This is a genomic window from Microcoleus sp. CAWBG27, assembly GCF_020883145.1.
In the GTDB taxonomy this organism is placed as follows: Bacteria; Cyanobacteriota; Cyanobacteriia; order Cyanobacteriales; family Microcoleaceae; genus Microcoleus.
In genome coordinates, this window is record NZ_JAHREU010000009.1 from 81,516 (window position 1) to 125,639 (window position 44,124).

Here is a 44,124-nt window from a genome sequence, read left to right on the forward strand (position 1 = left end):
TTCTTATTTGGTTCGTAGTGAGGACTTCAGTCCTTAAAAAACTTTCTTATTTGGTTCGTAGTGAGGACTTCAGTCCTTAAAAAACTTTCTTATTTGGTTCGTAGTGAGGACTTCAGTCCTTAAAAAAACTTTCTTATTTGGTTCGTAGTGAGGACTTCAGTCCTCAATTTTTGAAGAAATGAGGACTAAAGTCCTTACTACGAACCTTAGGACTAAAGTCCTTATTACGAACCGGAGGACTAAAGTCCTTACTACGAACCTTAGGACTAAAGTCCTTACTACGAACCTTAGGACTAAAGTCCTTACTACGAACCGGAGGACTAAAGTCCTTACTACGAACCAGAGGACTAAAGTCCTTACTACGAACCGGAGGACTAAAGTCCTTACTACGAACGGGGGATGAGGGATAAATTAGGGATTAAAAATATGCAAGCAGACAAGATGCGACAGCGCGAACAAAGAACCGGATGGATATTAGTAGCACCAGCATTAATAATTCTGCTGCTAGTATTTGCTTACCCAATCTTGCGCGCGTTTTGGCTGAGTTTATTCACCCAAAATCTTGGAACTGAATTAAAACTGGTTTTTTCCGGCTTTGCTAACTACAGTCGAATGTTAGGCGACGGGCGTTTCTGGCAAACTTTAAGCAACACCACAGTCTTTACTGTCGCCTCTGTTGTACTGGAATTAATTCTCGGCATGGGCATTGCTTTAGTCTTAAATCAATCTTTCACGGGGCGCGGCATTGTGCGGACAATTTCCCTGCTACCTTGGGCGCTGCCGACTGCATTGATGGGTGTAGCTTGGGCGTGGATTTTTAACGACCAATACGGCGTAATTAACGACATTTTACTGCGCTTGGGATTGATTCAAAAGAGCATTAGCTGGTTGGGAGATCCGACTTTGGCAATGATGGCAGTGATTGCAGCCGATATTTGGAAAACTACGCCCTTTGTCAGCTTGCTTTTGTTAGCAGGACTGCAATCGATTTCCGGTGATTTGTATGAAGCCCACGCCATTGACGGCGCGAGTAGTTGGCAGAGTTTCCGTCAAATTACTCTGCCGCTGCTGATGCCCCAAATTGTAATTGCTTTGCTGTTTCGATTTGCCCAAGCATTCGGCATTTTTGACTTGATTCAGGTGATGACGGGAGGGGGGCCGGCTGGAGCGACGGAGACGGTTTCTATCTACATTTACAGCACGGTGATGAGGTATTTAGACTTTGGGTACGGGGCCGCTTTGGTGGTGTGTACTTTTTTGCTGTTAGTGGCCGCAGTTGCGATCGCCAGTTACCTGTTATCGAGAGCCCGCGTCAATGCAGCCGGAGGAAATTAAATTATGTCGATCGCCCGCGAACAACCTACCACAAAAAAAACCTTTGAGATCCGGCAATTAATCTTGCCCCTATCAGCGATATTAATTGTCGCATATTTCCTCGCACCCATCGTGTGGCAGGTGCTGACTTCCTTCAAAGTAAACGCCGATATCTCAGCAATTCCCAACGTCTACATTCCCACACGGATTACCTTCGATCATTACCTGTCCTTATTCCAGCGCCGCCCCTTTGCACTTTACATTTTAAATAGCGCTTTTGTTTCCATTACTTCAACACTGCTGTGTTTAGCAGTAGGTGCTCCCGCAGCTTACGCATTGGCGAGGTTGCGGCTGTGGGGCGAGAGAATTATTCTGGCAACTGTGACAATTGTGACGCTATTTCCAGCAGTGTTGCTATTTTTAGGACTCCTGGAAATTGTCAAAGCTTTGGATTTAGGAAATAATTATTTAGCCTTAATTATTCCATACACAGCCATCAATCTACCGCTGACGATTTTGGTAATGCGGAGTTTCTTTCAACAACTGCCAAAAGATTTAGAAGATGCGGCTAAAGTTGACGGATACAACACCTTTCAAATGCTGTGGCAAATCGTGCTACCGATGACATTTCCCGCCTTAGTCACAACCGGAATTCTGACATTTATTTCAGCTTGGAACGAGTTTATTTTCGCACTGACATTTATGACCCGCGAATCTCTCAAAACAATTCCCGTCGCCACCGCTCAACTCAGCGGTGCATCAGTCTTTGAGATTCCCTACGGCCCGATCGCAGCAGCAACAGTTTTAGGAACCTTACCCTTAGTTTTGCTAGTTTTAGTGTTCCAGCGGCGCATAGTTCAGGGTTTAACAGCCGGGGCAGTAAAAGGATAAACTTCAACCTTAAATAATCCTAGCATCTTAAACTCTTCCTCTTCCCTTCTTTTCTCTTCCTTCGCGCCCTAGCGCTTACGCGCGGCTTCGCCTAACGCGCCTTCGCGGTTCGTAACTCTTTCTTATAAAAATCATGGCAAAACTACAACTAAAAAACCTCAATAAAACCTACAGCCCCAAAGTTGTACCCGTAAAAGACATTAGCTTAGATGTCAGCGAGGGCGAATTTCTGACCTTGCTGGGGCCCTCCGGGTGTGGCAAATCTACCACGCTGCGGTTGATTGCAGGGTTGGAACAGCCCACTAGAGGCGAGATTAGAATTGGCGATCGCAATGTGACAAATCTCAGACCGGGCGATCGGGATATTGCAATGGTGTTTCAAAGTTACGCGCTGTATCCGCACATGACAGTGTACGACAATATGGCATCCAGCCTCAAACTCCGCAAAATCTCCGACAGCGAAATCAACCGCTTAGTGACAGAAGTTGCAGCATCCCTCGGATTGACCGAATTAGTCGATCGCAAACCGGGTAAACTATCAGGCGGACAGCGACAGCGAGTAGCCCTCGGACGCGCCTTAGTGCGCCAACCAGCAGTATTTTTGCTCGACGAACCTTTAAGCAATCTCGACGCCTTATTGCGAGAAAAAGTGAGGGCAGAACTCAAACAATTGTTTTCATCCCAAAAAGCCCCTGTAGTATACGTTACCCACGACCAAACCGAAGCAATGACGCTTTCTACAAAAGTCGCAGTTCTCAACAGCGGCAGCATCCAACAATTAGACCCGCCACACTTGATTTATAACCGTCCGGCAAATCAGTTTGTAGCGGGTTTTGTAGGCAGCCCGCAAATGAATTTGCTAGTGCTTAAATGCCAGGGAAATTTTGCGATGTTGGGCGATTCTGGAGTTCCGCTACCAAATCTGCCGACAGTCCCACCAGAGATTGTCTTGGGAATTCGCCCGGAACACCTCAGCTTTGCAGATGTAGAGGCCAGGAAGAAGCCCGATCCAGAGGCAATTAAAGGTGAGGTTTATTTAGCAGAAAACTTGGGAATGCAAAATTTAGTTAGCGTCCGAGTTAAGGGTTTGGAGTCAGTAACGGTGCGCGCTTTGCTCCCAAATGACCGTCAGTGGAGTTCCGAAATTGTCGAGCTGGTTTTTCCACCTCAATTGCTGCACTGGTTTGATGTCAAAACTGGCGATCGCTTGAAATGAAAATTTGGCCTTTATAACACGATCGATTGAAAATTGTCTAACCTTGTGCTGAAAAATACTATTGCTGCTTTTAACTAAGTTATGACTTTAGTAAGAGGTAGAAGTATTTTGCTGCTGCTAAGGTGATATTTGTGTTTGAAAAAGCTAATTGACTCACACATGGGTTGGGTGTTTAACAGATTTTATCGCTCCCCTAGAACTCTATGGATGTGGCTAATTGCGATTCAAAGCTAAGTTCGGCTTTAGCTAGCGTTAGCTGCTCATTTTGGAGCGAGTCAATTAGATGAAAAAATGCGGAAAATTATCACCAATTAACTTACGGAGTATGACGGAAATGAATTTAATTTCTACAGCTATCGGTCGCATCAGTTCATTGCTTAAGGGCTTTCAAATCAAGAGTTTTTTGAGTGTTGTCCTAGTCGGTTTTCTACTGCTGACATCCAATGTTGATGGGGGACGCAGCAACAAAGCTTATGGCAGTCAGTACGGTTCAAACGCGGAGCTAAACAATCCCGAAAGACCCCAAACAACTCGCGAATGGAGACAAGAAGCTCGCGAAACATCTGACGCTCCGGGCGAACGAATTCAGAAGATCGGACAAGAAGCGGGAGCAGCCGTCAAAGAATTCGGGGAGATGTACAAAGACACTGCTAACAGAAGTATGGCTGAATTGAAGAATAATAGAGCAGACACCACTAATTAGGCGATCGCAAATAAACTACGCAGGCGATCGCAAATCAACTACGGCTGACGCTCTTATCCTCTTAGAAACCGGGTCTTTTACCGTTGTTCAGGGTGCTAACAAAAGATTTTGATTAAAAACCCGGTTCCTGACCACCTGTGGGTCTAAGACTGAATAAACTAAGGCTGACGCTCAAAAACCCAGTTTCTCACGAGAAATTGGGTTTTTGAGTTGGCAACATTTTATGTTAAATTAAATCACGAACGGTAGCATAGGTATTGTCGGTATTGTGCGATCGCTCGGGCGGTGCCTCAGTACCAACAGTCTCAAAGTCGGTAGTTAAAGAGCGATCGCTCTCGCGCACCCTACTACTTGTTTATTTGTGACGATAATCACATGAAGAACAAACATCTTAACAGTCTTTGCTTGGCAGGCCTGCTGTTGCTCGTGCCGATTTGTCCGGGGACAATTGCCCGCGCTCAAATTTCCGAAACTTCCGATACTAATGTCAGTCCAAAAACCTTCCTCAAAGATGAACTGTATTTTGGCTTAACTAAACCCGGAGGCGAGACAATTTCTGAGTCAGAATGGCAGGAGTTTGTCAAGGAAGTTATTACCCCTCGTTTTCGGGAAGGGCTAACTGTATTAGACGGTTCCGGGCAGTTTCTCAACCGGGACGGGATATTGATTCGAGAAAACTCTAAAATAGTTATTTTGATTTATGAAACTAGCCAGGAAAAAAATCGATCTATTGAGGAAATTATCGAAAATTACAAGCGCAGGTTTCAGCAGGAGTCAGTGTTGCGGACAACCAGCGCAGTTAAGGTTTCTTTCTGATTCGCTCATCCAATCAGCGTATTTATGATATTATCACAGATGGGTCTAAAACCCCGTCCTTATAGGACGGCTTGGTAAGTAAAACTATAAACCTTAAACCCTCTTTCCTAAAGAAATGTAAAAAGTACAAACACGCAAGCCTTTCACTATATACTAATAACAGCTCAAGAAAAGGAGGAGTTAAAATTGTTGAGTAACTATGTATACAAGTTGCGTCCAAATCAAACACAAGACTTAAAAATGTCTAATTGGGTGGATATGTTGCGAAGCCATTTCAACTGGTGTCTTAATGACAGGATAACTCAGTATAGCCAACATTTCATTCAAGGCAACTATTGCGACATTAGGAGCAAAAGTGAATCCTGTCCGTTGACCAGTTGTGTCAGTAAAAACGGTGCCACTGGGGAACCTTGGAAAATAGGCAAAACAGATAAAAAGGGGAAAGTTAAAAACCCTCGGCGCAACCCAGGCGAGATTCAAATCACAGCGTTGCCCCAATTGAAAGCAGCTAGACCCTGGTTTGCCGGGATAGATTCGACAGTTCTACAACAGAACGTCAAACGGTTAGACACTGCCTATAATAATTTTTTTGACGGACGCGGCTTTCCTAAATTCAAGAATCGCAACAATTTCACTTCCTTCACATTTGTGATGGGGGTAAAAATACAAGGTAGTAAAATTTACTTGCCAAAGTTAGGTTGGATGCGTTTCCACAACTCGCGCCCAATTCCTGGTGGCTTTACCATTAAAGCTTGTGCGGTAAGAAAGCGACAGAATGGGTGGTATGTATCCGTCCGCATTGAGGACAAGTCTGTCCCCGATTACACGACAAAACCTCTCAAAGATGTCGTCAAGGTAATTGGTTGCGATATGGGAATTACAAAATTAGTCCATCTATCAGATGGAACTCAAATTAAAAATCCCAAGTTTTCAGCCACTAAAAAAGCTAAACGCACACTGAGAATTAGACAGAGACAAGTCAGTCGAAAAGCAAAAGGGAGTAATAACCGCAAAAAAGCAGCTAAAAAACTAGGGCTTTTCCACCAAAGAATTAGCAATAAGCGCCAAGCTTACCAATGGAAGGTTGCCAATAAAATAGTGTCACGTAACGTTGACGCGATTGCTCTAGAGGAATTGAATATTTCCGGCATGATGCGCCGATGTCGAGTGAAGGTGGACGAAAAAACAGGTAGATTTCTGAAAAATGGGCAATCAAGGAAGAGAGGTTTAAACCGTTCTATTTCTGATGCAGGCTGGGGCGAGTTAATACTGAAGATTGAGTATCTGGCTGCAAAGCAAGGAAAAATCTTAATCAAGGTTAATCCCAAATACTCTAGTCAAGAATGTCGGAATTGCGGTCACATCGACAAGTCTAATAGAGATGGCGAAAAGTTCATTTGCACTGAATGTGGCTACCACGAACACGCTGATATAGGTGCAGCAAAAACTATTCGCGATCGAGCTTTACATTTGGTACGCGGGGACTCCGCGAAACCTGGCGTTCGCGCCTAAACGCCCAGAAGATATCCTCGCGCTCGATTGAGCAAACGTGAGGAGTCTGGGAACCCTGGAAACAGGGAAATTGAGGTAGAAATTCCTCAAGAATCCTCGCACCTTCAGGTCGAGGAGTGTCAAGATATTATTCGTAGTAATCAAGGTCACACCCTCAGAGATAAGTAGGGTGCGGGTGCATTCAACAGTTGACAGTTGACAGTTGAGGAGCGACCTCTACCTAGAAGGAAGAGGATTGGAATAATGAATAGTCTGATTTTAATTTGTCCCTCAAAGACTTGGGGCTTTCAACCAATTCTTTCTGCTAAAAATTAGAATTTGTGAGTATCGATCGCACATTTCAAAAAGTCGCCAGAAAACCAGCCCGGGAGAAAACAAAAATATGACGAACGATGGCAGCCCAAAATCCTCAGTGCCGAATAATGACGATATACAAAAAGATTTGGACGGTATTGGGAAAGCTTTGATTGTGAGCGTTGCTTGGTCTTACGCAGAGGCATTGGAGCGAACAAAACGAGAGCAAAAAGAACAGAAAGCTAAGCGGGAATCTCAATCAGAATCTCAACCAGAATCTCAACCAGAATCTTAAACATCCGCCGCTGCCCAAACAGCGCGATTGCTTTCATCTAAAAAAAAGCGAGTGTTCGCGCACCGGCCAACCATAACAAAGATCGCGATCGCGATCGAACACATTGGAATCGACTGTTTCGGCAGATTCCCGAAATTGTAGCGGTTTGTATGCCATATTACGTAAATATATTTTATTTTCCCAAAATGGATTTAAATTAAACAAAGTACGGTTTTATGGCTACAGTGTACAAAAGAAACAACCAATTTTGAGATCGGTCTCATGTCTAATTTAAAAATGATTGGCAAAGCGATCGCAGGTGGCATTTGCTTCGGCATCCTCGCCAGCAGCTTCAACGGCGCGCAAGGCCCAGCATCCGCAGCATCACCAACAATTGCCGAAGCAGCAGCCCCCGCCGCTAGCAATATCGACAAGCAACTTCTAGGTCAATGGCAAGGTACAATCCCCTCCGGTCAGTCTTTCACCTTCGTCTTTGCCCCAGAAGGCAAATTGTTCATGATGGGTAAATGCCCCGACGGAGCTCCCTGCGCCAAAGAAACAAGGTATAAAGTTAATCTCGCTGCAACACCGATGCACCTGGATGTCAGCCTCAACAAGAGCGAAACCGTTGAGACTATTTTTGAGTTAACCCCCGAAGGTCAAATGCGCCTTCAGGTGGAAGGCACAAATCCTGGACTGCCAAGACCGAATTCCTTAAACGACCAAGCAACCGTGTTTAAAAAGGTCTCCGAGACCACTGCACTGCCTGCTGGCACTCAAGTCATCGGTTATTGAAGAAAATTCTTCTCAGGCATTCGGCAGTTAAGTAGTTCTGGGTTTTGAGTTTTGGGTGTTATAGGCAGTTTTCAATTCTATGAAATATAGTAGGGACACGGCAGTGCAGTGTCCCTAACCGAGCATCTGTAATTCGGTAAGGATGAAAATCGCCATCAGTTAAAGAATTTTAAATTTCAAACTGAAAATGTGGGACTTTCCTTATGCCTTGAGGCTGAGATATGTCAAAATCCACTTAATCTCCTTTTAACTTTTGCCATAGACTTCCATGAGTGAAACCGTCCTAGAAGTTCGCAACCTGCGGGTTGAATTTCAATCTGCGGATGCAGGCAATGCGTCCGCAACAGTCAAAGCTGTTGACGGCATTTCCTTTGAGGTGAAGCGAGGGCAAACTCTGGGAATTGTCGGAGAGTCGGGTTCGGGAAAATCGGTAACATCCCTCGCTGTTATGGGTTTGCTGTCAAGTTCGTTAACGAAAATCCAGGGCGAAATTTGGTTTTCTCCGGCAGCAGACGGCGCTAGCAAGCAGCCTGTGAATCTGCTGGAAATGCCCGATCGGGAAAAACAAACCTACCGGGGCAGCCAGATTGCGACGATTTTTCAAGAGCCGATGAGTTCGCTAAATCCCGTTTTTACGATCGGATTTCAACTCACAGAAGCCATTTGTCTCCACCAAAAGATATCCCAGACAGCAGCGCGGCGCAAAGCTGCTTCGCTATTGCAAGAGGTGAAGCTGCTACCGGCGGATGAGGAACTGCGGCAGCGCTGTTTGGCTTTGCGGCAAGAAGCAGGTGCCCAGGACGATCGCGATTTCATGCAGCTCGTCAACGGCCAAAAACAAGCTATGCTCGATCGCTATCCCCACGAACTCTCCGGCGGCCAAATCCAGCGCGTGATGATTGCGATGGCCATTTCTTGCAATCCCACTTTATTAATTGCTGACGAACCGACAACGGCCTTAGACGTAACCGTGCAAGCCACAATCTTAGCTTTGCTGCGCGAGTTGCGGGACTCTAGAGGCATGGCAATGATTTTTATTACCCACGATTTAGGCGTCATTGCTGAAATTGCCGATACGGTGGCGGTGATGTACCGAGGTAAAATTGTTGAATGCGGTGCGATCGAGCAAATTTTCAGCAATCCCCAACATCCTTACACAAAAGGTCTCTTAGCTTGCCGCCCAACTCTCGAACGCCAAATGCGCCGCTTACCGACAGTTTCCGATTTTATGGAAGTCACCACAAATGCTAGCGGCGAATTGGTAATTGTCGAGAAAAATGTCGATTTAGACGGCGACAGCAGCGGCGGACTTTCCACCTTCCCCACCGGAAAACCCCCTCGTCTGCCACATATTGGCGAGCCTTTGCTAGCTGTTAATAACTTGCGAGTCGGTTTTCCGGTGCAAGGAATGTTTGGCGAAACTAAACGCTTGTTTATGGCAGTCAACGATATTTCTTTTGAGGTTTATCCGGGCGAGACTTTGGGTTTAGTCGGCGAATCTGGCTGCGGTAAATCAACTTTAGCGAGAGCATTGCTGCAATTAATTCCGATATCCAGCGGTAAAGTGTTTTTTGAAGGCCAAGAAATTACCCCTCCTGCCAAAAGTAGTTCCCGAGGGCAGTGGATGGCTAATTATCGGCTCAAAAAAGAGTACGATCGCCAATTGCGAAGGCTGAGGCGCGATTTGCAAATTATCTTTCAAGACCCTTATAGTTCTCTCGATCCGCGCTTGAGTGTTGGGGAGGCTGTGATGGAACCGATGGTGATTCACAGCTTTGGCAAAAACCAGAAAGAACAGCGCGATCGCGCGGCTTATTTGTTGGATAGAGTGGGTTTAAATCCCGATTTTATGCGGCGCTACCCCCACGAATTTTCCGGGGGACAGCGGCAGCGAATTTGTATTGCCAGAGCTTTGGCTTTGAATCCTAAGTTTATTATTTGCGATGAATCGGTTTCTGCATTGGATGTATCGGTGCAGGCGCAAGTTTTAAATTTGCTCAAGGAGTTGCAAACAGAGTTTGGACTGACTTATATTTTTATTTCTCACGATTTGAGCGTAGTCAAGTTTATGAGCGATCGCGCGATCGTCATGAACAAAGGTAAAATCGAGGAAATTGGCACAGCCGAGCGTATTTACCGCCAACCGCAGCAAGCTTACACGCGGCAACTGATAGCTGCTATTCCTGCGGGGAATTTAGATCGAATTCGGCAACAGCAGTTAGGTCGCCAATCTGCTTTGTCTGCTGCGAATGCGCCCCTCTCGCCTGGGGATGAATCGCAACAAATTTGATATTATTTAGCTAGCTAAATTAACCCCGAGCCTTTGGCAGCATCGGACTAAATTCCTCATCCAACCAATTTGATTGTGGTGGTTTGATGGGATACAATTCTAACCAAATCCCAGAATTCAGGCTACATATAAATTGTGCCAAGGATCTGTATGGCAACGGAATTGCCCTCTCCAGCGCGGGGTTGTGGGAATTTTAATAATTAATATCAGATTGATGATTGTAGCAAGAGTTTTGTGAAATTGTATTAAATAGTTGAATTTTTCCTAATCACAATTCAACACTTCCGATCGATTCGGGCCCTTCGACTTGCTTCGGCTCCCCTCGGCTCCGCTACTTCGGCTACGCGGTTATCGAGCTCTCGTCGAGATACACCACAAGTCGGAGCAAGACGCCGTTGTCGAGATCTTGTGGAGATACAGCACAAGTCGCGAGCAGCCAAGATTCCAAATTCCCAATTACCCAGGAACAGAGGAATTTAACTAACAACTGCTACCAACATTTTTTATTGTATTTTCATAAATCAACAGTCGATCTTCATTTTAACTTCAGAATTAATAAGTAGTATCAAATTTGGTTGAATTTGACGGAGAGTCCGGGTTTTTTAACCAGCAGTCAGGGAGTTCGCCGCAGTATTTTAGTACATCAAATCCGGTCATAACTTACGCAAAAAGTGGTTTGACACGATACTCTTACGCGGTAATCTGCTTCAGGCTCACTCTAGATAATTAAATTTTGCGTCCTGGACTAGCTAGATTAGGCCAAATGTCCAATGACTAACAGCAATATCTGGTTCATTATTAAAGAGAAACCCTTTATGCCCTTCCAAAAAATGATAAAAGCCGCACCGCAGCTAAAAAAATATTACTCGCTAATTCCGTAAATACACTTAATTTTATGGTTGTGTTGCAGGGATTAAGGAAAAATTTCAAATACTTGATTTCCCAATAGTTAGGAAAACTTACAGTATTTTAACATCTTTAGAGTTGTTTTTAAGTCTTAACTCATCAAAAATTAAACTTATTCAAAAAAATGAAAGATCTAGTTCATATAGAAGAATCACAAAACACTAAATTGTTTAAATTCCTGCAACTATTATTGATAAAATTAACGGCAGCAGTCACCAGCAGACAGAAGGCAGAATGCAGTATGCAGTATGAAAAAACAATCAGCCTCGCGACGATCGCCTCAGGGAGTGTATTCTCAGTTGCGAGCGTGGTGCTGCTTGTATTAAACGGGTTGCTGGTAGCCGGGAGCGGTGATAATTTGTGCAATAGCCAACTCGCCCTGGGATGTTTGGCCGTAGCCAATATTGTCATGTTGGTGGTGTCCGCGCGATCGCACGTCTCTGCTGTCGCAGCCTACAACTATCGCCAATCCAGCAAGTTCAACCAGGGCGATCGATTTTTTAGCCTGTCGCCAGATATGCTCTGCGTCGTTGGTTTTGACGGTTATATCAAGCACATCAACCCAGCAGCCGAAAAAATCCTCGGCTATTCTTCAGCCGAAATGGTGGGCAAACTCTTTATTGAATTCGTGCATCCAGACGATCGCGAAACTACTCTCAAAGAAGCTTCAAGGATTGCTGCGGGGAATAATAGCATTGGGTTTGAAAACCGCTGGCGGTGTCGCGAAGGGTATTACAAGTGGATAGCCTGGACTGCTAGCACTTTCAGTGAAGAAGAATTGATGTATGGTTTTGGTCGCGACGTTACCGATCGCAAGCTCGTGCAAGAGTCACTCCAGCACAGCAATTCAATCTTGCGTTCCGTGATTGAAAGCACGCCGGATGTCATTTTTGTCAAGGATATTCAAGGCCGCTACGCGATCGTAAATTCTGCCGTAGCTCAATTTCTTGAAAAATCGATCGAGGCAATTATAGGCAAAGACGATACAGAATTATTTCCTGCTGAAACAGCTCAAAAAATTATAGAGTTAGACAACAGGATCGTGACAACGGGACAATATTTAAATTATGAAGAAACTATCCCAAAGGAAGGAGAAAAAAGGACGCTACTAACCACAAAATGCCCTTGGAAAGACGCAGAAGGAAATATTATCGGTTTGATTGGCGTATCTCGCGACATCACCGATCGCAAAGCAATAGAAGCAGCACTACAAGAGAGCAACATCCTCTTTGAAAATGTCATAGAAAGTACAGGCGATCGCATTTTTGTCAAAGATATTCAGGGCCGCTACCTATTGGTAAATTCTCAGACTGCTGGCATTATCGGCAAGCCAAAATCAGAAATTATTGGCAAAATTGATGCAGAATTATTTCCGCTGGAGATTGCAAATGTCCTGGCGGAAAATGACCGCCGGATCTGGCAATCTGGGATTGAGGAAACCATCGAAGAAGTAGTAAAAGATAGTGAGGGCAACATCTTGACATTTCTTGCTACCAAAAGCCCTTTGCGCGATCGCTCTGGAAACATCACGGGCGTGGTGGGAGTTGCTCGCGATATTAGCGATCGCAAACAGACAGAAGCCGCCCTGCGGCGAAGCGAAGAGCGGTTGCAGCTAGCTCTTTGGGGCTCCGACAGCGGAATGTGGGATTGGAATATAGTTACTGATGAAATGTATTGCAACCACGAGTACAGTGCTTTGTTGGGCTACGAACCAGAGGAACTACAAGCAAATGCAATCGGTTTGTCACAGCTAGTTTATCCCGACGATTTACTGGTACTGAACCAGAAATTAAATGCCTATTTGGAAAATTCAGAAAATGGCTATGCTGTTGAGCATAGAATGTTAGCTAAATCCGGCGAATTTAAATGGATTTTGGCGCGGGGGAAAGTCGTAGAAAGAGATGAAAATAATGCTCCGGTGAGAATGATTGGCACTATTTCTGATATTGGCGATCGCAAACAAGCCGAAAAAGCTCTCCAAGAAAGCGAGCAAAAATATCGGTGTTTAACTGAAGCCACCTCCCAAATTATTTGGGATACTACCGCCGCAGGCGAAGTTGTCGCCGAACAAACAGGATGGAGTGCATTTACGGGAGCGACTTACGACGAAATTAAAGGATGGGGGTGGCTCAATAACATCCATCCCGACGACAGAGAATATACTGCCAGGATGTGGTCTGAGGCACTTGCCGATCGCACCTTATTCGCAATAGAACACCGCTTGCTGCGGCACGACGGCGAGTACAGGTATATGAGCGTGCGCGGTATACCCGTATTGAATGCAGATGGCAGCGTTCGCGAGTGGGTAGGAGTACACGCTGACATAACCCCAGCCCGGCGCGCCGAGGCAGAAATGTGGCAGCAAAAAGAATTTCTGAGCAGCATCTACGACAGTGTGAACTACAGTATTTTCGTACTAGATGTCGGCGCAGACGGAGAATTTCGCTACGCCGGCTGGAATCGAGCAGCAGAGTTACTCGGTAACATCAGCAAGGAGGAAGGATGCGGCAAAACTCCAGAAGAACTTTTCCCAGCATCTACGGCAGCGTTTTTCCGGCAGAAATTAAGAGAATGCCTGCTAAAAAATAGCTCTCTTTCTTACGAAGAATCTGTTAGTCTTGAGACTCAAGAAGTCTGCTTTATCACAACTCTGACTCCGCTGCGAGATGAATTTGGGAAAATTTGTCGCATTGTGGGAAGTGCTACCGATATTACAGAACGCAAACAAGCCGAAGCACAATTGCGCGAACAAGAAGAATTTTTAAACAGCATCTATAACGGATCGAATCAAGTTATTTTCGTGGTAGATGTCGCCGCCGGAGAGTTCCGCTATGCAGGCTGGAATGCAGCTACAGAAGCATCCACAGGTATGTTGAGCGCTGATGTCAAAGGCAAAACTCCCGAAGAAGTGTTTCCCCCAGCAGTAGCAGCAGATTTTCGGCAAAGATACCTCGATTGTTTAGCCGCAGACAGCTCGATTTCTTACGAAAATAGCGCCGAATTGGCAGGTGTAGAAAATTGGTTTATCGTAACTCTGACGCCCCTGCACGATGCCTCTGGCAGCATCTACCGAATTATTGGTAATTCCACCGACATTACGGATCGAAAACTTGCAGAAGCAGCGCTGCAAGCTAGTCAGCATTTTGTTGAGCGCATTGCCGGTACCAGTCCGAATATTCTCTATGTTTACGACGAAATAGAGCAGCGAAATGTGTACGCCAACCGCGAAATCACCGACCTCCTCGGCTATACAGTTGCAGAAGTTCAAGAAATGGGCAGCAATCTGTTGCCGACAATTATCCACCCTGAAGATTTAGCTAAATTTCCCAGATATATCCAGCAAATAGAAAATGCTCCCGACGGCGAGGTGGTTGAGTACGAATATCGGGTGCTCGACAGACAAAATAGTTGGCGCTGGTTAGTCAGTCGCGATATTGTATTTAGCAGAACAGAGTCGGGCAAAATCCAGCAGCGTCTCGGTGTTGCTGCCGACGTTACAGATCGCAAATTCGCAGAACAAGCTTTAGCAGAACAATTGAAACTTTCTTCATTCACAGCAGATGTGGGAATAGCTCTGACTGAAAACCGCACTTTACCTGAAACTTTGCAAAACTGCACCGATGCAGTTGTGCGCCATTTGGATGCTGCGTTTGCTCGGATTTGGACGCTGAATGAAGAGGGAAATGTCTTGGATCTGCAAGCAAGCGCGGGCCTCTATACTCACATTGACGGCGCTCACAGCCGCATTGCTGTCGGTGAATTCAAGATTGGCTTAATCGCCCGGGATCGACAACCTCACCTCACTAATTCTGTGCAAGAAGATGCCCGAGTCAGCGACAAAGAATGGGCGAAACGAGAAGGAATGGTGGCTTTTGCTGGATATCCGTTGATTGTTGACAATCAGTTGGTGGGAGTAATCGCCATGTTTTCTCGCCAGGAGTTAACGGAATCTACGCTGATTTCTTTTGCCTCAGTTGCCGATTCGATCGCCCTGGGAATCAAGCGCAAACAAATAGAAATTGCTCTCGCGGCTCAAAAGCAAACTTTGAGGGGAATTATTGACAATGCTCCCATCTGGGTGTGGATGGCAAATGCTAGCGGGCGGATGTTATTAGCCAACAAAACTTTCTGCGAAGATGTAGCTATTCCCGAAGAGCTGTTCTTAGCAGCCTCTCACTATTCCGAAGTTTTTGGATTAGAAGCATCTGCTAACTGCATGGTATCAGATGCACAAGCCTGGAGCCAAGATACTCCCTGTTATTCTGAAGAATTGCTCCAGTTGGTTGACGGTGAATACCACCAGTTGGAGATAATTAAAACTCAGGTCAAAGATGATTGCGGTAATGCGATCGGCTTGATCGGTTTGGGTTTGGACGTAACGAAACAAAAAGAAGCTCAAAGACAGTTGCAAGAGTCGGAAGCGAGATTCCGCAAATTAGCAGAGCAGGAAGCGCTGCTCAACCAACTAGCTAGCAACATCCGCGAATCTCTGGATTTAGACACTATTTTGGCCACCACTGTGCAGCAAATACGTGAATTGCTGCTGCTCGAACGGTGCATATTTATCTGGTATACAACCAACGAAACATCAGCATTTTGGAATGTAGAATACGAGGCAAAAAATGATGAACTACCTTCCTTGCTGGGTGTATTTCCGGCTAACATAACTGGTTCTCAAGCCGAGCGAATTGCAAATATTGAAATAATTCGGGTGGATGATTTTAAAAATGTTACCGATCCAGTAGAGCGGAATTTTTTCATGTCTATAGGATTACAGTCTCTGCTGGAGATTCCCATTCAGACATCTTCAGGTAAAATAGGGGTAATTTGCTGTAGCGCTTCTAGCAGCATCCGGTGTTGGAGCGATGAGGAAGTGGAAGTGTTAGTGGCTGTGGGCAATCAATTGGCGATCGCCATTAATCAAGCCGAACTTTACGAAACATCTCGCCTCGTCGCCGCCGAAGCCAAAGCAGCAGCCATGAAGCAAAAATTGCTCAACCAGTTAGGCAGTCAAATCCGCGCTTCTCTCGATTTAGATACTATATTGGCAACGACTGTACACCAAATTCGCGACTTGCTGCAACTCGATCGCTGCTTGTTTATTTGGTATCTATCCGATGCCGAGATACCAGCTTGGGATGTCGTCCACGAAGCTAAAAATGATGACTTGGTCTCGCTTGTGGGTTATTATCCTGCTAACCTAACGGGGACTCTGCTACAAAAAATAGCCAAATCGGAAATCTGCCAGATAGATGATGTTTCAATTTGGAGCGATCCCATAGAAAGAGAGTTCTTTTTGCAGCTGGGTTACAAATCTATGTTGGATTTGCCAGTCAATAGTGCAGGGGGTTTAATTGGTGTTGTGGGCTGCGTGGCTTGCCGCGAGACGCGCAGGTGGACACAAGACGAAGTGGATTTGCTATCGGCAATTTGCGATCAATTGTCGATCGCCATCAGCCAATCCGAACTCTACACGCAAAGCGTCGATTCAGCCCGAATGGCGCGAGAACAAACTGCCCAACTAGAAGCAACTCTGTGCGAACTTAAGCTTGCTCAAACCCAGCTCGTGCAAGCAGAAAAAATGTCGAGTCTAGGTCAGATGGTAGCAGGAATTGCCCACGAAATCAATAACCCAGTCAGCTTTATTTTCGGCAATCTTACCTACACAGAAGAATACACCACAAACCTGATGAAAATGCTGCAAATGTATCGAGATGAATACCCAGAACCACCTCAAGCTATTCAGGACGAAATAGACGTTTTAGAACTAGATTTCTTGCTAGACGACTTGCCGAAAATGCTGTCTTCGATGCAGGTGGGAGCCACTCGCATCCGGGATATTGTGCGGAGTTTGCGAAATTTCTCTCGCCTCGATGAAGCTGAGATGAAAAAAGTTAACATTCATGAAGGCATCGACAGCACGTTAATGATTTTAGAACACCGTCTGAAAGTTCAGCCCGATCGCCCAGCAATTCAAGTCGTTAAAGAATACGGACAATTGCCGCTGGTAGAGTGTTACGCCGGACAATTGAATCAGGTGTTTATGAATATTATAGCCAATGCAATTGACGCTTTACAAGAACCGCTTCCAAATCCGGCAATTATCCGCATTCGTACAGACGTAGAAGGTAATTTCGCTGCGATTAGAATTGCTGATAACGGTGCAGGTATCACCGATAAAGTCAAGCAGCGGATATTTGACCCGTTCTATACTACAAAACCGATCGGTTCGGGTACGGGAATGGGCTTGGCGATTTCTCATTCTATTATTGTCGAAAAGCATAAAGGCGAAATCAAGTGTTTCTCTGTTGTGGGGAAAGGCACTGAATTTACGATCAAGATTCCGATTCAAAGAACAGAAAATTAAATAGGTTCTATAGGGTTAACTCTTAGGTACGTAGTTGCGCTTCAGCGCTCTTTCGGGTGCATCTGGCGCAAGGCGAATATATCCCTATGGGCTATAGCATGACCTCGGTGAATATGAGATGATAACTAATAACTTATATGCGGTCATGCTTCGCCCTCTTCCAAAACCAGATGCACCCGCTCTTTCATATGTATAAAAGCGCTGAAGCGCAACAACGTACCTTTATACAGTTGCGTAAATTCAGTTAATATGATATGAACAATCTAAAATCTGAAATCTGAAATCTGAAATCTGAAATGACATTACCTCCAGGCAATTTGGGTTTACCGCTAATTGGGGATACCCTCAACTTTTTACAAGATGCTCAATTCGCCAAAAAACGCCACCAACAGTACGGGCCAATTTTCAAAACCAGCATCTTCGGACAGCCTACCGTATTTGTGTCCGGCTCAGAGGCGAATTTGTTTGTTTTAAGCAATGAAAACCAGTATTTTGTTGTGAGTTGGCCTCCCAGCACGAAAGCGCTGTTAGGGCCGCTTTCCTTGTCGCTGCAAACGGGTTCCGACCACCAAAATCGGCGCAAGCTGCTGTACCAAGCGTTTCAACCGCGAGCTTTGGCTGGCTACATCGGCGGGATGGAAGATATCACGGGGCGCTATTTGCAAAGGTGGACACAAATGAGCGAGTTTGCGTGGTATCCCGAACTGAGGAATTATACTTTTGATGTTGCTTGCAAATTGCTAGTGGGGATTGATAATAGTTCGGAGAGTGAACTCGGTAATTATTTTAAAATTTGGTCTGACGGTTTATTTTCTGTTCCTTTAGATCTGCCTTGGACTCAGTTTGGAAAAGCCAAAAAGTGCCGCAAGTTGCTGTTAGCAGAACTGGAAAATATTATTCGCGCTCGACAGCAAGTAACTCCTAGCAAGAATGATGCTTTAGGTTTGCTGATTTGCGCTCGCGATGATGATGGCAATTCTCTGAGTTTGGAGGAGTTGAAAGATCAAGTGCTGCTGCTGTTGTTTACAGGACACTCGTCTCTAAGTTCTGCGATCGCCTCTTTTTGCCTTCTGCTGGCTCAAAACCCCGATGTGATGGCAAAAATTCGCGCCGAACAACAGCAGTTTTCGACCACTGAACCGCTAACTTTGGAACACCTCAAACAAATGACTTATTTAGAGCAGGTGCTGCGAGAAGTGCTGCGGTTGGTTCCGCCGTTGGCAGGCGGTTTTCGTCAGGTAATTAAGCCTTGCGAGTTGGGGGGCTACGAAATTCCTAAGGGTTGGATCGTGCTTTATGAAATTAATCAGACGCATCAAGATACCTCAGTTTATCCCGAACCCGATCGCTTTGACCCGGATCGATTCAGTTTGGAGCGATCGACAAATGCGAAACCTTTCAGTTACGTCCCCTTCGGCGGCGGTTTGCGGGAATGTTTGGGGAAAGAATTCGCGCGGCTGGAAATGAAACTGTTTGCGGCGAGGATGGTTCGAGAGTGCGAATGGGAGCTATTACCGGATCAAGATTTAAATTTAATCCTAGTACCGACTCCGCACCCGCGCGACGGTTTGCGAGTGAAGTTCCGGCGAAAAATTGCAGGTTCGTAGTGAGGACTTTAGTCCTTCTTCAGGTTCGTAGTGAGGACTTTAGTCCTTCTTCAGGTTCGTAGTGAGGACTTTAGTCCTTCTTCAGGTTCGTAGTGAGGACTTTAGTCCTTCTTCAGGTTCGTAGTGAGGACTTTAGTCCGCATCAACCAGAGGACTAAAGTCCTCACTACAAACTTTATGATGATTGTGCGATCGCCTACAATATTACAACTCCATCGGCCCCAAATACTTAGTCAAATAAGGCGAAAACACCTCATAAATCAGCGTCAGCGGCTTCCCGTGATGCCAAAACAAATAGTGTCGCCCCCAAAAAGGCCCCGACTGTTGAAAAGCCGACTCCAAGGCCACCGACTCACCGCAATAAATACCTTGCACATCGCGATACAACTCAGTTCGCAGGCGCGCTAAACTTGCCCAAATTGGCAAAGATTTATTTTCCAAATATTCATCTACGTGACTCGCTTCCCACCAAGAAGTCGCGTAGGCGAGGCGCTTTCCCGAAGCTGTACGCAGCCACACTTGACGGCGCAGGCGGGGCCCTGGAACCGCCACAATTTGTGCAGGCGCACCGTCTGCGCCTTCACCCACCAACGACATATCGATCACATCTACTTCTGTGGGTTCCCCTGTCAGCAGTTGCAGGTGACGGGTGGGGGAACCGTCGCCCAAAAGCAGTATTTGCCATGCCGGTGCTAGCTTGCTGTGGGGTAAACCCTTCTGTACTGCGTCTTGGGCTCCTTCCCACAGGGGGTTGAGAGCGTGCCAGGTTTGGCTGTTTTTGGGTGTAAATGTTGCAGTCAAGGGTCTTTACAAAACTTAATTTTTTGTTTATTATAGCGCTTCTGCAATTATGGAATCTAAAATCTAAAATTTACAATTAAGTGGGGATAGCCCAAAAATCGCCTTTCTCGTCCAGATGACCTATGGCTGCGATCGAGTTTGATAAGCTACTCGCCAGTTGTTTTACCAATTCCTAATTACCAATTACCAATTACCAATTACCAATTACCAATTACCAATTACTAATCTGTACCTCACTCACTTGAGAATTTATATATATAGCCTTTCTCAAAAAGATGAGGTATCATTGACAGCTTATATAACTCCTGGACTAAGAGGGCTAAAGCCCAACAACATACCCGATCTTTCTGATAACCGCTATATGTTACGAATAAGCGAAATCAAACTCCCCTTAGATCATCCTGAAGATGCGATCGCCAGCGCCATAGTCAAAAAGCTGCAAATTCCCCCCGAAGAATTGCTCAGCTACACCATCTTTAAGCGCAGCTACGATGCTCGCAAAAAAGCCGAAATAGTGCTTGTCTATATTGTGGATGTCGAGACAACACAGGAAAAGCAACTTCTCCAACGCTTCAAAAAAGACCCTCATGTCATGGTAACGCCAGACACGAGTTATCGCTATGTAGCCGAAGCCCCCAGCAATTTGACGATTCGGCCTATTGTGATCGGTACGGGGCCGTGCGGGATGTTTGCAGGGCTGATGCTGGCACAAATGGGGTTTCGCCCGATCCTTTTGGAACGCGGCAAAGCTGTGCGCGATCGCACCGCTGATACGTTTGGATTTTGGAAGAAAAAAACTGAATTCAACCCAGAATCTAACGCCCAGTTTGGCGAAGGCGGTGCGGGTACTTTTTCCGATGGCAAGCTCTACAGCCAAGTTAAAGATCCTCAGCATTACGGGCGCAAGGTGCTGACAGAACTTGTAAATGCGGGAGCTTCACCGGAAATTTTATATATTAATAAGCCGCATATTGGGACATTGAAACTGGTGGGAATTGTCCAAAAGATGCGGGCAAAAATTGAATCCTTAGGCGGAGAGATTCGGTTTCAAACTCGTGTGGAAGATATTCATATCGAAAATGGCAAAGTGCAGGGACTTACCACGGCGAGTGGAGAATATATTGCTAGTAATTATATAGTTCTGGCGGTAGGACACAGCGCCCGCGATACTTTTGAGATGTTATTCTCGCGCGGTGTTTACATTGAGGCTAAACCTTTTTCGATTGGTTTTCGGGTGGAACATCCCCAAAGTGCGATCGATCGCTGTCGTTTTGGCGATCGGGCGGGCCACAAGCTTTTGGGTGCCGCCGATTACAAACTGGTTCACCATTGTGCAAATGGTCGTTCTGTGTACAGTTTCTGTATGTGTCCCGGTGGTTTAGTAGTGGCGGCGGCGTCGGAACCGGGGCGACTTGTGACGAATGGGATGAGTCAATATTCTCGCAACGAACGCAATGCTAACAGCGGGATTGTGGTGGGTATCACGCCGGAAGATTATCCCGGTCATCCCTTGGCGGGAATTGAGTTTCAACGTCGCCTAGAAGAACGGGCATTTGAGTTAGGAGGTGGCACTTACAACGCTCCTGGGCAGCTTGTGGGAGATTTTTTGGCGAATCGCCCTTCGATCGCCCTAGGCACTGTGCAGCCTTCTTATACGCCCGGTGTTGTGATGACTGATTTGAGCGAAAGTTTGCCGGATTTTGCGATCGCAGCCATCCGCGAAGCACTTCCGGCTTTTGACAAACAAATTAAAGGATTTGCGATGGATGATGCGGTTTTGACTGGAGTGGAAACGCGCACTTCTTCACCAATTCGGATCAAGCGCAAAGACGATTATCAGAGTTTGAATACTGAAGGGCTTTATCCTGCGGGGGAAGGTGCGGGATATGCGGGTGGAATTCTGTCGGCGGGGATTGATGGAATTAAGGTTGCGGAGGCGGTTGCTTTGAGTATTTTGCAATCTTCTAATCACAAAGTTTGACCTGATTTCAAGGTATAGCGCTTCTCAGAAAGATTAGGTATGTTGTTGGGCTTCAGCCCTCTTAGTGGAACTAATTATATAAGTTGTAGGGTGCGTCGCCCTGAAAAATTTCTGAATAAAGCCCACAATCTCATAGCGACGCACCTGATTTCTTTCATCGCCCTAGTAATATTAAATCCGGCTTTTCCGGAATGATTTAACCGCAGAGAACACAGAGGACACAGAGAGAGAATACAGAGATGAATCATACTGTTTGTAGGGTGCGTCGCCTGGGATAAATCTCTGAATAAAAGCCCACAATCTACAGGGCGACGCACCTGATTTCTTTCATCGCCCGAGTAATATCAAATCCGGCTTTTCCGGAATGATTGAACCGCAGAGAACACAGAGGACACAGAGAGAGAATACAGAGATAGATCGTACTTTTTGTAGGGTGCGTCGCCCTGAAATTTTTCTGAATAAAGCCCACAATCTCATAGCGATGCACCTGATTTCTTTCATCGCCCGAGTAATATCAAATCCGGCTTTTCCGGAATGATTGAACCGCAGAGAACACAGAGGACACAGAGTCCGAGAATACAGAGATCGATCGTACTATCAACTGTCAACTGTCAACTATCAACTGTCAACTGTCAACTGTCAACTGTCAACTGTCAACTGTCAACTATCAACTGTCAACTGTCAACTGTCAACTGTCAACTGTCAACTGTCAACTGTCAACTGTCAAACAGCAGCTAAGCGGAAACGAATTTCCGTATCCGTATATTCTGGCGTCCAGCCGTCCGTAGTAGTAAAATAGCGCACAGCTTTAATTCTCCGGGGCGCTGTCAAATAAAACCAGTGTTCTGTATTCGCCGGTACGTTGATAAATTCTTCTGGCTGTACCGTAAGTTCAACTTGGCTGCCATCGGGCCGCACGAAGCCGAAAATGCCCTCGCCTGCTACGATGTAGCGCACTTCATCGTCGGCGTGGATGTGGCAGTTGTTGAATTTTGACAGCAGGGTGTCGAGGTTGGGAATGTCTGGATGCAGTACGATTAAGTCGCGGGATTGATAGCCTGCGGTTTCCTGGAGTTGTTGGAAGTAGCCGTCGAGGGCTTGCAAGACTTGCTCTTTTTCGGTGTCGCTAAGGGCATCTTTGGCTAATAAATTTTGAATTTCTGGATTTTCGCCCACGGGCCAGCGGTTGAGTTGAATGTTTAAGGGAGCGAGCTCGCGGGTAATGTCGCTCAGTTGAGTGTAGGTTGTACCGTTTTCGTGTCGCAGGATAGCCATTTTTGAACGTTCCAATTGTTGAGTGAGGCGATACAGAGGCACTTAGGAAGATTTTTGTCGATCGCGCCTGCTGCTGAAAAACCATTTTAACGCTAATTTGAACCGGCAAGATCCCTGTTCCACAAGAGATAATATTTATAAGTCAGGCGCCCGGTAGCAACCGCAGCGATCGGCATACTGATCTTACTCATGTAACTTTTACAACAACTATGCCTACTTATACAGGAATTTCTAGCGAAGCTTTTCAGCATCCCCTCGATCGCCAGGCCGAGGCCGCATTACGCAGCGTACCTGGATTTGACTTAATTGCCAGCAAATTTGTAGAGTTTGTCTACGAACGACCGCAGTTCGTTTACCTAATGGGAAATAGCATACAAGTCGGCCCGCGCCAATATGCCAGCATTTATCATATATTTCGGGAGTGCGTGCAGGATTTAGATATTTTTCCAGAACCGGGTTTGTTTGTGTCTCAGAATCCCGCTGTTAACAGCTATGCTCTCGGGAAAAATCAACCCTATATAGTCTTAAATACAGGTCTTTTAGATTTGTTGGATGAGTCAGAAATCAAGACTGTTCTGGCTCACGAGTTGGGACACATCAAATGCGGGCATCCAACTTTAAATCAAATGGCGATGTGGGCGATGAGCATCGCATCAACAATTGGCGAGATGACTTTTGGGCTGGGAAATATTGTCGGCAGCGGTTTGATTTTCGCTTTTTATGAGTGGCGGCGGAAGGCTGAATTATCTGCGGATCGGGCTGCTTTGTTGGTGACAGATGATTTGAACTGTGTGATGAAGACGATGATGAAACTTTCGGGAGTTAGCAGTAAATATGCAGATCAATGCAGTTTGCAAGAATTTATCCGTCAGTCTGACAACTATCAAGATCTCGATCGCGACAATCTCAACCAAGTGTATAAATTTTTACTTTACAACGGCGGCCAAGGCGTGATGCTGAGTCACCCTTTCCCGGTTGAACGTTTGCGCTATTTGCGAGATTGGGCGACTTCCGAGGAATACCGGCAAATTAAGCTGGGGAACTACAAGCGGGCTGTGGCTGAGGGTGCGGTTGATGTCAAGTCTCAGGCATCTAACAGCGAGACGGAGGCTTTGCGCCGTCAGATTGAGGAATTGCAGCGGGAGATCGATCGACAAAAATCTAAGCAAAAATAAGTTGAGGATGTGCCGCAAGTACCTTGCGGCTGTCATTAGCGCCTTCAACCACTGTTTGCGTAAGTCTTTGAAAATTTACCGGATTTGGGGGAGGGAGGAAAGTAGAAGGAAGACAGGCTGCGGATCTCCCATCCCGCTACCTCGCAATTATATTAGAGTGCGATCGTCCCCAAAAGCCATAGCCTGCACTCGCAACTCGCCTCCAATCTAGAAACTGTCCTCTTTTTTCTGAAATCTGTTTCTCAGAAGGTGTAGTTTAAATCTAGATAAGCTTATAACTCAATCGGGGCAAGAAAAAAATGATTATTGATAAAGCAATGAATACTCACAAACCAACTTCTAATTTTTTCGGGAATATCGGAAAAATTGCGATCGCCCTCAGCGTGCTAGCTGCCGGGATGGCATTTACAAATCCTCCGAGAGACAAATACCTAACTTATGCTTCCGGCGTACTCGAAACCGAGTTTAAAAACACCGTGCGTAATGATTCCCGCGTACCCAAAGCTTTGAGTGGCGTTGCAGAGACTTTTCTGACTTCCCAGCGCGGCTCGATCGAACACTTGCTCGACAATACAACGGAACGTCAGAACTTTGGCGTTGTCAGCATTTACACAACTCAACTAGGTAAAAAAAGCTATCAAACGGTTGGAGCTTTTGGCAATTTCGTTACCCTCCCACCTAGTTCGGTAAATACTGAAAAGTAATGTCAAATTAAGTTAAATTATAGAAACCGGGCTTGGGAACGAGTCCGGTTTTTAATTGTCCGAAAGAATTTATTTAAAGCCGGAATCCTTGTAACGGAGAAATTAAAATTTAACTATTCATTATGATGGGAAGACTACTATATCATAAAAATATTAAATTTTATTAAAGATGACAAGTTTTTGTGCCACTTACTATTAAAATAAACAAGATAAATTTTTATGTTTGACAAATAAGCAGATGGCAATGCAATTAAGTAAGGGTGAGAGATTTAACCTCTCTCAAGAAGCGCCGGATTTAAAAAAAATGGCGATCGCCCTCGGTTGGCAGGTAACGGAGGCAGGACAAAGCTACGACATTGATGTCTCTGCATTTATGCTAGGTTCGGATGGCAAATTACCTGACGATAATTTTTTTATCTTTTACAATAATCTGCAATCCTCTGACGGTTCGGTACTGCAATCGATTCCTGCAAACAGTCCAGGTAAAGAAAATAAGACTATTTACGGCATTATCTTAGAAAAAGTTAATCCTGAAATTGTGGAAATAACTTTTGTTGTCACTATTCACGAAGCAGATAAAATCAATGCAAGTTTTAGGAATATCAGAAATAGTTTCATCAAAATCATCAATTTGGATACCGGAATCGAACTTGTTCGGTATGAATTAACAGAGAGTTTTACGCTAGAAACGGCTCTAGAATTTGGTCGTTTGTATAAAAAGAATGGAGAGTGGAGATTTCAGGCGGTAGGAGCGGGATATCAAGCTGGATTGAAGAGTTTTGTTGACAAGTATTGCAGGTGAAATAGCAGTAAGTTAGAAACCGGGTTGTGTAGAAATCTCGGTTTTTACTTACGTAATTATATCTAAGTAAATCTCAATAAATTCAGATACAGGCAGAATCTATTTTTAATCTTACCTGCTCTTCTGAGCCAAAATATTAAATTTTGTTAAGACAAAAAGTTATTGTGCCATTTAATATTAATATGAGCGTTATAAAGTTTTATGTTAAACAAATAAGCAGATGGCAATGCAATTAACTAAAGGTGAGAGCTTTAATATATCTAAAGCAGCACCGAATTTAAAAAAAATGGCGATCGCCCTCGGTTGGCAGGTGACAGAGGCAGCACAAAGTTACGAGATTGATGTCTCTGCGTTTATGCTAGGTTCTGACGGCAAAACACCTAACGATAAATATTTTATCTTTTACAATAATCTGCAATCCTCTGACGGTTCGGTACTGCAATCAATTCCTGAAAAAAACAATCGAGGTCAAGAGAACAAGACTATTTACGGCGTTATTTTAGATAAAATTAATCCTGAAATTGAGGAAATAATTTTTGCTGTCACTATTCATGAAGCACAAGAAGTCAAGGGAAATTTTAGCAATATCACAAATAGTTTTATCAAAGTTTGTAATTTGGATACAGGAAGCGAACTTGTTCGGTATGAATTAAAAGAGAATTTTTCCAGAAAGACTGCTGTAGAATTGGGTCGTTTGTATAGAAAGAATGGAGAGTGGAGATTTCAGGCGGTAGGACAAGGATATCAGGCAAGATTGCATAGTTTTGTTGACAAGTATTGCAGCGGAAATAGCAATGATATTGCTCCGATTACTAACGAGTTGACAGCGGGAACAGCAGCCGATGATTTGCAGTTGCCGGCTTGGGATTTGGACGTGGAGTCAGAACCGGAACCTTCCGGCGAGACGGGGAGTTCGCTACGATCGCAAATTAACACTCAAATTAATTCGAGAAGCCGTAAGATACCCGCAGCTTTATTAGCAGGTTTAGGGGTTTTTGTGTTGGGGACAGGTGCAGGTGCGATCGCCTTTATGCGATCCGGAAATGAAACGCACAAGCAAGCGAAAATACTGGAAGTTGAAACGCAGAATGCAGCGCAAGCAACTGATGTAAATCTGCTCAGAAGTTTCGATAAACGACTGAAAGAAACGATAGCGAATTTAGAGAAAATTCCTAACTTCCCCGGTTTTGGGTATCAACAGGCTAGAGCAGATTTGCTTAAACTACGCCCTAGTTTGGTTGCTGTAGAGCGAAATTTACAGGCGGCAGAAAGTCTAGAAAAAGCTCAAAAATTGGCGATGGAAGCTGCTGTAATCGTGCAAAAACCGCCTCATCCGATGGAAGTTTGGCATCAGTCGCAAAATAAATGGCAACAGGCGATCGCGCTTTTAGAACCGATCGAGTCACGGACACCTGTTTACAATTTAGCTCAAAATAAGTTATCTAATTACCGGGCAAATCGCGCTGTTATCAGTCAAAGACTGGCGATCGCTCAAAAAGCTGCAAATTTCAGCAACCAAGGTTCTCTGAAAATTCAAAAGGGAGATGTTCCCGGGGCGATCGCAAATTTCAATCAGGCTTTAGGACTGAATCCCAACATCCCTCAAGCTTATCTCGGATTGGGAATTGCCAGTTCCAAGCTGGGAAACAAGCAGCAGGCAATTTACCATTACGATCGAGCGCTGCAATTCAATCCTAACTTGGCAGAAGCTTATTTCGGTCGCGGTCAAGCATACTATGAATTGGGAGACAAGCAAAAGGCGATCGGGAATTACGAACAAGCTATTCGCGTTAATTCTGATTATGGTTTGGCTTATTTGGAACGAGGTGCTATTCGCTGTATGCTGGGAACTAGATCGCAAGCAGTAGCAGACTTTAACAAAGCAGGAGAACTTTTCTCAAAGCAGGGAGACGGAAATAATCACCAATTAGCAAAAAGCTTTATTAATAAGTGTCAAGAACCGACTGCACAGGCTGTAATCTGCGATTATCGAAGGAATATAGACTCCTTGGGGCGACCCTGCGGTCGGTCTGTTAATGTTCCGATTATAATTAAAAGAAAATCCGCTATCGCTGGATCGAACTCTGACTCTACTGATGTTAAAAGCAGTAGCAGCGCTGAAAAAATCTCACCTGACAATTCTGATAGCAGCAGCACAAGAACTCGCAGCAGGAGAAGAAGTAAAAGGTAAACTTCAGTCGCGTTAGTTCATAGATACCAAAATGTGCTGGTAAGCTTCGATGGTTTGTCGGGCGATCGCCTCCCAGTTATAATACTTTTTAGCATAAGCTTGCCCGTTCAAGCCCCTGCGCTGCCTTTCCTCTGATGCCAGGAGGGCTGATGCGATCGCGCGGGCGAGATCCCCTACCTCCAGAGGTACCACCCACCCAGCCTCCGCTTGCTGGATGTCTTCGCAGATATAAACGCGATCGGAAATAACAACAGGTACACCCGCAGCCATCGCTTCTGCTACGGCAATACCAAAGTTTTCGTAATAAGAAGGCAACACAAATAAGTCAGCTTTTCTCAACAGTTCAGCTTTTAAATCACCGCTAACAAAACCAGTTATTGTTGTAAATTGTTCTAAACTTGTTTTTTTTATTTGGACTTTAATTTGGGTTTCATATTCGGCATCTTGGGGATTAGAACCTGCTAAAATAAAGTTAAATCTTAGATTATCTGCTAAAATACTTTCCAGTGCCGGAATTAGCAAGTCTAATCCTTTTTTGCGTTCGATTCGCGACATAAATAATATGATTGGGATTTGAGGATTGGTCAATATATCAGGATAAGAATTAGCTACAGAAAAGTTTGTAGTAAGGACTTCAGTCCTTCCTCCCCCAGTCTCTGTTAAAAATGGGGAGACAGGAAAAGCGCGATCGAAATCAGCCGTCACCCCCAATGGAATCACCAAATCTCGTGGCACAGGCATCTTGCCTGTGCTATGCAAACCAAACCTTTCTGAAATTTTAGCTTCTTGCTTAGTAGTGAAATGAATTGCTGCTGCACCTGCTAAATTAGGGCGTTCTAAAAGTGTAGCATAAACCTGTTTTAAAAGCTTTTTCTTCTGCAAATCTGCGGGGTCAAGCATACCGCAAGGCCGGATAATATACGGTAACTTGTGATATCTGGCAATTGTCGCGGCGAGGGTAGTTACTGGCGAGAACAAAGCGTGAATATGAGCGAGGTCAAATTGCCGCGCGTTTTGATTTAACCACTGCAATAAACTCAGAGAAAACTTATATCTGCGGAAGGGAGAACAGCGGAAGTAAATAATCTTATAGCCGTTTTGTTGGATTGGTTGATTTAAGGGGACATCTAAGGGATCTTGACCGATATCTCCGTTAGAATCTGTAGTGATAATTGTGACATCAATACCTTGGGAAGCGAGGGCGGCAGAAAGTCCCAGTACCATTTGACTCGGGCCGCCGTAGACGAGCGAAATTGAAGGGATAATTTGGATGATTCGCATGATTAGCAGTTGCGCTTAGTTCCGGTAGCTGGTTGTGTTATTATATAAAAAATTGCAAGATTTGCACTTTATACTAATTTAGGCGATCGGAGGCAAGTTATGCTGATTGGATTCAGCGTCGGCAACTACAAATCTTTTAAAGAAACTGTCACCCTCAACATGGTAGCTTCGTCAATTACGGAGGACGATCGAGAGCTTGACGAAAATAATGTATTTGAAATCAATCATAGATTAAAATTGCTAAAAACTGCTGCTATTTATGGAGCCAATGCCAGCGGCAAAAGCAATCTTATTGCTGCTGTTAACTTTATGAAGTGGTTTGTCCTCAACTCATCCAAAGAAACGCAAGTTTCAGAGGCGATCGATATTGAAGCATTCAGGCTAAGTACAGAGACAGAAAAAGAGCCATCCTTCTTTGAAATAGTTTTCTTGCTAGAAGGCAAAGATTTTAGATATGGTTTTGAGATTAATGCTGAACAGGTTGTTGCTGAGTGGTTGTTTCAAAGTGATAAAGATTCAGAAAGAATGCTTTTTGAACGGGATTTTGACAGCTTTATATTAGATGATTTCCCGGAAGGGCTAGGCCTTAGCGATAAAACTAGAAATAATGCTTTATTTCTTTCTGTTGTCGCACAATTTAATGGTAAACTTTCTGGCAAAATTTTGCTGTGGTTCAGTAAAACTTTGCAATTGATATCAGGCTTGCAAGATAGGCAATACCGCAAGGAAACTTTAGAGTCTTTTGAGAACGATCGCCACAGGCATGATATTATTGAATTCATCAAAAAATTAGACTTGGGTATTGCTGATATCCAAATCACAAATCAACCTGCATTTATTACTTCCAATAATAAAGTATTATATGCTAGATCCTACGGCGGTAGTTTATATCTTAATTCTGAAAGCAAACCAACCGTGAAAACAGTTCATCGGAAATATGATGCTGACGGTAAGCAGGCTGCTATAGAAATATTCGATATTGAAAAGCATGAGTCTGAGGGAACAAACAAATTGTTTGCATTAGCAGGGCTGCTTCTCGATACTTTGAGGACAGGAAAGATTTTATTCATAGATGAACTTGATGCCCGACTTCATCCGTTGATTACTCGTGAATTAATCTGCTTGTTCAATTCTAACGAGACTAATCCCCACAACGCACAGCTTATATTCACGACACACGACACAAATCTGCTCAGCAGCAAGACTTTTCGCCGAGATCAAATATGGTTTACCGAGAAAGACAATAAGGGTGCTACTGATTTGTACTCTTTAGTAGAGTATAAAGTAGGAAAAGATGCCTCATTCGAGCGCGATTACATCATCGGTAAGTATGGTGCTATCCCTTTTGTTGGTAATTTCAAAGAACTTCTAGGTGAACTTTATGCCTAAAAAAAGTTCCTCCCGAAAAACTATTGATTACTATAACAGAAAGGTGAAAAATAGAAGATGGTTTTTTATCGTATGCGAAGGTGAAAAAACAGAACCCAACTATTTTAGAAAGTTCCCGGTAGACACAAAGGTAATCAATCTTAAGATCGAGGGAGAAGGGAGAAACACGAGGAGTTTAGTAGAAAAAGCTATTAAGTTAAAAAATGAGTCAGAATATGACGAAAACGATCGATTTTGGTGTGTTTTCGATCGCGATATTAACGGTAAAAATTCTAACGACGCGCAAAATTTTAATGCAGCGATGACTCTTGCCAACAATAACGGCATTAAAGTAGCGTACTCTAATGATGCTTTTGAACTTTGGTATTTACTACATTTCCATTTTTATAATAATGGGATTTCTCGCAAGGATTATCAAAAGATGTTGACGAAATTACTCGGACACGAGTATCAGAAAAACAGTGAAACGATTTATGAAGAATTGAAAAACAAACAACAGGATGCGATCAAACACGCAAAGCGGCTTTTAATGGAATACGATCCCCCTAATCCTGAAAGTGATAATCCTTCAACAACGGTGCATCTGCTAGTGGAAGAACTTAATAATTTTATCCCTAAGAGTTGATGAAATTTGACAGGATATACCTTAAATATACTTGGTATTAGCATAATTTGACTTTTTGTTATGAGTCTGTGGATCCCATAGATGCGGGAGATAAAATTTATCTGAGAACGTTAACCCAATGATGTTGTGATACGATCGAGCAAGATCAACCATGCAGAATACGAAAAATGACTGTTCATTTTTAAGTAACTTTAGGAGTTGAATCAAAAATGGCCAAACAATTTCTCTCACTGATGCCGATCGCAATTTCGATGTTAGCCGCCATTGGTTATCCGACAACCAATGCAGCCGCTACCGCCGAAGTATCGCCATTACAGGCAACAGCATCAGCCACAACCGTCGCACAGAATCCCACTCCCAGCGACACGAATGAAAAGCTTCCTGACGTGCCGGCAAAGCTACAAGTCCCTGCTGGTAATGCTTTGGTCTCCCAAGTGTCAGCCAAAGGCGTGCAAATTTACGTGTGTCAACCCAAAACTGGCGATCGCACTCAATTTGAATGGACATTAAAAGCACCGGAAGCTGATTTATTTAATCCAAGTGGTGCATTAGTTGGCAAACATTACGGTGGCCCAACTTGGGAGTATACCAAAGACAAGAGTAAAGTTGTTGGCGAAGTAAAAGAACGTGTAGATTCGCCCGATCGCACTACGATTCCTTGGGTGCTACTAAGTGCCAAAAGCAATGAAGGTAACGGCTTCTTTAGCAAAATTACCTATATCCAGCGCGTGAATACTAAAGGTGGCAAAGCCCCAGCTACCGGATGCGATTCTTCAAAACAAAATAGCACTACCCGCGTGGATTACACAGCAGATTACTACTTCTTTGCTGCCAAGTAATACCCTTGTTATAGCCTTTCTCAAAAAGATGAGGTATAACAGACAGTTTGCAAAACCAGTAAACTCAGAGGGCTCGCATCCCAACAACGTCCGCGAATCTTTCTGATAACCGCTATATACCATTTATCTAACATTGTGCAACACTCTTCGACCCCCCCCTAGCCCCCCCATGAATCAGGGGGGGACAAGAATACTGTTATTTGTTGAAAATTGGTATTAAATCGTTTCCGGTTGCATCGGTATTGTTTAAAGCGTTATACCAATTTAATGTGAAGTTGCACATATCCGGATCCCCCTAAATCCCCCTTAAGAAGGGGGACTTTGAGTAACTCTTGTCCCCCCCTTATTAAGGGGGGTTAGGGGGGATCAGATTCTATGCAGCTTCACACAAAAATGGTATTAAAAATCAAGTGTCAACTGTCAAGTGTCAACATCATTTCGGTGCAACCGGAATTGATACAAATAAGCCAAGTGCGTCGCTATGAGATTGTTGATATGTAGTTAGGAATTTTTCTTCATGGCGACACACCCTACAACTTCTACCTTCTGCTACAAAAGTTGTTTGTAAAAATCTAATAACTGCTCAGCTAAGGCTTGATTTGTATAACTTGTCATAACTTTATGATAACCCCGATCGCCCAAATCAACAGCCAAATCCCGCGATTCCATCAATTGCTGCAAACAATCTCGCAAAATCCCTGCATTTCCCTCGGGGAAGACTAACCCGGCATCGCCGATAACGTGGGGAATTTCGCCGCAATCGGAACCGATAACCGGGATTTTACAAGCCATCGCTTCAATTAAAACATGACCAAATTGTTCTTTCCAGCCCACGGTAGTCAAAGTTTTGAATTTATAGCTGGTTTGCGAGGGCAATACCAAACAGTTCATTAAGTTCATGTAAGGTGGAATTTCTTCATGGGAAACGCTTTCTACCCAGATTATTCGATCGCTGATGCCCCATTCTATACATTTTTGTTCCAGGTGCGATCGCAATTTTCCTTGTCCTACTAACAACCACTTCCAAGAAAGTTGTTTCAATCCTGCTAATGCTTCAGCTAAAGTTAGCAGTCCTTTTTCTTCGACAAATCGCCCTACAAATCCTACCACAAAATCTGTTGGTTTAATGCCGAATTTTCGGGACAGCTCAATATCTTTAGCAGCAGGCACAAACAATTTTTCGTCTACTCCTAGTTGGGGCATTACTGCCATCGCACCTGTGTAGCCCCGCTGGTACAAAATTTTAGAGCCATCTAAATTGCCGGCAATAATTCCGTCGGTATTCTGAAGATTGCAATTTTCTAATACAGAAATAGGCCATTTCAATTCATAGGATAGATTCCACCAGGTAAATAATATATTTTTTGCTTGGAGTTTGAGTAATTTATTGAGTATAATTAATTGGCTGTAGGCTAGGGATTTTGAACCTTGTTCGACTTGGATAATCTGCGGTTTGAATTCCTGTAAAAGTCTAATTATATCTGTGCCAAATGTTAGCAAGCCTTGATTGTTTTGACTGAAGTTGGAGATGGGAACTATTTTAAATGAGTCTTCTTGATAAAATTTGGTTTCGATGATTTTATTTTGTACGCCTCCGGGTTTCCAGCGTCGCGGCACTACAATTGTTACTTCTATGTCGGGTTCTAGATTGGCTAATATTTTAAATTTTTGCCGATTTATGTCAACTATATAGGTATGGCTGGCAACGAGGATTCTCATTTATTGGGCATTGGGAATGGGGCATTGGGAATGGGGCATTGGGAATGGGGCATTGGGAATTAATTCATAAATTATTTAGGGTTGATTTTGTCTTGATTTGTGTAAATTTGTCCGTCATTCCAGAGCGATTTGATGAGTGTATGGAGGGCGCTAATCAAGCCGAGGATATAAAAATTAAGTCGAATAATGATTTTAATGGGCGATCGGCTTTTATGACAAGGCGGCTTCCCCAAAACGTGGCAGTCAAAAAGTTTGGCAAAAAATCGCAGGCATTGAAAGACGGTTAAATTTTTCAATCCCATGAGGAAGTGGTTGTGATAAAATGTGATTTGATATTCGATCGATCGCGTGCTGACATCGTGACATCCGCCGCTTTCTTCCCCCAAGTGAACTAAACAAGCACTGGGATCGTACCAAATTTTCATACCAGTCGATCGCAATCTCAAACAAAAATCCGACTCCTCCCGCACCGCACTCCCTACAAACCGCTCGTCAAACGTCAAACCCCACTCGGTAAAAACCTGCCGCCGAAACGACATATTGCAGCCTCTACCCGAGAGTACCTGCTGCGGTTGTACCGTATGCACCAAATCGATAAAATACCAAGCAAGGCCCGGATCCATGGCTTCTGGGGGCAAAAAGTCGATCGTCAAATCGCCTCCAGAATTACCGAGTTTCATTCTGTCAAAAACCCTGCCCGCCACACATCCCACATCCGGTTTTGCTAAATAATTGCCAGCATGAGCCACCAAAAAACCATCCGGCAATTGTACATCATCATCAATAAATAAAATAATCTCTCCCACAGCGCGCCGCACTGCATAATTTCGAGCTCCCGGTAAACTCGCCCAATCTACCGGAAACCACCGAATTTTCCCCGCAGTTGCCAATTCCTCTAAATAAACTCCAGTTTCCGATTCGTGAGTGCGAGTTTGATCGATTACCAGCACTTCAAAATCTGGGTAATTTTGCCGAATCACGTCAGCCAATGTCTCTCGCAGGGGTTGCTCGCGGTTGTAGGTAGGTATCACAACAGAAATCATCATTCGCAGTTACCACTTTCATTATTTCTCTAAACGCCAAAGCCACACATCGCCCGGTTTGTAAATTGGTGTGATTTTATATTTTTGCACTTTTTCTAGTTCAAATCGTAATAGCTCGGTGCTTCTGTAGAGAAATACATCGCTAAAACCGTCGGGAATTTTAACTTGCTCGGGTTTCACTGCTAGCAAAAGCTCTACTTGTGGCTTCAGCAAATAGCTGACAGACAGTATTTTTCCGGTGATGTTGTTGCCTCCGTGACATATCACTAAAGGTTTTTGGGCTTGATTGACAATCGCTGCTATTGCTGGATTGTGTTTAGTGCTGGAAGGATACTTGTTCCACCAAAGTTGTGACTGCGAGCTAACTGCACAAGAAACTATTTCACTCGATATTATGGCTATTAAACCGAGCTGCCAGAGTTTTTGTCGTGGATTGTTGGCCGTGGCAATTTTAGCGGTAAAGAGGTAAGCAACAGCTAGCTGGATTCCTAAAATATAGGGAACTAGATAGCGATCGGCAACGCCTCCCACTGCTATCAATACTATCGCTGTAATTCCGATCGCTGTCAAGACAAACAGCGAAACTCGTTTGGGAGTTGAGTAGCAAAGCAAATAGATTGAATGTGCGATCGCTAATATTAATAGAACTGCTACAATCAGTCTGATTGAATCAGTAGTAGTATTGCCAGAACCTAATTTGATGATTCCACCTGCCCAATGGGTGTCAATAAAAATTCTACAGGTAATAATAAATAAAGGTTTAAGTGAAGATAGGGGCGAAAGAGAAAGATGGGGCAAACCTACTGTTGCAGCGATTCTGGGCGAGTTATTAACTAATACGAAAATCCAAGGGGCGAAAATGAGTGTTGCTGTCGCTGAAGCTAGTAAATAAGCAATTAATGTTTGGCGAAACCGCAAATTTTCAGTTATAATTACGTAGATACCGTGGGCTAATATTACTAAAAAAAATAATAAACTAGAATAGAGTCCTACAGTCAGGGCGATCGCATAAATCAACCAAACGGCTTGGCTCAATTTAGATGTAGATTTAGTAGATTTAGATGTAGATTTAAATGTGGCGGTAGATTTTTGTAGGGCGATCGCCCGCAGCAGAATGGCATTCGACAGCAAGACGAGGACAGCAAACATCATATACGGCCTTGCCTCTTGCGCGTACAAGACGTGAAAAGGCGACACAGCCACGATTGTCACAGCCATCCATCCCGCACGCGCAGAGCGAAATAATTCCCAACACAGCCAATAAACGCTGGGAAAAATCAACAAACTCATCCAAGCTGAAAGACTTCTGACAGTTGCCACTTCCGGGCCGAAGCACTGCACCCAAAATCGGGCTAAAATAAAATATAGCGGCGGTAGTTGAGGTTCTTCTGTAGCTAAACCTTGAACTGTATCCAACCAACTTTTTTCGGGATTTATCTGCTGGTATTTCCGCTGCAAATTTTGAACGCTAATTGTTTTTCCTTGAAAATCTTGCTGTACCATTTCCGTCCAGGTGTAGCCAGAAATTCGCAGCGAGGTGATAGATTCGTCGAAGGAGTAGACTTTGCGATCGAGGTTTGTAAATCTAAAAAAGATCCCCGTTATTAATATGACGACAATTAAAAATTTTAACCAAGTTTGGTGTAACCGCCCATTTTTAATTGATTTGCTATTCATAAAATCAGAAATGGGGAATTGAAGAAAGAAGAAGTTAGCGCTCTATTATAGAGGCAATAAGTCTGAGTTAACAAGAAGTAAAAAGTGGTTTCAATATCCCTATATTTTACTAGATGATTCTCACCATTGGTGTCAACTCAATCTCAAGCCTAGTATTTGCCTAATGTCGATCGCCGAAACCTAGATCCCACCTAACCCCTCCGTAGGTACGTTGTTGGGCTTTAGCCCTCTTTAGATATACGCCTAAAGAGGGCTAAAGCCCAACTACGTACCTAGAGAGATACACAGGATTTCAGACTTAAGTTGATACTTTCGGAAGGCTTATTCCCTATCACTTTTTCCAACTGTCAACTGTCAACTGTCAACTCTTCCTTCAGATAGCGATGTGTTGCTGAACGGCTAAGACTAAATTTTCAGTCCAGAAATTAGCTAAGTCGGCGCTGGCAGCTTCCACCATAACTCTGATTAGCGGTTCAGTGCCAGAAGCGCGAACCAAAATCCGTCCCTGTTCTCCCATTGCGGTTTTAGCGCGATCGATCGCCTTTTGCATGGGTTCGCACTCGTGCCATTTTAGGCGTTTTTCGCGATCGTCCACCCGCACATTTACCAACAACTGCGGATATGTTTGGAAACTGTCACTTACCAATTGTGACAAAGATTCCCCGGACTCACGCACCAGCGAAGCTATATGCAAAGCTGTCAACAAACCATCGCCACTGATACCGAAATGCGGACAAAGAATGTGGCCCGACTGTTCGCCGCCCAACATTGCACCCGTGCGCTGCATTTCAGCATGAACGTGCTGATCTCCGACGTTTGTTCTAGTTAGTTTGCCCCCCAATTCTTCCCAAGCTCGCTCGAAGCCCAGGTTAGCCATTACAGTAGAAATAATTAAATTATCCGGTAACTGTTCGGAGGCGCGCAATTGCTGGCCCCACAGATAAAGAATGTAATCGCCGTCAATCGATCGACCTTTGTTGTCAACACCCAAAACTCGATCGGCATCACCGTCAAAAGCAAATCCCAAATCAGCCTGGTGTTCCAAAACCGCCGCTTGCAAACTGTCGAGATGAGTGGAACCGCAGTTAACATTAATGCGAGATCCATCAGGAGAATTGTGCAAACAGATCACATCCGCCCCCATTTGCTCAAACACCGCCGGCGCCAAACCAGCAGCAGCCCCCCAAGCCAAATCCAAAACCACCCGCATTCCCCGCAAATTCATCTGTTGCAGCGAATCTGAGAGAGAAGTAGCATAATCCTTAATCAACTCTGGGCGGTGGTAGTGATGCCCCAAAGCCAAGCTAGCAACCGGAACCTTAGCCCCTCGGATTCCCGCTTCGATTTGTTCCTGTAAATGCTGAGACAGCTTTGACCCGTTGGGGCCGAAAAACTTAATCCCGTTATCTTCTGGGGGATTGTGGCTAGCCGAAATCATTACTCCGCCCACAGACTGCGAAATGCTTGCCAGATAAGCAACGCAGGGAGTGGGGCACAATCCCAAATTCCACACTTCCAAACCGGCGGCTGTCAAACCAGCCGACAGTGCCATTGCCAGCATATCGCTGGAATTTCTGCTGTCTTGTCCCAAAATCACAGGGCCCTGGTTGGGGGCATTTTGGCGTAGAACTTGCCCAGCCCAGAATCCAACTTGCAGCGCTAGGGGTGCAGTCAGCAATTCTCCAACTTTCCCGCGAATTCCGTCTGTGCCGAAAAGTTTTGTATTGGGTAGGGAGAGGGTATTTCCCAGCAAAATCGTATCGCGTTTGACTGGTTGTACCGAGTTAGTAGCCGAAAACTCGCTGCCGCGATGGCGCGAAGGTGTCTGAACCATATTCACTCCTTTAGGAATATTCACACTCACACTTTGCAGTTCATGTTACAACTGAAAGATCTTTTTTTCAGCGTAAAGTTAATTTATTTCGAGGATTTCTCAGGAAACTTGCTTTGACAAGCTACGGAGCAAGTTTAACTTCTTCAGAAAAATTTGTATGTATCGAAGCGACAAACTTTGATGGGGTGCCCCAACAGGATCGCGGCGATCGCTCACAGGCGACGCTTCCACAAGGATTTGAGACGATCCTGATGCCTTTTGAGTCCGTCACCAACTGTGCGTATAGAAAGTTAAGGCTGTATTCCCATATACTTTGTGTCGGCAAATTTCTAGGCCGGGAATCGGTTGGGTCGATCGCTCCGGGCTGTGTTCGATCGCGATTTCGCCATCAGGTGCTAGCATTTCTTGGCTGGCGATCGCGTTCAACACAGGTTCGTACAAGTCGCTGGCGTAGGGCGGATCGAAATAAATGCGATCGAACTGCTGTGGTGATAGTGAGGCTAATTTGGCGATCGCATTTCCCCGCAATATCTGGAATACTTGAGACTCGTCTGCTATTTTCTCCCAGTTTTCGCGGATAATTGCACAAGCCTTCGCCGACTGCTCGATGCCGGTGACACTGGAAGCCCCGCGACACAAGGCTTCTGCTCCCATCGAGCCGCTACCGGTACAGATGTCAAGCCATTTGCAATCTGCGATCGATCCCTGCCAAATATTAAATAAAGCCTCTCTGACTCGCGCCAGAGTCGGGCGAGTTGCCAATCCCGGCAGAGTTTTGATTTGACGGTTGCCATAGATTCTGATACTCATAAGAAGAAGGAAGAAGGAAGTTCGGCAACGGATTCTGTAACGGATGTAACGGATGTAAAAGTATTTGTAGGGTGCGTCGCCATTAAAAATCTCTCGCATTCAATGGACAATCTTATATAGCAATCCTAAATGATTCATGAAGATTTGTAGGGGTAGTGTCCCCGTGCCTACCCCCTATCTATCGGGGCAACCGGGATTTTAAACAACTCCTATAATAACTATGAAAATGATTGAGGATTGCTATAGCCTTGACTGTTAACATTTAACTGTTTAAACAATACCAATACAACCGGAAACGATATTAGGAATGAGAATTAAATAACTTACAATTTGATATTTTTTGTGGGATGGGGCCAAAGAGCCCGTTATTTCTGGACGGGTTCTTTGGGCCCATCCCACTTTCAAGAGTGTAAATTATTTAATTTGCGCTCCTAAGAGGGCGGGCACGCACCATCCACCGCCCCTACTACTGTCACAGGTCAACTTTTTGGGAAAATTGTATCATTTAAAACCCAGATTTGACAGTATTTTCTGCTTGATTAGATTCAGGTACTGGTGTCTGGGCTTGTTTGACACATAATACAGCATTGCTGACTACCAGTGATACTAACACCACTTTAACAGGAAACGAAACAGGAGGAGTATTCATAAATTTATAATTAGTAATTAGTAATTAGTAATTAGTAATTAGTAATTAGTAATTGGTAATTGATTCCGAAGTTTGGGCAACCACCGGGGATTGCCCTAGGGAATAACAACTATCAAAAGTTGTTGATAATCACCGGTTGGGTTTGCCGCGCCGGAGATGCCGGTACAGGAGCAGGATAAGGTTGTGGATAAACCGGATAACCTGGTGGCGGATATCCAGGTGCAGGTGGATATGTTGGTTGTTGATAAATTGGCTGTTGATTCGGTTGTCCGGGATATTGAGGTGCAGCATTTCCGGGAAAAGTTTCAGGAGCACCAGCAGTTCCTTGGGGAAATTGCTGTTGATTTTCTGGGAGATTTTGAGGATTAGATGGAATTCCCAAGATGCCTTCAACAGCGCGACGGAGAATTGGTCTCAGGGGAATTGCTAAACTCATTTCGGCGCTTGATGCGATCGCCATTACAGACAGCGTTCCGACAATAGCTAGTTTTCCGAATCCTTTTTGCAGTTGGTATTGAGCAATCATGGTTTGTCTTCCTTGTCAAGTAATTTTAGATTTGGGATTTTAGATTTTAGATTGAATTTGCAGATGAGTATGGGTATTCAACTAAAATCTAAAAGTTAAAGTGTTGGTGAATAGATAGATGCAGCCGAGAACTAAGGCATGGGGCGAGAATTGGGTGCGTTGCCGTTAACATAAGCACTGGGAACCCAGAAATTTGTACCAGCAATTTTGTACCAGCGAGCATCAGGAGTTCCCAATTGCAAATCGTTGACAACTTCGCCGTAAGTCCAGCCGTCAAAATTGAGGTTTTGGCGAAAACGTACCATTTGATTGCTGCGATCGCCCAGCCTCGGACTGTTCCGCAAAGTAATACCGTTAGAAGACATTACCCAAGCTGGAAAATTCGCTTGACGGAACCCGGTTTGCGGTTGCTGAACAGGCTGCTGAACAGGCTGCTGTCCGAGATTTGAGTTGTTTCCACGCACCCAAAACGAGACATCGCGACGGCCGTTAACAGACGTTCCAAAGTTAGTAACGTTGACATTGCCACAGTTAAATTCCCCGAACAAACCGTTGCTTCCTTGGTTCGTACCTCGAACGGCGATCGTGCCGTCGCCGTTAACTCTTTCTACTACTCCAATATGTCCGTGAACAGTTCTATCTGCTCCGGGGAAAGAAGGCTGCATAACTACTACAGCACCGGGTTGAGGGCCAACTTGAGTAAAGCCGTTGCGCGCTAAAACCGAACCGTAATCTTTAGCACTCCAAACGTAGGGCTGTTGTAGTTGAAAGCGGCGATTAACGTAAATCGGGCACTCGCAACGATCTGCTGCTACGGCTGGTTTGATGTTGGATAAACTCGCAGTTACAACAGTGCTGGCGGCGGCGAAAGCAGTGAACAAAGCTAGAGAAATTTTGGAGGAAGAAGTAAATAATTTCATGGTTGATGTCTCGTTTGTTTGCGGTTTTTTGCTTGACTTGTTGATACTTTCGCAGAACCGCAAAAAAACTGAAACCGAAGAAGCGGGAGTTAAACCAGGAGTTAAGTATCGGTGGAAATATTGCGATCGAGCTTTGTTCGGAAAGGGTTACAGGCGCTATAAGATTTAAGTAACGGAGTTTGTTAACTCCCTTAAGTGCTGAGTCGATCGACGGACGGGCGGGACGCCCATCCCACATGACGGGCGGGACGCCCATTCCAGATTGCTGACGGGGGGGACGCCCATCCCACATTGCTGACGCACTCTACATATAAAATCAAAAATAAAAAATCAAAATGAGTTTACCGAAAGCAAGGCGCGATCGCGGCAGAATACTTACAGACAAAGGATGGAATAAAATCTGGAACGCAATTTACCTCAAATTTCCCGATCGCCCCAGCTTGCAAACCATCTCTGAACAAACCGATCCTGGACTTAATCGAAATTCTCCGTCTTTCGTCTCGACGGATACGGTGTCTAATATATTGAACCGGCGAGCCCCCGCTGACACAGCCAAAATGGAGAGTTTGTTTGCAGCTTTTGGGTTGCGACTCGAAGCTGACGATCGCACTTCGGGGGATATTTCCGGCAATCTCGCGCCCGCGCCCACTCCTCAAACCCGGCAAAATTGCAGCGAATTGCCGGATATTTCGGGTTTTTGCGGCCGCCGCGAAGAATTGGGCGTGTTGAAAACATGGATTTCGATCGATCGCTGTCGGTTAGTTGCGATTTTCGGGATGGGCGGAATTGGTAAAACTGCACTTTGCGCGCAATTAGCCAAGCAAATTCAGCACGAGTTTGATTTTGTCATCTGGCGGAGTTTGTCGAATCAGCCGAGTTGTCAAGATTTGGCGGCTGGCTTAATTCAATTTATCTGCGACTATCAGGGCAAAAAACTGCCGGAAAACCTCGGCGACGGGATTTCCGTTCTGATTGAGCATTTGCAAGCGCACCGCTGTTTGATTGTGCTTGACGGCGTGGAAACGATCTTAGATACGGGGGGTTTGGCTGGCAAATATCGATCGGGCTACGAAGATTACGAAAGGCTGTTCAGACAAATAGGAGAATCCAACCATCAAAGCTGTTTGTTGCTTACCAGTGCGGAAAAATCCAGAGACATAGCCATGTTAGAAGGTCAAACTCGTCCCGTTCGATCTTATAAACTCACAGGTTTAGACAATATGGCAGCGCGAGAAATTCTGACAGAAAGAGGCTTAATTAAAGAAAAACAATGGGACGAATTGATTGACTGTTATGCCGCTCATCCTTTAGCCCTGAGGATTGTTTCAGCAATGATTTTAGAGCTATTTAACGGTAAAACTTCAGAGTTTATCAGAGAAAATACCGTATTTTTAGGTCAAATCAACCATATTTTATCGCAGCAATTTCAGCGACTTTCCGTGTTAGAAAAAGATGTAATCAAGCAGTTGGCTGCTGCGGGAACACCAATGGATCTAGCTCAATTGCGCGGCGGACTTGCTGAACCGGTTAAAACATCGAATTTGATGGAAGCGCTGGAATCTCTGGGATGGCGATCGCTAATTGAGAAAATCACAGTCAGCGGTAATGTCGCTTTCACGTTACAGCCGGTGGTGAGGAAATATGCGATCGAGCGATAGGTATTAGCTGGTACGATAAGGATTGCTATACACCTTTTGCAAAAAAAGCAGGTACGTAGTTGCGCTTAAGCGCTCTTTCCGCAGGTTTTAAAATTAATTGAGGTATGTAGTTGCGCTTAAGCGCTCTTTCCGCAGGTTTTAAAATTAATTGAGGTATGTAGTTGCGCTTAAGCGCTCTTTCCGACGTTTGATAGTCAACATATTTTTGACTGTGTTAAGAAGTCCGTAATTTGGGATTTAGCGCTCTTTCCGATATCCCCAAAAGAGCGCTGAAGCGCAACAACGTACCTGGATTTAATAGACATTTTGCGAGATATCTATTACCTAAGCAGCAACTTTTGTCCTCACCAGACTGACAAAATTTGACAGCATTTGCAATCCCGTAGTCGAAGATTTTTCCGGGTGAAACTGTACGGCCATCAAATTGTCTTTAGCTACAGCCGCCGTCACAGTTTGGCTTCCATGCGTCACCACCGCAGCTTTTACTGTTGAATCAACCGGATCGACATAATAAGAATGCACTAAATAAACCCAAGGTTGAGGTGAGAGATTTTGCCACAATGGCAAATTCGGCTGAGTGTATTCTAATTGATTCCATCCCATGTGCGGAATGGTCAACCCAGGTTCCGATCGAAATCGGCGCACTTTTCCGGCAATAATTCCCATACCTGGTTCCGTACCTTCTTCGGAACTGTCAAACAGCATTTGCAAACCCAAACAAATGCCTAAAAAAGGTTTTCCAGAGGCGATCGCACTTTTTATCGGTTCTATCAAATTGCGCGATCGTAAATGCTGCATCGCCGGATCGAAGGAACCCACACCCGGCAAAACCACCGCATCAGCCTGATCGATGATAGCCGGAGAATCGGTAATTGTTGGCACTGCACCCACATTTTCCAAGCCTTTACAGACCGAGTGCAGATTGCCCATGTCATAGTCTACTACTGCAATGACAGACATTGACTTACTTGCCTTATATTATTAATAGAACTATTATTGCACAAAATTACCAACAACAAAGGTTCGTAGCCAGGACTTCAAAGGTTCGTAGTGCGGACTTCAGTCCGCAGAAATTCAGAGGACTAAAGTCCTCACTACGAACCTAACTAGGAACAAAGGTTCGTAGTGCGGACTTCAGTCCGCAGAAATTCAGAGGACTAAAGTCCTCACTACGAACCTAACTAGGAACAAAGGTTCGTAGTGCGGACTTCAGTCCGCAGAAATTCAGAGGACTAAAGTC

General features: G+C 44.6%; 34 protein-coding genes. 21 read left to right on the forward strand and 13 right to left on the reverse strand.

Annotated elements, in window-relative coordinates:
* The first annotated feature begins 426 nt into the window (after positions 1-426).
* From QZ938_RS07840 to QZ938_RS07870, 7 genes are all read left to right on the forward strand, one after another.
* A complete protein-coding gene (locus QZ938_RS07840) occupies positions 427-1,335 on the forward strand; it encodes a carbohydrate ABC transporter permease (RefSeq protein WP_293149140.1) in 909 nt (302 codons plus the stop codon).
* Between the two features lie 3 nt (positions 1,336-1,338).
* The gene (locus QZ938_RS07845) at positions 1,339-2,205 is read left to right on the forward strand and encodes a carbohydrate ABC transporter permease (protein WP_293149142.1); all 867 of its coding nucleotides are present in this window, start codon (positions 1,339-1,341) and stop codon (positions 2,203-2,205) included.
* A 133-nt stretch (positions 2,206-2,338) separates the two neighbouring features.
* Entirely contained in the window at positions 2,339-3,421 is a 1,083-nt protein-coding gene (locus QZ938_RS07850; RefSeq protein ID WP_293350262.1) for an ABC transporter ATP-binding protein, read from the forward strand.
* A gap of 334 nt (positions 3,422-3,755) precedes the next feature.
* Positions 3,756-4,124: a hypothetical protein gene (locus QZ938_RS07855; protein ID WP_293350259.1), complete on the forward strand. Its 369-nt coding sequence runs from the start codon at positions 3,756-3,758 to the stop codon at positions 4,122-4,124.
* 375 nt (positions 4,125-4,499) lie between these two features.
* Positions 4,500-4,940 carry a DUF3574 domain-containing protein gene (locus QZ938_RS07860; RefSeq protein ID WP_293350256.1) on the forward strand — a complete coding sequence of 147 codons (441 nt, stop codon included), beginning with the start codon at positions 4,500-4,502 and terminating at the stop codon, positions 4,938-4,940.
* A 189-nt stretch (positions 4,941-5,129) separates the two neighbouring features.
* Positions 5,130-6,452, forward strand: a complete 1,323-nt coding sequence (locus QZ938_RS07865; RefSeq protein ID WP_293149149.1) for a transposase — start codon at positions 5,130-5,132, stop codon at positions 6,450-6,452.
* A 382-nt stretch (positions 6,453-6,834) separates the two neighbouring features.
* The gene (locus tag QZ938_RS07870) at positions 6,835-7,041 is read left to right on the forward strand and encodes a hypothetical protein (RefSeq protein WP_293149151.1); all 207 of its coding nucleotides are present in this window, start codon (positions 6,835-6,837) and stop codon (positions 7,039-7,041) included.
* A gap of 33 nt (positions 7,042-7,074) precedes the next feature.
* On the opposite strand, the gene QZ938_RS07875 is transcribed toward QZ938_RS07870, so the two are convergent.
* Positions 7,075-7,197, reverse strand: coding sequence for a hypothetical protein (locus tag QZ938_RS07875; protein WP_293350250.1), 123 nt, complete (start codon positions 7,195-7,197; stop codon positions 7,075-7,077).
* Positions 7,198-7,302: 105 nt separating this feature from the next.
* Here QZ938_RS07875 and QZ938_RS07880 point away from each other — a divergent pair, with 105 nt between their 5' ends.
* From QZ938_RS07880 to QZ938_RS07895, 4 genes are all read left to right on the forward strand, one after another.
* A complete protein-coding gene (locus QZ938_RS07880) occupies positions 7,303-7,815 on the forward strand; it encodes a hypothetical protein (protein WP_293350247.1) in 513 nt (170 codons plus the stop codon).
* A 268-nt stretch (positions 7,816-8,083) separates the two neighbouring features.
* Positions 8,084-10,105: an ABC transporter ATP-binding protein gene (locus QZ938_RS07885; RefSeq protein ID WP_293350244.1), complete on the forward strand. Its 2,022-nt coding sequence runs from the start codon at positions 8,084-8,086 to the stop codon at positions 10,103-10,105.
* Positions 10,106-11,135: 1,030 nt separating this feature from the next.
* Entirely contained in the window at positions 11,136-17,378 is a 6,243-nt protein-coding gene (locus tag QZ938_RS07890) for a PAS domain S-box protein (RefSeq protein ID WP_293350241.1), read from the forward strand.
* A gap of 296 nt (positions 17,379-17,674) precedes the next feature.
* The gene (locus tag QZ938_RS07895) at positions 17,675-18,985 is read left to right on the forward strand and encodes a cytochrome P450 (RefSeq protein WP_293350238.1); all 1,311 of its coding nucleotides are present in this window, start codon (positions 17,675-17,677) and stop codon (positions 18,983-18,985) included.
* 204 nt (positions 18,986-19,189) lie between these two features.
* Here the strand turns inward: QZ938_RS07895 and QZ938_RS07900 are convergent, their stop codons facing one another.
* Complete coding sequence (locus QZ938_RS07900; protein WP_293149164.1) at positions 19,190-19,786, reverse strand: chorismate lyase; 597 nt, start codon at positions 19,784-19,786, stop codon at positions 19,190-19,192.
* A gap of 361 nt (positions 19,787-20,147) precedes the next feature.
* Here QZ938_RS07900 and QZ938_RS07905 point away from each other — a divergent pair, with 361 nt between their 5' ends.
* Positions 20,148-21,767: an NAD(P)/FAD-dependent oxidoreductase gene (locus QZ938_RS07905; RefSeq protein ID WP_293350235.1), complete on the forward strand. Its 1,620-nt coding sequence runs from the start codon at positions 20,148-20,150 to the stop codon at positions 21,765-21,767.
* Positions 21,768-22,490: 723 nt separating this feature from the next.
* Here QZ938_RS07905 and QZ938_RS07910 read toward each other — a convergent pair.
* Entirely contained in the window at positions 22,491-23,042 is a 552-nt protein-coding gene (locus QZ938_RS07910) for an acireductone dioxygenase (RefSeq protein WP_293149222.1), read from the reverse strand.
* 209 nt (positions 23,043-23,251) lie between these two features.
* Here QZ938_RS07910 and QZ938_RS07915 point away from each other — a divergent pair, with 209 nt between their 5' ends.
* The 4 genes from QZ938_RS07915 to QZ938_RS07930 all read left to right on the forward strand — a co-directional run bounded on the left by QZ938_RS07915 (position 23,252) and on the right by QZ938_RS07930 (position 27,914).
* On the forward strand, positions 23,252-24,217 hold the full coding sequence (locus QZ938_RS07915) for a M48 family metallopeptidase (protein ID WP_293149168.1): 966 nt from the start codon (positions 23,252-23,254) through the stop codon (positions 24,215-24,217).
* A gap of 299 nt (positions 24,218-24,516) precedes the next feature.
* Positions 24,517-24,921: a DUF4359 domain-containing protein gene (locus tag QZ938_RS07920; RefSeq protein WP_293350232.1), complete on the forward strand. Its 405-nt coding sequence runs from the start codon at positions 24,517-24,519 to the stop codon at positions 24,919-24,921.
* A gap of 244 nt (positions 24,922-25,165) precedes the next feature.
* Entirely contained in the window at positions 25,166-25,723 is a 558-nt protein-coding gene (locus QZ938_RS07925; RefSeq protein WP_293365408.1) for a TerD family protein, read from the forward strand.
* Positions 25,724-25,949: 226 nt separating this feature from the next.
* Entirely contained in the window at positions 25,950-27,914 is a 1,965-nt protein-coding gene (locus tag QZ938_RS07930) for a TerD family protein (protein WP_293350226.1), read from the forward strand.
* A gap of 12 nt (positions 27,915-27,926) precedes the next feature.
* Here QZ938_RS07930 and hpsP read toward each other — a convergent pair whose 3' ends face one another.
* Complete coding sequence (hpsP, locus tag QZ938_RS07935) at positions 27,927-29,195, reverse strand: hormogonium polysaccharide biosynthesis glycosyltransferase HpsP (RefSeq protein ID WP_293350223.1); 1,269 nt, start codon at positions 29,193-29,195, stop codon at positions 27,927-27,929.
* Between the two features lie 99 nt (positions 29,196-29,294).
* Between hpsP and QZ938_RS07940 the strand changes: the two genes are divergently transcribed.
* The 3 genes from QZ938_RS07940 to QZ938_RS07950 all read left to right on the forward strand — a co-directional run bounded on the left by QZ938_RS07940 (position 29,295) and on the right by QZ938_RS07950 (position 32,048).
* Complete coding sequence (locus QZ938_RS07940; protein ID WP_293350220.1) at positions 29,295-30,584, forward strand: ATP/GTP-binding protein; 1,290 nt, start codon at positions 29,295-29,297, stop codon at positions 30,582-30,584.
* Entirely contained in the window at positions 30,577-31,209 is a 633-nt protein-coding gene (locus tag QZ938_RS07945) for an RloB family protein (protein ID WP_293350217.1), read from the forward strand. Before QZ938_RS07940 ends, QZ938_RS07945 begins: the two co-directional genes overlap by 8 nt.
* A 209-nt stretch (positions 31,210-31,418) precedes the next feature.
* Positions 31,419-32,048 carry a DUF3455 domain-containing protein gene (locus tag QZ938_RS07950; protein WP_293350214.1) on the forward strand — a complete coding sequence of 210 codons (630 nt, stop codon included), beginning with the start codon at positions 31,419-31,421 and terminating at the stop codon, positions 32,046-32,048.
* Positions 32,049-32,597: 549 nt separating this feature from the next.
* Here QZ938_RS07950 and hpsO read toward each other — a convergent pair.
* The 8 genes from hpsO to QZ938_RS07990 all read right to left on the reverse strand — a co-directional run bounded on the left by hpsO (position 32,598) and on the right by QZ938_RS07990 (position 41,226).
* Entirely contained in the window at positions 32,598-33,767 is a 1,170-nt protein-coding gene (hpsO, locus tag QZ938_RS07955; RefSeq protein ID WP_293350208.1) for a hormogonium polysaccharide biosynthesis glycosyltransferase HpsO, read from the reverse strand.
* A 71-nt stretch (positions 33,768-33,838) separates the two neighbouring features.
* Positions 33,839-34,813 carry a hormogonium polysaccharide biosynthesis glycosyltransferase HpsN gene (hpsN, locus tag QZ938_RS07960; RefSeq protein ID WP_293350205.1) on the reverse strand — a complete coding sequence of 325 codons (975 nt, stop codon included), beginning with the start codon at positions 34,811-34,813 and terminating at the stop codon, positions 33,839-33,841.
* 18 nt (positions 34,814-34,831) lie between these two features.
* Positions 34,832-36,487: a glycosyltransferase family 39 protein gene (locus QZ938_RS07965; RefSeq protein ID WP_293350202.1), complete on the reverse strand. Its 1,656-nt coding sequence runs from the start codon at positions 36,485-36,487 to the stop codon at positions 34,832-34,834.
* Between the two features lie 373 nt (positions 36,488-36,860).
* On the reverse strand, positions 36,861-38,321 hold the full coding sequence (glmM, locus tag QZ938_RS07970) for a phosphoglucosamine mutase (RefSeq protein WP_293350199.1): 1,461 nt from the start codon (positions 38,319-38,321) through the stop codon (positions 36,861-36,863).
* Between the two features lie 267 nt (positions 38,322-38,588).
* Positions 38,589-39,131: a 16S rRNA (guanine(966)-N(2))-methyltransferase RsmD gene (gene rsmD, locus QZ938_RS07975; RefSeq protein WP_293149194.1), complete on the reverse strand. Its 543-nt coding sequence runs from the start codon at positions 39,129-39,131 to the stop codon at positions 38,589-38,591.
* A gap of 505 nt (positions 39,132-39,636) precedes the next feature.
* The gene (locus QZ938_RS07980; protein ID WP_293182630.1) at positions 39,637-39,780 is read right to left on the reverse strand and encodes a hypothetical protein; all 144 of its coding nucleotides are present in this window, start codon (positions 39,778-39,780) and stop codon (positions 39,637-39,639) included.
* Between the two features lie 112 nt (positions 39,781-39,892).
* Entirely contained in the window at positions 39,893-40,306 is a 414-nt protein-coding gene (locus QZ938_RS07985) for a hypothetical protein (protein WP_293350196.1), read from the reverse strand.
* Positions 40,307-40,437: 131 nt separating this feature from the next.
* Positions 40,438-41,226 (reverse strand): CHAP domain-containing protein, encoded by a 789-nt coding sequence (locus tag QZ938_RS07990; RefSeq protein WP_293350193.1) that lies wholly within the window; start codon positions 41,224-41,226, stop codon positions 40,438-40,440.
* On the opposite strand from QZ938_RS07990, the gene QZ938_RS07995 reads away from it, so the two are divergent.
* Complete coding sequence (locus tag QZ938_RS07995; protein WP_293365410.1) at positions 41,225-41,395, forward strand: hypothetical protein; 171 nt, start codon at positions 41,225-41,227, stop codon at positions 41,393-41,395. The two genes, QZ938_RS07990 and QZ938_RS07995, sit on opposite strands and share 2 nt — an antisense overlap.
* 166 nt (positions 41,396-41,561) lie before the next feature.
* Positions 41,562-42,884 (forward strand): NB-ARC domain-containing protein, encoded by a 1,323-nt coding sequence (locus tag QZ938_RS08000; protein ID WP_293149202.1) that lies wholly within the window; start codon positions 41,562-41,564, stop codon positions 42,882-42,884.
* A gap of 324 nt (positions 42,885-43,208) precedes the next feature.
* Here QZ938_RS08000 and hisH read toward each other — a convergent pair whose 3' ends face one another.
* Positions 43,209-43,844, reverse strand: a complete 636-nt coding sequence (hisH, locus tag QZ938_RS08005; protein WP_293338157.1) for an imidazole glycerol phosphate synthase subunit HisH — start codon at positions 43,842-43,844, stop codon at positions 43,209-43,211.
* Between the last annotated feature and the right edge of the window lie 280 nt (positions 43,845-44,124).

What these genes read in the sequence shown, in the direction of transcription:
- QZ938_RS07840 (WP_293149140.1), top strand. Translation starts at nt 427, where the DNA reads ATGCAAGCAGACAAGATGCGACAGCGCGAACAAAGAACCGGATGGATA.
- QZ938_RS07845 (WP_293149142.1), top strand. Translation starts at nt 1,339, where the DNA reads ATGTCGATCGCCCGCGAACAACCTACCACAAAAAAAACCTTTGAGATC.
- QZ938_RS07850 (WP_293350262.1), top strand. Translation starts at nt 2,339, where the DNA reads ATGGCAAAACTACAACTAAAAAACCTCAATAAAACCTACAGCCCCAAA.
- QZ938_RS07855 (WP_293350259.1), top strand. Translation starts at nt 3,756, where the DNA reads ATGAATTTAATTTCTACAGCTATCGGTCGCATCAGTTCATTGCTTAAG.
- QZ938_RS07860 (WP_293350256.1), top strand. Translation starts at nt 4,500, where the DNA reads ATGAAGAACAAACATCTTAACAGTCTTTGCTTGGCAGGCCTGCTGTTG.
- QZ938_RS07870 (WP_293149151.1), top strand. Translation starts at nt 6,835, where the DNA reads ATGACGAACGATGGCAGCCCAAAATCCTCAGTGCCGAATAATGACGAT.
- QZ938_RS07875 (WP_293350250.1), bottom strand. Translation starts at nt 7,197, where the DNA reads ATGGCATACAAACCGCTACAATTTCGGGAATCTGCCGAAACAGTCGAT.
- QZ938_RS07880 (WP_293350247.1), top strand. Translation starts at nt 7,303, where the DNA reads ATGTCTAATTTAAAAATGATTGGCAAAGCGATCGCAGGTGGCATTTGC.
- QZ938_RS07885 (WP_293350244.1), top strand. Translation starts at nt 8,084, where the DNA reads ATGAGTGAAACCGTCCTAGAAGTTCGCAACCTGCGGGTTGAATTTCAA.
- QZ938_RS07890 (WP_293350241.1), top strand. Translation starts at nt 11,136, where the DNA reads ATGAAAGATCTAGTTCATATAGAAGAATCACAAAACACTAAATTGTTT.
- QZ938_RS07895 (WP_293350238.1), top strand. Translation starts at nt 17,675, where the DNA reads ATGACATTACCTCCAGGCAATTTGGGTTTACCGCTAATTGGGGATACC.
- QZ938_RS07905 (WP_293350235.1), top strand. Translation starts at nt 20,148, where the DNA reads ATGTTACGAATAAGCGAAATCAAACTCCCCTTAGATCATCCTGAAGAT.
- QZ938_RS07910 (WP_293149222.1), bottom strand. Translation starts at nt 23,042, where the DNA reads ATGGCTATCCTGCGACACGAAAACGGTACAACCTACACTCAACTGAGC.
- QZ938_RS07915 (WP_293149168.1), top strand. Translation starts at nt 23,252, where the DNA reads ATGCCTACTTATACAGGAATTTCTAGCGAAGCTTTTCAGCATCCCCTC.
- QZ938_RS07920 (WP_293350232.1), top strand. Translation starts at nt 24,517, where the DNA reads ATGATTATTGATAAAGCAATGAATACTCACAAACCAACTTCTAATTTT.
- QZ938_RS07925 (WP_293365408.1), top strand. Translation starts at nt 25,166, where the DNA reads ATGCAATTAAGTAAGGGTGAGAGATTTAACCTCTCTCAAGAAGCGCCG.
- QZ938_RS07930 (WP_293350226.1), top strand. Translation starts at nt 25,950, where the DNA reads ATGCAATTAACTAAAGGTGAGAGCTTTAATATATCTAAAGCAGCACCG.
- hpsP (WP_293350223.1), bottom strand. Translation starts at nt 29,195, where the DNA reads ATGCGAATCATCCAAATTATCCCTTCAATTTCGCTCGTCTACGGCGGC.
- QZ938_RS07940 (WP_293350220.1), top strand. Translation starts at nt 29,295, where the DNA reads ATGCTGATTGGATTCAGCGTCGGCAACTACAAATCTTTTAAAGAAACT.
- QZ938_RS07945 (WP_293350217.1), top strand. Translation starts at nt 30,577, where the DNA reads ATGCCTAAAAAAAGTTCCTCCCGAAAAACTATTGATTACTATAACAGA.
- QZ938_RS07950 (WP_293350214.1), top strand. Translation starts at nt 31,419, where the DNA reads ATGGCCAAACAATTTCTCTCACTGATGCCGATCGCAATTTCGATGTTA.
- hpsO (WP_293350208.1), bottom strand. Translation starts at nt 33,767, where the DNA reads ATGAGAATCCTCGTTGCCAGCCATACCTATATAGTTGACATAAATCGG.
- hpsN (WP_293350205.1), bottom strand. Translation starts at nt 34,813, where the DNA reads ATGATGATTTCTGTTGTGATACCTACCTACAACCGCGAGCAACCCCTG.
- QZ938_RS07965 (WP_293350202.1), bottom strand. Translation starts at nt 36,487, where the DNA reads ATGAATAGCAAATCAATTAAAAATGGGCGGTTACACCAAACTTGGTTA.
- glmM (WP_293350199.1), bottom strand. Translation starts at nt 38,321, where the DNA reads ATGGTTCAGACACCTTCGCGCCATCGCGGCAGCGAGTTTTCGGCTACT.
- rsmD (WP_293149194.1), bottom strand. Translation starts at nt 39,131, where the DNA reads ATGAGTATCAGAATCTATGGCAACCGTCAAATCAAAACTCTGCCGGGA.
- QZ938_RS07980 (WP_293182630.1), bottom strand. Translation starts at nt 39,780, where the DNA reads ATGAATACTCCTCCTGTTTCGTTTCCTGTTAAAGTGGTGTTAGTATCA.
- QZ938_RS07985 (WP_293350196.1), bottom strand. Translation starts at nt 40,306, where the DNA reads ATGATTGCTCAATACCAACTGCAAAAAGGATTCGGAAAACTAGCTATT.
- QZ938_RS07995 (WP_293365410.1), top strand. Translation starts at nt 41,225, where the DNA reads ATGGTTGATGTCTCGTTTGTTTGCGGTTTTTTGCTTGACTTGTTGATA.
- QZ938_RS07990 (WP_293350193.1), bottom strand. Translation starts at nt 41,226, where the DNA reads ATGAAATTATTTACTTCTTCCTCCAAAATTTCTCTAGCTTTGTTCACT.
- QZ938_RS08000 (WP_293149202.1), top strand. Translation starts at nt 41,562, where the DNA reads ATGAGTTTACCGAAAGCAAGGCGCGATCGCGGCAGAATACTTACAGAC.
- hisH (WP_293338157.1), bottom strand. Translation starts at nt 43,844, where the DNA reads ATGTCTGTCATTGCAGTAGTAGACTATGACATGGGCAATCTGCACTCG.